At 35.7% G+C, this 57,671-nt stretch carries 52 protein-coding genes, 1 pseudogene and 1 other annotated feature (1 of these 54 running past the window's edge); of the genes and pseudogenes, 39 read left to right on the top strand and 14 right to left on the bottom strand.

The genetic code is table 11. The annotated features are described in order from the left end of the window. Positions 1-265 carry the start of a DNA alkylation repair protein gene (locus tag ACIQ2D_RS09270; protein ID WP_402862790.1) on the bottom strand. The gene continues 563 nt to the left of window position 1, outside the view, so the window shows 265 of its 828 coding nt (coding positions 1-265); it begins with the start codon at positions 263-265; the stop codon falls past the left edge of the window. Between the two features lie 406 nt (positions 266-671). On the opposite strand from ACIQ2D_RS09270, the gene ACIQ2D_RS09265 reads away from it, so the two are divergent. Then, positions 672-842 carry a hypothetical protein gene (locus ACIQ2D_RS09265; RefSeq protein WP_402862787.1) on the top strand — a complete coding sequence of 57 codons (171 nt, stop codon included), beginning with the start codon at positions 672-674 and terminating at the stop codon, positions 840-842. Between the two features lie 57 nt (positions 843-899). Here ACIQ2D_RS09265 and ACIQ2D_RS09260 read toward each other — a convergent pair whose 3' ends face one another. Continuing rightward, positions 900-1,181 (bottom strand): hypothetical protein, encoded by a 282-nt coding sequence (locus tag ACIQ2D_RS09260; RefSeq protein ID WP_402862784.1) that lies wholly within the window; start codon positions 1,179-1,181, stop codon positions 900-902. 180 nt (positions 1,182-1,361) lie between these two features. Between ACIQ2D_RS09260 and ACIQ2D_RS09255 the strand changes: the two genes are divergently transcribed. The 3 genes and pseudogenes from ACIQ2D_RS09255 to ACIQ2D_RS09245 all read left to right on the top strand — a co-directional run bounded on the left by ACIQ2D_RS09255 (position 1,362) and on the right by ACIQ2D_RS09245 (position 6,445). Beyond that, positions 1,362-2,093, top strand: coding sequence for a polysaccharide deacetylase family protein (locus ACIQ2D_RS09255; protein WP_402862781.1), 732 nt, complete (start codon positions 1,362-1,364; stop codon positions 2,091-2,093). 79 nt (positions 2,094-2,172) lie between these two features. Beyond that, positions 2,173-2,414 (top strand) — a binding site (T-box leader). Between the two features lie 55 nt (positions 2,415-2,469). After that, positions 2,470-5,561 (top strand): annotated as a pseudogene (gene ileS / locus ACIQ2D_RS09250) (isoleucine--tRNA ligase). A 143-nt stretch (positions 5,562-5,704) separates the two neighbouring features. Next, positions 5,705-6,445, top strand: coding sequence for a metallophosphoesterase family protein (locus tag ACIQ2D_RS09245; RefSeq protein WP_402862778.1), 741 nt, complete (start codon positions 5,705-5,707; stop codon positions 6,443-6,445). A gap of 23 nt (positions 6,446-6,468) precedes the next feature. On the opposite strand, the gene ACIQ2D_RS09240 is transcribed toward ACIQ2D_RS09245, so the two are convergent. Both ACIQ2D_RS09240 and ACIQ2D_RS09235 read right to left on the bottom strand, forming a co-directional pair. After that, complete coding sequence (locus ACIQ2D_RS09240) at positions 6,469-6,822, bottom strand: Rossmann-fold NAD(P)-binding domain-containing protein (RefSeq protein ID WP_402862775.1); 354 nt, start codon at positions 6,820-6,822, stop codon at positions 6,469-6,471. Positions 6,823-6,850: 28 nt separating this feature from the next. Next, the gene (locus ACIQ2D_RS09235; RefSeq protein ID WP_402862772.1) at positions 6,851-7,108 is read right to left on the bottom strand and encodes an NAD(P)-dependent oxidoreductase; all 258 of its coding nucleotides are present in this window, start codon (positions 7,106-7,108) and stop codon (positions 6,851-6,853) included. Between the two features lie 177 nt (positions 7,109-7,285). On the opposite strand from ACIQ2D_RS09235, the gene ACIQ2D_RS09230 reads away from it, so the two are divergent. The 9 genes from ACIQ2D_RS09230 to ACIQ2D_RS09190 all read left to right on the top strand — a co-directional run bounded on the left by ACIQ2D_RS09230 (position 7,286) and on the right by ACIQ2D_RS09190 (position 14,985). Further along, a complete protein-coding gene (locus tag ACIQ2D_RS09230) occupies positions 7,286-8,182 on the top strand; it encodes a DUF2268 domain-containing putative Zn-dependent protease (protein WP_402862769.1) in 897 nt (298 codons plus the stop codon). Positions 8,183-8,396: 214 nt separating this feature from the next. Next, positions 8,397-8,678, top strand: a complete 282-nt coding sequence (locus tag ACIQ2D_RS09225) for a hypothetical protein (protein WP_402862766.1) — start codon at positions 8,397-8,399, stop codon at positions 8,676-8,678. A 779-nt stretch (positions 8,679-9,457) separates the two neighbouring features. Beyond that, positions 9,458-10,006, top strand: a complete 549-nt coding sequence (locus ACIQ2D_RS09220) for a hypothetical protein (RefSeq protein WP_402862763.1) — start codon at positions 9,458-9,460, stop codon at positions 10,004-10,006. A gap of 72 nt (positions 10,007-10,078) precedes the next feature. Next, positions 10,079-10,513, top strand: coding sequence for a GNAT family N-acetyltransferase (locus ACIQ2D_RS09215; protein WP_402862760.1), 435 nt, complete (start codon positions 10,079-10,081; stop codon positions 10,511-10,513). Positions 10,514-10,524: 11 nt separating this feature from the next. Next, on the top strand, positions 10,525-11,004 hold the full coding sequence (locus ACIQ2D_RS09210) for a nucleoside 2-deoxyribosyltransferase (protein WP_402862757.1): 480 nt from the start codon (positions 10,525-10,527) through the stop codon (positions 11,002-11,004). A gap of 12 nt (positions 11,005-11,016) precedes the next feature. After that, positions 11,017-11,331: a YbjQ family protein gene (locus ACIQ2D_RS09205; RefSeq protein ID WP_402862754.1), complete on the top strand. Its 315-nt coding sequence runs from the start codon at positions 11,017-11,019 to the stop codon at positions 11,329-11,331. A gap of 242 nt (positions 11,332-11,573) precedes the next feature. Next, positions 11,574-12,551: a helix-turn-helix transcriptional regulator gene (locus ACIQ2D_RS09200; RefSeq protein WP_402862751.1), complete on the top strand. Its 978-nt coding sequence runs from the start codon at positions 11,574-11,576 to the stop codon at positions 12,549-12,551. 188 nt (positions 12,552-12,739) lie between these two features. Next, positions 12,740-14,428 (top strand): AAA family ATPase, encoded by a 1,689-nt coding sequence (locus ACIQ2D_RS09195; RefSeq protein ID WP_402862748.1) that lies wholly within the window; start codon positions 12,740-12,742, stop codon positions 14,426-14,428. A 107-nt stretch (positions 14,429-14,535) separates the two neighbouring features. Then, on the top strand, positions 14,536-14,985 hold the full coding sequence (locus ACIQ2D_RS09190) for a hypothetical protein (protein WP_402862745.1): 450 nt from the start codon (positions 14,536-14,538) through the stop codon (positions 14,983-14,985). A 130-nt stretch (positions 14,986-15,115) separates the two neighbouring features. Here ACIQ2D_RS09190 and ACIQ2D_RS09185 read toward each other — a convergent pair whose 3' ends face one another. Both ACIQ2D_RS09185 and ACIQ2D_RS09180 read right to left on the bottom strand, forming a co-directional pair. Further along, positions 15,116-15,463, bottom strand: coding sequence for a hypothetical protein (locus ACIQ2D_RS09185; RefSeq protein ID WP_402862742.1), 348 nt, complete (start codon positions 15,461-15,463; stop codon positions 15,116-15,118). A 189-nt stretch (positions 15,464-15,652) separates the two neighbouring features. Further along, positions 15,653-15,913, bottom strand: a complete 261-nt coding sequence (locus ACIQ2D_RS09180) for a hypothetical protein (RefSeq protein ID WP_402862739.1) — start codon at positions 15,911-15,913, stop codon at positions 15,653-15,655. Between the two features lie 517 nt (positions 15,914-16,430). On the opposite strand from ACIQ2D_RS09180, the gene ACIQ2D_RS09175 reads away from it, so the two are divergent. The 3 genes from ACIQ2D_RS09175 (at position 16,431) to ACIQ2D_RS09165 (ending at position 18,968) form a co-directional block, all read left to right on the top strand. Further along, positions 16,431-17,276, top strand: a complete 846-nt coding sequence (locus ACIQ2D_RS09175) for a D-alanyl-D-alanine carboxypeptidase family protein (RefSeq protein WP_402862736.1) — start codon at positions 16,431-16,433, stop codon at positions 17,274-17,276. Then, positions 17,263-17,418, top strand: a complete 156-nt coding sequence (locus ACIQ2D_RS09170) for a hypothetical protein (RefSeq protein ID WP_402862733.1) — start codon at positions 17,263-17,265, stop codon at positions 17,416-17,418. The genes ACIQ2D_RS09175 and ACIQ2D_RS09170 overlap by 14 nt, the downstream gene beginning before the upstream one ends. Before the next feature lie 281 nt (positions 17,419-17,699). Next, positions 17,700-18,968 (top strand): polysaccharide deacetylase family protein, encoded by a 1,269-nt coding sequence (locus tag ACIQ2D_RS09165; protein WP_402862730.1) that lies wholly within the window; start codon positions 17,700-17,702, stop codon positions 18,966-18,968. Between the two features lie 52 nt (positions 18,969-19,020). Here ACIQ2D_RS09165 and gltS read toward each other — a convergent pair whose 3' ends face one another. Further along, positions 19,021-20,205, bottom strand: a complete 1,185-nt coding sequence (gene gltS / locus ACIQ2D_RS09160; RefSeq protein ID WP_402862727.1) for a sodium/glutamate symporter — start codon at positions 20,203-20,205, stop codon at positions 19,021-19,023. Further along, a complete protein-coding gene (gene hutG / locus ACIQ2D_RS09155; protein WP_402862724.1) occupies positions 20,205-21,167 on the bottom strand; it encodes a formimidoylglutamase in 963 nt (320 codons plus the stop codon). Before hutG ends, gltS begins: the two co-directional genes overlap by 1 nt. Before the next feature lie 130 nt (positions 21,168-21,297). Between hutG and ACIQ2D_RS09150 the strand changes: the two genes are divergently transcribed. The 3 genes from ACIQ2D_RS09150 to ACIQ2D_RS09140 all read left to right on the top strand — a co-directional run bounded on the left by ACIQ2D_RS09150 (position 21,298) and on the right by ACIQ2D_RS09140 (position 23,628). Continuing rightward, the gene (locus ACIQ2D_RS09150; protein ID WP_402862721.1) at positions 21,298-22,191 is read left to right on the top strand and encodes a LysR family transcriptional regulator; all 894 of its coding nucleotides are present in this window, start codon (positions 21,298-21,300) and stop codon (positions 22,189-22,191) included. A gap of 342 nt (positions 22,192-22,533) precedes the next feature. Further along, positions 22,534-22,875 (top strand): hypothetical protein, encoded by a 342-nt coding sequence (locus ACIQ2D_RS09145; RefSeq protein ID WP_402862717.1) that lies wholly within the window; start codon positions 22,534-22,536, stop codon positions 22,873-22,875. Positions 22,876-22,887: 12 nt separating this feature from the next. Next, on the top strand, positions 22,888-23,628 hold the full coding sequence (locus tag ACIQ2D_RS09140) for an SDR family NAD(P)-dependent oxidoreductase (RefSeq protein ID WP_402862714.1): 741 nt from the start codon (positions 22,888-22,890) through the stop codon (positions 23,626-23,628). 572 nt (positions 23,629-24,200) lie between these two features. On the opposite strand, the gene ACIQ2D_RS09135 is transcribed toward ACIQ2D_RS09140, so the two are convergent. Further along, complete coding sequence (locus tag ACIQ2D_RS09135) at positions 24,201-24,818, bottom strand: cupin domain-containing protein (RefSeq protein ID WP_402862711.1); 618 nt, start codon at positions 24,816-24,818, stop codon at positions 24,201-24,203. Between the two features lie 176 nt (positions 24,819-24,994). Between ACIQ2D_RS09135 and ACIQ2D_RS09130 the strand changes: the two genes are divergently transcribed. From ACIQ2D_RS09130 to ACIQ2D_RS09100, 7 genes are all read left to right on the top strand, one after another. Continuing rightward, complete coding sequence (locus ACIQ2D_RS09130; RefSeq protein ID WP_402862708.1) at positions 24,995-25,603, top strand: histidine phosphatase family protein; 609 nt, start codon at positions 24,995-24,997, stop codon at positions 25,601-25,603. A gap of 216 nt (positions 25,604-25,819) precedes the next feature. After that, positions 25,820-26,242, top strand: a complete 423-nt coding sequence (locus ACIQ2D_RS09125) for an ester cyclase (protein WP_402862706.1) — start codon at positions 25,820-25,822, stop codon at positions 26,240-26,242. Between the two features lie 498 nt (positions 26,243-26,740). After that, complete coding sequence (locus ACIQ2D_RS09120) at positions 26,741-29,911, top strand: ATP-binding cassette domain-containing protein (RefSeq protein ID WP_402862703.1); 3,171 nt, start codon at positions 26,741-26,743, stop codon at positions 29,909-29,911. A gap of 232 nt (positions 29,912-30,143) precedes the next feature. Continuing rightward, positions 30,144-30,569, top strand: coding sequence for an acyl-CoA thioesterase (locus ACIQ2D_RS09115; protein WP_402862700.1), 426 nt, complete (start codon positions 30,144-30,146; stop codon positions 30,567-30,569). Between the two features lie 11 nt (positions 30,570-30,580). Continuing rightward, a complete protein-coding gene (locus ACIQ2D_RS09110; RefSeq protein ID WP_402862697.1) occupies positions 30,581-30,955 on the top strand; it encodes a DUF423 domain-containing protein in 375 nt (124 codons plus the stop codon). A gap of 284 nt (positions 30,956-31,239) precedes the next feature. After that, positions 31,240-32,136, top strand: a complete 897-nt coding sequence (locus tag ACIQ2D_RS09105; protein ID WP_402862694.1) for a DegV family protein — start codon at positions 31,240-31,242, stop codon at positions 32,134-32,136. 162 nt (positions 32,137-32,298) lie between these two features. After that, positions 32,299-33,504 carry an EAL domain-containing protein gene (locus ACIQ2D_RS09100; RefSeq protein WP_402862691.1) on the top strand — a complete coding sequence of 402 codons (1,206 nt, stop codon included), beginning with the start codon at positions 32,299-32,301 and terminating at the stop codon, positions 33,502-33,504. Positions 33,505-33,639: 135 nt separating this feature from the next. Here the strand turns inward: ACIQ2D_RS09100 and ACIQ2D_RS09095 are convergent, their stop codons facing one another. Continuing rightward, complete coding sequence (locus ACIQ2D_RS09095) at positions 33,640-34,599, bottom strand: MBL fold metallo-hydrolase (RefSeq protein WP_402862688.1); 960 nt, start codon at positions 34,597-34,599, stop codon at positions 33,640-33,642. 141 nt (positions 34,600-34,740) lie between these two features. On the opposite strand from ACIQ2D_RS09095, the gene ACIQ2D_RS09090 reads away from it, so the two are divergent. The 4 genes from ACIQ2D_RS09090 to ACIQ2D_RS09075 all read left to right on the top strand — a co-directional run bounded on the left by ACIQ2D_RS09090 (position 34,741) and on the right by ACIQ2D_RS09075 (position 42,761). After that, positions 34,741-36,216 (top strand): methyl-accepting chemotaxis protein, encoded by a 1,476-nt coding sequence (locus ACIQ2D_RS09090; protein ID WP_402862686.1) that lies wholly within the window; start codon positions 34,741-34,743, stop codon positions 36,214-36,216. Between the two features lie 172 nt (positions 36,217-36,388). After that, positions 36,389-37,870 (top strand): methyl-accepting chemotaxis protein, encoded by a 1,482-nt coding sequence (locus ACIQ2D_RS09085; RefSeq protein WP_402862683.1) that lies wholly within the window; start codon positions 36,389-36,391, stop codon positions 37,868-37,870. Between the two features lie 338 nt (positions 37,871-38,208). Next, positions 38,209-40,914 carry an aconitate hydratase AcnA gene (gene acnA / locus ACIQ2D_RS09080; RefSeq protein WP_402862680.1) on the top strand — a complete coding sequence of 902 codons (2,706 nt, stop codon included), beginning with the start codon at positions 38,209-38,211 and terminating at the stop codon, positions 40,912-40,914. Between the two features lie 356 nt (positions 40,915-41,270). After that, on the top strand, positions 41,271-42,761 hold the full coding sequence (locus ACIQ2D_RS09075) for a DUF6612 family protein (protein WP_402862677.1): 1,491 nt from the start codon (positions 41,271-41,273) through the stop codon (positions 42,759-42,761). Between the two features lie 156 nt (positions 42,762-42,917). On the opposite strand, the gene ACIQ2D_RS09070 is transcribed toward ACIQ2D_RS09075, so the two are convergent. Beyond that, a complete protein-coding gene (locus ACIQ2D_RS09070; protein ID WP_402862674.1) occupies positions 42,918-43,502 on the bottom strand; it encodes a DJ-1/PfpI family protein in 585 nt (194 codons plus the stop codon). Positions 43,503-43,640: 138 nt separating this feature from the next. Here ACIQ2D_RS09070 and ACIQ2D_RS09065 point away from each other — a divergent pair, with 138 nt between their 5' ends. The 3 genes from ACIQ2D_RS09065 to ACIQ2D_RS09055 all read left to right on the top strand — a co-directional run bounded on the left by ACIQ2D_RS09065 (position 43,641) and on the right by ACIQ2D_RS09055 (position 45,582). Continuing rightward, a complete protein-coding gene (locus ACIQ2D_RS09065; protein ID WP_402862671.1) occupies positions 43,641-44,075 on the top strand; it encodes an Lrp/AsnC family transcriptional regulator in 435 nt (144 codons plus the stop codon). Positions 44,076-44,150: 75 nt separating this feature from the next. Beyond that, entirely contained in the window at positions 44,151-44,669 is a 519-nt protein-coding gene (locus ACIQ2D_RS09060; protein ID WP_402862668.1) for a sigma-70 family RNA polymerase sigma factor, read from the top strand. Beyond that, the gene (locus tag ACIQ2D_RS09055) at positions 44,662-45,582 is read left to right on the top strand and encodes a hypothetical protein (RefSeq protein ID WP_402862666.1); all 921 of its coding nucleotides are present in this window, start codon (positions 44,662-44,664) and stop codon (positions 45,580-45,582) included. Before ACIQ2D_RS09060 ends, ACIQ2D_RS09055 begins: the two co-directional genes overlap by 8 nt. Positions 45,583-45,733: 151 nt before the next feature. Here the strand turns inward: ACIQ2D_RS09055 and ACIQ2D_RS09050 are convergent, their stop codons facing one another. Beyond that, positions 45,734-46,051, bottom strand: coding sequence for an ABC-2 transporter permease (locus tag ACIQ2D_RS09050; RefSeq protein WP_402862663.1), 318 nt, complete (start codon positions 46,049-46,051; stop codon positions 45,734-45,736). A 33-nt stretch (positions 46,052-46,084) separates the two neighbouring features. Here ACIQ2D_RS09050 and ACIQ2D_RS09045 point away from each other — a divergent pair, with 33 nt between their 5' ends. Beyond that, positions 46,085-46,366 (top strand): TetR-like C-terminal domain-containing protein, encoded by a 282-nt coding sequence (locus tag ACIQ2D_RS09045; RefSeq protein WP_402862660.1) that lies wholly within the window; start codon positions 46,085-46,087, stop codon positions 46,364-46,366. A gap of 56 nt (positions 46,367-46,422) precedes the next feature. On the opposite strand, the gene ACIQ2D_RS09040 is transcribed toward ACIQ2D_RS09045, so the two are convergent. Continuing rightward, a complete protein-coding gene (locus ACIQ2D_RS09040) occupies positions 46,423-47,025 on the bottom strand; it encodes a LysE/ArgO family amino acid transporter (RefSeq protein ID WP_402862657.1) in 603 nt (200 codons plus the stop codon). Positions 47,026-47,126: 101 nt separating this feature from the next. Between ACIQ2D_RS09040 and ACIQ2D_RS09035 the strand changes: the two genes are divergently transcribed. Beyond that, entirely contained in the window at positions 47,127-48,554 is a 1,428-nt protein-coding gene (locus tag ACIQ2D_RS09035; RefSeq protein WP_402862654.1) for an aminotransferase-like domain-containing protein, read from the top strand. Positions 48,555-48,588: 34 nt separating this feature from the next. Here ACIQ2D_RS09035 and ACIQ2D_RS09030 read toward each other — a convergent pair whose 3' ends face one another. Then, positions 48,589-49,740, bottom strand: coding sequence for a 3-phenylpropionate MFS transporter (locus ACIQ2D_RS09030; protein WP_402862651.1), 1,152 nt, complete (start codon positions 49,738-49,740; stop codon positions 48,589-48,591). A 98-nt stretch (positions 49,741-49,838) separates the two neighbouring features. On the opposite strand from ACIQ2D_RS09030, the gene yeiL reads away from it, so the two are divergent. The 4 genes from yeiL (at position 49,839) to ACIQ2D_RS09010 (ending at position 57,366) form a co-directional block, all read left to right on the top strand. Beyond that, the gene (gene yeiL, locus ACIQ2D_RS09025; RefSeq protein WP_402863309.1) at positions 49,839-50,504 is read left to right on the top strand and encodes a transcriptional regulator YeiL; all 666 of its coding nucleotides are present in this window, start codon (positions 49,839-49,841) and stop codon (positions 50,502-50,504) included. 242 nt (positions 50,505-50,746) lie between these two features. Beyond that, a complete protein-coding gene (locus tag ACIQ2D_RS09020) occupies positions 50,747-51,727 on the top strand; it encodes a diaminopimelate dehydrogenase (RefSeq protein WP_402862648.1) in 981 nt (326 codons plus the stop codon). Between the two features lie 652 nt (positions 51,728-52,379). Then, entirely contained in the window at positions 52,380-53,930 is a 1,551-nt protein-coding gene (locus tag ACIQ2D_RS09015) for a methyl-accepting chemotaxis protein (protein ID WP_402862645.1), read from the top strand. Between the two features lie 322 nt (positions 53,931-54,252). Next, entirely contained in the window at positions 54,253-57,366 is a 3,114-nt protein-coding gene (locus ACIQ2D_RS09010; protein ID WP_402862643.1) for a BTAD domain-containing putative transcriptional regulator, read from the top strand. Positions 57,367-57,671 lie beyond the last annotated feature (305 nt).

The raw sequence follows: 57,671 nt of genomic DNA, 5'->3' as shown, positions 1-57,671 counted from the left end.
CTAACAATTTGCTGGCTGTCCGTATAGCTTTCATACCCGTTTCGGCATTTTGCTTTTCCATTTCTGATAAGATAAAAGTCAAATTTTCTTCTAAATTAAAAGATGGCAGAATACTTTTTAGTAATGCTTGGTGGTTAACAGCTTGCCATTCTATTAGATTAACACTCTCTAATAGACCCTGATGAAGATGCATTAATACTTCGTTTGGAATATCACTAGTTTTCCTCGCGCCTTTTCTGTTCAAAATAGCTTCATTAACAACCATTTGAAATCACCCCTATATGTAGTATAAACAATATAATCGTGGAAAAAAATACCTCTTTTAAATTGGAGCTAATAGATTGAGAGACAGCGATAAATATGAAAAATTTCAATATTAATTTTTGGTTCAACAACAAAGTCTGTTCTTAAATCTTTCTATATCTTTATGTAGGTAGAAGAAAGCTCCTGTTCGAAGTGGAATGTGCGGTCAAGTACACGTTTTGATAAGAGTCTGATTTTTAGGAGAAAAAATAATTTAATTCTCTATTGCAATAAAGTGACTTCAGGGTTATTGTGGAATTAGAAATATGTACTTTTTTTACTTTTTAAGGTGAGAAAATACCTAATATTCTAAAAAATAAGAAGGGTATTTTATAGTGTAAGCCGAATATGTAGTATGAGGTGATTTTATGACGATAGATATTACAACTAACTATCAATATCCCTTGAACCAAAACCCACAGCGTGAGTATGGTAAAGTTATCGAAAAGGAACCAACGGATGTACAAAGAATCACGAAAGCGTGCGTTGATAAACTGATTGAGGATATCGATAGAATACTTAAGGGGGCGTCTAAATGACGTCCTTTTTCATTTGGAATAATTCGTGCAGTATTATTTACACAGCTAATAACAAGGTTATTTACTTTTTTTATTTTTAAAACTAATGATGGCTGTTTTTAATGTTGCATAATTTCCTATTGCCGCATAGCCATAAAACCATCCCATAAAAACTCCCGCAAGAAAATTATGTCTATGACTGATGAAAATTGATATTAATAAGCCTAGAACTAATGCAACTAACGGAACATATTTGGAAGGGGCATGTAAGTAAACTTTTACAAGCTGTGTGATAATCATGATAACAGGTACGGCTATAACTGCATCCCAAAAATTCGTATGGATAATTGGAAACTCCATTTTCCCACTCCCTTTAAACATGTAGTGATTTTTATAAGTTATTTTTCCCGTAAACAGTTGCTTTATTCAAAAATAATATTACTTCAGACAAAATCTGTTTAAAGTATAATTCATCGGTTTCAGCAAATAGTAAATCGATGAGCTGTATTATTTAATTTATTAATTCTAGGTGGTGGTAAATTGAAACGAAAGTACATTATCATTACGAGCGTTTGTATAATTTTCATCTCCGTGTTCTATCTAGGTTTCCGAACTTACGCTGATAAAGGAAGAGATTATTATGAGGAAACAGGGCAAGTTGTCTGGGACATTAACACGGAAGAAAAAATTGTTGCCTTGACTTTTGATGATGGACCCGATAAGCAATATACAGCTGAAATTTTAGATTTGTTGGATAAATATGAAGCAAAAGGCACCTTTTTTGTCATTGGGGCAAATGCTGAAAAATATCCTGAGTTGATTTTACGCCAATATGAAGAAGGTCATGAACTTGCTAATCATACGTTTAATCATCGATTTAAAATTTCTATTCCAAATTTAGAAAAAGAATTGAAACAGACAAATGACACTATCTACGGTATTACTGGGTTCTATCCCACGTTATTTCGCCCTGTTGGTGGCGAATATACAGATAATATGATTAATGCAGCTGTTAAAGAAGGCTATACAGTCGTGATGTGGTCTTGGCATCAAGATACACTTGATTGGAAAAATCCCGGTACAAATAGAATTGTCCAAAAAGTACTAAAAGGCACAAAACCAGGGGATGTTATTTTATTCCATGATGGTGGCGGTAATCGTGAACAAACAGTCAAGGCACTGGAAGAAATCTTGCCGAAACTAAAAAAAGATGGCTATAAATTTGTTACGATTACTGAACTTATTGAAAAGCGCAATGCAGATTATCAATAATGAAATTTATAATAAAAATGTTTGATAGGAATTTGACTTTTGAAAACCACTTTGTTATTATTGCACATAATAAAAGCATACAAATTCGTTGATGAGAAAAAGTAATGTTTCATTTTGATCCACAGAGAGCCGACAGTTTGGTGGAAGTCGGTGTTCAGGTGTTACATGAAGATCCTCTCTGAGAAGGTTAACTGAAGATTTTAGTAGGTTAACTCGGGTGTCTACCGTTAAAAAGAACACGTATGATTGTACGTTGCTGAGTGCTATTGAGCGGTTTTTCAATAGAATTAGGGTGGTATCGCGGTTAACCCCGTCCCTTACTTGGGACGGGGTTTTTTGTATGCCTTTTATACAAATTGTATAGGAGGAACTAGTAATGAAAGATAAAGAATTAAAAGAAACAATCGTACAAAGAGAACGAAGAATTCGTAAGCTTTGGGAGGACAATAAGGTCTTTCAGTTATCTGTAAAGAATCGTGATGGAAAAGTTCCTTTCGTATTTTATGAGGGTCCACCAACAGCGAATGGTTTACCTCATGTCGGTCACGCATTAGGTCGTACAATTAAAGATGTTGTTGCAAGGTACAAGACAATGCAAGGCTTCCAGGTAGAAAGGAAAGCTGGGTGGGATACTCATGGCCTACCTGTAGAACTAGGTGTAGAAAAGCAACTGGGTATCTCAGGCAAGCAAGAAATCGAAAACTATGGAATCGAAGCATTTATAAACAAGTGTAAAAATAGTGTCTTTACCTATGAGAAAAAATGGCGCTCTTTCACAGAAGAATTGGGCTACTGGGTCGACATGGATAATCCTTACATGACATTAAGTAACGATTATATTGAAACAGTGTGGAACATTTTGAGTAAGGTCCACAAAGACCAACTATTATACAAAGGACATCGTGTTTCACCATACTGTCCTAGTTGCCAGACATCATTAAGTTCACATGAGGTAGCTCAAGGATACAAAGATGTAAAAGATTTATCAGTAACAGCGAAATTTAAAAGAACTGATAAAGAAGAGTATTTTCTTGGTTGGACCACAACACCATGGACACTTCCTGCAAATGTAGCATTAGCGGTGAATCCAACACTCGCATATGTACGTGCAAAAAAAGATAATGTGGTTTATATCGTAGCAAAATCATTAGTAGAAAAAGTATTAGGTGAAGATGTCGAAGTGCTAAGTGAGCATGTCGGTTCGGATTTCAAAGGTGTTACTTATCAACCACCATTTAATTATGTGACTGTTGAAAAAGGGCACGAAGTCGTAGTAGCTGATTACGTAACGGAGAATAGTGGAACAGGGATTGTGCATATTGCGCCTGCATTTGGCGAAGATGACTACAAAACAGTACAGCAAAACCAATTATCTTTTATAAATGTTGTTGATTTAAAGGGTTGTTATACGGAAGATATCATTGATCTAGCGGACCGTTTTGTAAAAGACTGCGATGTAGATATTATTAAAATGCTTGCTGAAAGAGGGTGCTATTCTCTAAAGAAAAATATGAACACAGCTACCCACATTGTTGGCGATGTGATTCACCACTACTGTACTACGCAACGGATAGTTGGTTTATTAAGATGTCAGCGTTAAAAGATAAGATGATTGAAAATAACCAGCAGGTGAATTGGTATCCGGATCACCTTAAAAACGGACGATTTGGTAATTTCTTAGACAATTTAGTCGATTGGAATATAAGTCGTAATAGGTATTGGGGAACTCCACTCAATGTCTGGATTTGTACAGATTGTCACCATGAAGAAGCGCCTAATAGTATCGCGGCTTTAAAAGAATTGGCAAAGGGTAATTGTCCAGATGATGTGGAGCTACACAAACCATTTATTGATGATGTTATGTGTACCTGTCCGCAATGTGGTGGCAACATGAACCGAACGCCTGAGGTCATTGATGTGTGGTTTGATAGTGGTTCAATGCCTTTTGCGCAGCAACATTATCCGTTTGAAGAAAGTCACACATTTAAAAATCAATTCCCAGCAGATGTTGTTATTGAAGGAATTGATCAAACACGAGGTTTTTTCTACAGTTTACTAGCTGTTTCGACGTTATATACAGGAGAAAAACCATATAAAAATGTCCTTTCTTTAGGGCATGTGTTAGATGAAAATGGACAAAAAATGTCTAAAAGTAAAGGAAATGCCTTAGATCCAGTAGAGCTCATTCATGAATCTGGTGCAGATGCATTAAGATGGGCGTTTTTAGTTGATAGTTCACCTTGGAATCCAAAGCGCTTTTCTAAGAAAATTGTTCAAGATGCTAAATCAAAGCTAGTTGACACGCTAGATAATACGTTTAAGTTTTATCAATTATATGCAGAAATCGACCAATTCTCATATGATCCTAACTTTGACGGTAAGCGAAACCAATTAGATTTATGGATTCTTTCACGCCTTCATCATACAACGAAGGTCGTTGTAGATTGTATGGATGCTTATCAGTTTACACAAGCCACGCGAGAAATTGGGGAACTTGTTGAAGAATTAAGTAACTGGTATGTAAGACGCTCTCGCCAACGTTTCTGGAGTAATGGACTTTCGGAAGATAAACGTGCAGCCTTTAGTACACTTTTTGAGGTGTTAAGTACGGTGAGCAAGCTATTAGCACCCTTTACACCATTCATCGCAGAAGATATCTATACCAATTTACACGGTGAGAGTGTTCATCTACAAGACTATCCAAAACACAATGAAGCCCTCATCAATCTTGAACTAGAAGATGAGATGAAAAAGGTATTAACAATTGTTGAATTGGGACGCAGTATACGAAATGCACAAGTTATCAAAATAAAGCAACCTTTATCGAAAATGGTCGTTTCGCTAGGAGAAGATATGGTTGCATATGCGCAGTATTGTGACATTATAAAAGATGAATTGAATATCAAAAATATCGAATTCACAAACGACTTTTCAGCATATGAAACGGTTCAGTATAAGCTCAATTTCAAAAACGCTGGTGTAGCCTTTGGAAAAAATGTTAACGCTGTGAAAGAATATGTTATGAATTTAACGAATGAAGAGAAGGATACGTTGAACAGTCAAGGGTATCTTGATTTTTCTGTTTCGAATGCGCCACTTCAATTATTGAATGAGCATGTTCTAAAAGAATCAATTGTGAAAGAGAACTATGTACTTGCGGAAAATTCAGCTTGTAGGGTTCTATTAAATACGCAATTAACAGATGATTTAATTGAAGAGGGACAAATCAGAGAGCTAATACGAGCTATCCAGGATAAGCGCAAAAAATTAAACTTACCTGTAGAACAGTACATTTCTATAAATATTGTCGCTAGTAAAAAACTAGAGGGAATTATTAAGGAATTCCATACATTAATAAAAGAAAATGTATTATTAAATACTATTACATTTAATGCAGAATCTTCATTAGTTACGGAACTAGAAATACGTTTATTTAATGAAGATGTAATTGTTCATTTAGAAATTTGAGAGTTTGGCTACAAAGAAATAATTTCAAATTGCAAAAAGGTTTGTTCGTAAGATGGAACAAACCTTTTTTTGTCTTTAGTAATATATTAAACGTATAATAATTTGTGAAAATTAGTAATTTTTTTCGCGTGGAGGGTGTTCATATGATAAAAAGAAGTATTGCCATTATTTCTGATATTCACGGTAATGATTTGGCGTTAGAAGCGGTTCTGTCGGATATTTCGAATCGTAATGTCAATCTAATTTTCAATCTGGGTGATAGCTTATATGGCCCATTAAATCCATTTAGAACAGCAGAAAAGCTAATGGGCCTCAATATAACACACATTCAAGGTAATTGTGATCGAATGCTACTAGATACTACTTCACACACTACTTCTGCTACTTTAATAAGTGTAAAACGTGAACTTAGTAAAGAACACTTAAGTTGGTTATCGCAGCACTCTAAAACACTAATTGTTGAAGGGATTTTTCTGTGCCACGGTACACCAGAATCTGATGAAATTTATTTGCTAGAAGAAATGTCTGCAGAAGGTGGCATTTTGAAAAATATTACAAAAATAATGGAATCATTAAAACATATTGAACAAGAAGTAATTGTTTGTGGGCATAGTCATATCCCTAGAGTAGTTTATCTACCAGATGGAAAAATGGTCGTAAATCCTGGAAGTGTAGGTTTACCTGCATATATGGATGAATTACCTATCGCTCATAAAATGGTATCAGGGACACCGCATGCAAAGTACGCGATTTTAGAAAAATTAGAGAATGAATGGATAGTTGAACATATAGCTGTTCCATATGATTGGGAAAAAGCAGCGAATCTTGCGCTTCAGAATAACCGAGCTGATTGGGCTACTGCAATAAAATATGGTACGATTTAATATTTTGGCTGATCAAATAAACGCTAGTTGGAGATAAAGGGTGCCTGATGAATATACTTTTGATCTTTAAGCTGATTAATGATGAAAGTCGTTATATCTTGATTAGTGATTTTTGTCCCAGGTATGTCAACTAGACTTTCCTTAATGTAACTAATTTCTAAGCTATCCGAAATAAATGGAAGCCTAATGAGTGTCCATTTAATCAGCTTATTTTGTTGGAGAATTTTCCATTCTTCTTTCTTATCAGTCATCATATTTGTGTAGAAGATTTCAAACAACATAGCGCCAACTCTATTTATAATGCTCTTTTTATCACCGTCAATGGTTAAGGAACCACCTGTGACACCAATGTATCGCTCTATTTTTAAATCTTCCATTACTTTAAAGATGTTGTCAGTTACTTTGCTATAAAATAGGTTTATCTTTGATGGGCTGTCCAAAAGTATTGACAACAATTTGGCAGTCTTTTAATACGGTACGAATAGTATCTATGTTCTGCACATTACCCATCACAACTTCAATTCGTTCATCTTTATTAACTAGTTTTTCTGGATTTCTAACTAGCATACGAACTTGAAAGCCGTTTTGTAATGTCTTAGTAGCAATATGGCGACCAACCTTTCCTGTCCCACCAATGATCACTATTCTTTTAGTATTATCCATAAAGTACCTCCAAAATGATATGTAAAATTAGTGTATACGGAAAAACGAGTGTATCAGTTTCAAGTATTCTATTTTGAAACAAAAAATCTTTGATATGTTTGAAAAAGTGAGTTTCTTTTTTGTTGACTTTCACGTTACGTAATATTTTATTGTTGGAAATTGAAAGGGGTGCCAACAATGAAATTACTAATTGAAAACACGGTCGAACAATATGAAAAGTTATTCGCTATGGAGGATAATAGAGAACAGTATTTTCGGTATTCAATGATGAGTCCATTTGAAAAAATGTGGAGCACAATTAATGTTCCAATAGAAGCAAAGTCTCATAATGGATACGATGTAATAATGGCAACAAAAATGATTGGATATTTAAATGTAACGGATACCAAAAATGGAAGACTAGCTTTAAAGATTTTAAAAGAAATTCAAGCTTTACAAACAGCACATGCTACTTTGAGTAACTGTATAGAGTTTATTCAAAAGAATGATTTAAAAATAAGGACCGATGAATTGAGATTTGGATTATATATAGCTGATCCAAAAAAGTTGGAATTACAAAAAGGCTATTGTGGTTTTGGAGGTATTCCGGGATATATTCAAATAACAATTTTCCCTAATCCTAATAATATTCCAAAAATCCCTTCAGTAATTGCTCATGAATTTCATCAAAATATTCGTTTCTCATATTTTGATTGGGATCATGGAAATGTTACGCTTGGTGATTACTTAATTATTGAGGGGTTAGCGGAGTCGTTTGCAAAAGAGCTTTATGGAGAAAAATCTTTAGGACCGTGGGTTACTTCGTTTGATCAAGAAGATCTAAAATACTCAACAGAAGTGATAAAAGATATGTTAAATGTTAAAGGATTCGCAGAAGTTAGCAGTTACATGTTTGGTGACGAAATTGCAAAAGAACAGGGATATCAATCTGTAGGTCTATCACCATTTGCAGGTTATGCAGTAGGATATCAAATAGTACAGTCTTTTATGAAAAATAATAATGTAGGAATAGAGAAAGCTACCTTACTTACGACAGATGAAATTATTAGCAATTGTGGTCTGTTTACTAAATAGAAAATTTAAAATTTATACTGGGGTATTAATAAGCAATCAATAATCCTTAGAAAAAGAATAATTATTACGGATTGGTAATGTTCTTTTATTCCTTCAATTTATAGTTGAGTAAAATATTATTATAATGTATCTCCCTTGTATTATTTTTCTTGAAAAGAAGGACTATCATTAAGGTAAATAGAATCATTAGGTGTAAAGGGAGGCGGATAAAGAAATGGAAGTGGATTTACAAGAATTTGAGGGAATGAATGTGAAAGTTGTAGCGACAATCGACCAGACGCTATATAGGAATGTTGGTGCCATCATATTGTATGAAGAAGATTCACACATCTTATCCGTACGAAAGCTTAAACGTAAAATCGCCGATCGATATATACCAACAGACGAACTAGAACATTTTTCGTTTGATTCGAAAGCAGATGCCATTAAATTTACCCACAAGCTCACACGTATGAGTGCGTTAGATTATTTACTAGTAACGAATAGAGAAAAATAAGAAGTAAGTTAGCAAAAAATAGTATAGTAACGAGGCTGCCATATTGGCGGTCTTTTTTTATGAAGTAGAATTTTTTGGTGAACTTCTTCTTCAGCTACGGGCATATGTTCTACACTTTTTCGAATGATGAGGAACTCCCCTTCATGTAACCAAATATCCTTGTCTCTGAATTTAATTAACGATTCTCTTTTTATATCAAGGAACATTCATCTTCTTGTTTATGTTGATGCCAGACAAATTCACCTTTAATTTTACTAATTTCACATAAGAATTGCGGATTTCTCCTTAAAATTAAATTTTTACATGTATTTCCATATTTTCAGTTTAACTCCTCCATGATAAACCGATAAATAATAAAAAGGAAGAGGGCGATTTAAGTAAATATTTATTTAGAGTATTGAATCAATTGGTCCAGTATTATGTCAATATGGATGATATGTGTAATTAAATAGTAAATGTTTTTAAACTCAAGTGAAAAATCATTCCTATTCCAACTTCCACCAACATATAAATGTACATACTGACATATAAATAAATATATTGCGATGCTAAATTTGGTATAATGAATAGTAAAGTGTGACTATCCAAATCGAAAAAACTTCAAGTGAATTATATTCTTAAGATAAATTTAATAATTTTATTTAGAGAAAATTAAGATTTGTCGTCTATACTAAAGATAAATAGGCAACGAAGATATTAAACGAAACTATTTAGTGTATTTAAACGTATCAATAAATAGAAAAGATGGTAGACTTTAACAACTCAAGTAGGTGAAAAAAATGACTCATACGATATACATAGTATTAACTAAAACAGGGACTTTACTGTCGAAGGCAATCGGAATGTATACCGGTAAAGAAATGAATCACGCATCCGTTTCATTTGATGCAGAACTATATAATATGTACAGTTTTGGACGAAGACAATTGAACAATCCATTAAGTGGTGGTTTTTTGCGTGAAAATGCAGAAACAGGGCTACTCGAAACAGCGGATTGTGTGATTTATCGTTGCGAAGTGTCGCATTATCAGTACTTAGAAATGGTGAAAATTGTGCGCTATATGTACTGGAATCGAGATCGCTATAAATACAATTTCTTAGGGCTATTTGGGGTAGTCATGCAAAGGGAATTACGCAGAGAGCGTGCATATTTTTGCTCGCAATTTGTAGCGACAATGTTAAAAGTGGGTGGCTTGCCAGTACATCAAAATCCGGCATTTATGACACCCCATTGTATTTCAGAATTACCATATTTAGAAAAGATATTTGTTGGTAAACTGTCCGACTATATACATGCTGTTCGTTCACCAGCGATGTTATACGGATAATTCGTTAGCTTTTTATGACCTTTCTCGTTCTGTTATAATGAGCGTATAGTTGTAAAATGGGGTGAGGTTATAGTGAAGATTATTTGTATAGAGGGTGTCCCATACGAATGGCTAAAAAGTCTACAAGGAATTCATGCACAGGTTTTTGATGGAAGTAGCTTGCCGGTCGAGAAGCTTGAAAGCAAAAACGAACTATTGTGTTTACTTGCAGTTGAAGGGCAGGAAGTAGTTGGCTTCAAGCTAGGTTATAGACATCCAGATGGTGTTTTTTATAGTTGGTTAGGTGGCGTACTTGAAAGTAAGCGTGGGCAAGGAATTGCCTCTCAGCTCATGAAGTACCAACATGAACAACTTCGTGTACTAGGCTATAAAAAGGTTCGTACATATGGAAGAAATACTAAAAAAGCAATGCTTATTGTTAATATAAAACATGGCTTTTCTATTGTCTCTACATTTACCGATGAAAAAGGGCGTCATAAAATAATCTTTGAGAAATCATTAGTTTAAGGAGTTTTACAATGAAGGCATATTTAGCAAATGGATTATTTTCTTTAGGGGATCGATTAGTAAATGAGAAGCTAGCAGAGGAAATCCGCCAAGCTGTACCAGGCATTGAGTTATATGTTCCGCAAGAAAATGGTGCCATTAACGACAAATCAGCTTATGCGGATAGCTTGAGCATTGCGGAGGCAGACCTTGCCATGTTGCAGCAAAGTGATGTTTTAATTGCTGTTTTAGACGGAGTTGAAATTGATTCAGGTGTAGCGGCTGAAATTGGTGCTTTCTCTATGTTAAATCGTCCGATTGTAGGTGTATTTACGGATGTACGCCAACAGGGAAGAGATAATGTGAAGAAAATAGATGCACTTATTGCAGATGGCATGGAAAATCAGTTTGTGTACCGGAATTTATTTGTTATCGGCTTAATAAAACGCAATGGGGTAATCACAACTTCAATTGAGGACGCTGTGAAAGCGGTACAAGAAAACGTTAAGTAAGGAGGATAGACGATGTTAATGTCAACAACTGATACTTTAGCAGGTAGAGAAATTGAGGCAACATTAGGTCTAGTAAAGGGCAACTCCGTGCAATCGAGAAATGTTGGCCGTGATATTGTTGCTGGTTTACGTAATTTTGTTGGTGGTGAAATGAAAGAATATGCTGAAATGCTAATTCGTTCACGTGAAATCGCCACAAAGGGAATGGAAGAAGAAGCCCTGTATTTAGGTGCAGATGCAATTGTAGGCGTACGTTTTACAACTTCTTCAGTAATGGATGGTACTTCTGAAGTATTAGCGTATGGAACAGCAGTACGATTAAAATAAATAAATTTGAATGTGGGCTCCAATTACATAGATTGGAGCTTTTTTGTGCTTAAAATCAAGAAACGTTGCTAATTATTACGAACTATGGGTATTTTAAGTTTATTGAATTGTGATTTCCATTGTAGTTAGTATAGTACTATTATTAATATCTAAAAATTAGAAATTTATTGGTTGAAAGGACTATTGATGTCCAACCAACCTTGTATAATAGATATAGTAATTGCGAAGAAAGAGTGGGATATATGGTGGATTCACAACAAAACAAGGGTTACCGAGTCATTTCGATGTTTGATCGACTTAATGATGGGCAAGGTATAAACAAAAAACAAGAAGCATTTTCACATCAGGTGAGTGAAAAAACCATACAACGCGATTTAGATCAAATCAGAGAGTACATAGAAAAGACTAAATTAAATTGTCATATAGAGTATGACCGTATTGAAAAAGTATACCAATTAACGAATTCAGGGGAAAATTTATTATCTAAAGAGCAGGTACTTGTAATTGTAAAAATATTAATTGAGTCTAGAGCACTGCTTAAGTCGGAAATGAGTGACATTATTGACAAGCTGATTTCAACAGTTGCAGAGGACAAACAGGATTTTATCCATAATCTGATACTCAATGAAAAGCACTTGTACGTAGACTTAAATCATAAAAAAACATTACTTGGATTAATCTGGTCTATTTCTGAAGCTGTGCAAAAAAAGAAGCTCATTAAAATTCAATATTTGCGAGAAAGAGAAATAGATTCTTCTGAAAAAGTATTGAAACCATTAGGCGTTATATTTTCTGAGTATTACTTTTATTTAATAGCCTATGACAGTAAACATGAGAAGGAACTGCCAATCGTTTATCGAATTGATCGTATTCAAGATATCAAGGAGTTAGATAAGAAATTTACTGTAACTTATACAGAACGATTTCAAGAAGGTGAGTTTAGAAAACGCATACAATTTATGCATGCTGGCGAACTTATGTTAATGAAGTTTATCTTTAAAGGAACATCTCCACAAGCCGTAGTGGATCGATTACCAACTGCAAAGCTGATGAAACATGAAGATGGACAATATTATTTTGAGGCTGAAGTTTTCGGTAGAGGCATAAAAATGTGGCTGCTAAGTCAAGGTACTAATATTGAAGTGCTAGAGCCGATCGAGCTAAGAGAAGAAATGATCGAAACAATTCAAGCTATGCATAGTAATTATCAATATAAATAACAGTAATCCGATAAATTTTAAAAGTGTAACGTTAAATATTTAAAACTGCTGTGATTAGTAAGACTAGGTGTAATTTTCTATTTGGCCCCTTAGCATCCTTAGGTTAGTTTTTAGAAAATTCTATCATGTGATTTCTAAATTAACGATATAATTGTGCATATACTGATATGGTGAAAGAAGGCAATGAAATGACAGATAATCATGAAGAAAAAGAGATTTTTTACCCAGATGGTTCGGCTATGTACCGTGGAGGCGTAAAGAAAAATGATTTTGGTCACGATATTTATGATGGGAAAGGTACGATATTTGACCAAGAGGGCTATATATTATTTGAGGGTGAATTTGTTAATCACATGAAGCAAGGAAATGGCATCATGTATTTGAAGGGGCAGAAGGTCTACCACGGCGAGTTCATTCAAAATAAAAAGCAAGGAAACGGCATTTTATATAAAGAAGGTCAAAAACACTATGAAGGACATTTTCGCAATGATCTAATGGATGGTTATGGAGTCTTATATTTTGAAAAAGACGTAATTGAACCTTTTTCAGAATTACGAGCGCAGCACCCACATTTAAATCGACCTCAATTCGAGGGTGATTTTGTCCATGGTATGAAAAAAGGTAAGGGCAAACAGTATTACCCGAACGGCTTGTTGCAATACGAAGGTGATTTTATGTGGAATCGGATGCAAGGGGCTGGAAAGCTTTACCATAATACAGAAACACTAACAAATGAAGAGCTGACACAAGGTGTCACGACTTTACAATTTGACGGATATTTTTTCGAGGACATGAAACATGGCAAAGGGAAATATTATTCACGACAAGGTGTGCTAGAAGCGGAAGGTCAGTTTAAAGAGGATGACATGACAGGTAAAGGTACATTGTATTATGAAAATGGACAAGCCTCGTATATTGGTGAGCTAGTAGATGGGAAAAAGCACGGTCGCGGGGATTTTTATAATGAAGCAGGCAAAATTATTTATAGCGGCGAATTTATTCATGGTGAACGTCTACGCATAACGCCGGAAATTGAACGGGAAATCGCTAAGTTTCAGGCACAGTTAGACGGACTTGTTGGGCTTCCAAATGCAAAAAAAGAATTACATAATCTTATTAACTTTATCAAAATTCAAAGCCTACGTGTCGATCACGGCTTGACGAGTTTTCCGATTACCTATCATCTTGTGTTTTCAGGCAATCCAGGTACAGGGAAAACGACGGTAGCACGTATTATCGGGCAAATTTATAAGTATTTAGGTGTGCTCTCGAGTGGGCATTTTGTCGAAACTGATCGTGCAGGCTTAGTTGCGGGCTATGTTGGGCAAACAGCACTGAAAGTACAGGAAGTTGTGAAAAAGGCAACAGGTGGCGTGCTTTTTATCGATGAAGCCTATTCACTTGTGAATGATAAAAATGATGCTTTTGGGAAAGAAGCCATTGATAGTTTACTAAAAGCAATGGAAGATTTGCGGGATGATTTAGTCATTATTGTCGCTGGCTATACGGAATTGATGGAGGAGTTTTTACAGGCAAATCCAGGCTTTAAATCGCGTTTTAATCATTTTATACAATTCGATAATTATAGTAATGACGAGTTGTATGAGATTTTTGCGATGTTATGTAAACAAAATGATTATGTATATGGAGAATTATTCGCTAGCCATATGAAAGAACAGTTACATCAAATTCCAGTAGAAGATATGGCAAATTTTTCGAATGGTCGTTACATCCGCAATTTATTTGAAAAACTTGTGACGATTCAGTCAAACCGCTTAATTCAGCAAGAAACCATTACAAAAGATGAGCTAATGGAATTTACAGAGGTAGATATTGTTCAGGGTATTGCAGAACAGCTTTTTAACAATACATTTTAACAAAATGACCGGAATCCCATGGAATCTTTGTTGGCGTTTGGCAACTGAAAATATAATTGTATAATTAACTTATATTAGTGTATTTATTTTATAAGAACCGGGAGGCTATGGATATTCGAAAGAAAAAAAGATGGTTTCTGTTGATAGCAGTTGTGATTTGGCTCATATGGTTTTACAGTAGACCGCAAATTTCTTTGAATGAGGCTGTGCCGGAATTAGATATTGCTAGTATCCATTATGTTTATATTACAAATGGTCGTATAGTAGAATTGGATGATATGAGAGTAGAGGAAACAGAACGATTAATCTCAATACTAGACAGTTTAGCAATGAAAAAGAAAATAATTCCTAATATACCTGCTTTTAATGATGATGCTCGAATTTGGTTTAACGCAGCAAATACAGAAGGAAACTATGAAATACGAATTGACTATAAAAGAAATATCATTGGAATTACCGAGTATCCAAAGATGATGAAGCAATACATTCTTGAAGATAGTTCGGATTTATTTTCATTTGTTCAAAATCACATAAAAAACGCTAAGGTAGTCGATTAAATTCGACTACTTCATTGACTAGCTTATCTTATGGGTGATCTTTTTTATTGCATAAATGAAAATGACCTAGACGGCAATTATGCTATCTTGGTCATTTTTGTATGAGAGTCGAATATTTAAGAATGGTCATTTACTTTAATTTTCCTGTTTCAGGGTCAATTAAGTATTTAGCTAAATTTACATTCGCCCCAATAGGGCTATCAGTTACTTTCCATCCAAATACTGTTTCTACAATTCTTACGCTAGAAGTTGTGTTAATAATGTCTGATCCGTTCGTTCTAAGTAACAAATAATAAATGTCTGTTGTATCAGTCTCAGCTATATCAACTAATTGCGCTGAGGCATATGGTATGTTGTTTACTACATAATTTTCAATAGCTGTTTCACGAGAGGGGAAGTGACTCGTATATTGAAAAATTCCAAAACTAATAATGCCAACAATAAAAACACCACAAACTGAATACATTACCTTTTTCATCGTGAATTCACACCCTTCCCTAATAATGATAACATAATTTTACACATGTCTAAAATGGGTTATTTTGTATAAATATACAACAAAGACCATGTACTCATTGGTTTGCCTAGTCTGTTTTATTTCAAAAATCAATAATTCATTTTTAACACTCTAATAATTAGTGAAATTCCTAAAAGATGAATAAAAAAGTTACTTGTTTGAGTGAATTAATTCAACAATTTCACCTTTTCTCAGGGGGCCATTTTTACAAAATGGGTCATTCATTTCAACTAGTATTACGTATGGAACCAAGTCAGCATATTTTTGACCCAATGTATTCCAATCTGTGCCGATATAAGCATCCGTTTGCCCAATCATCATAATACTATCTTTAACAATTTCTAAATCGGCGATTATATCCGTCCATGTAACCGCGGCGCCCTCCACATCTGAACGTTCAGGAGCTTCCATTGCGTAGAAAGTATTTGCAAACTTTATAAAGTCGTTAGACTCGAATGCTTCAATTGTAGCATTTTGCTCTTTTGACAGTCCTTCTTCTTCCTCAACTGTAACAAGTCTTTCTTTTACTTCTGCCGGTTCTGCAGCAGGCGTTCCTTACTTATAGGATACAAAACAAGACCACTCCATGTGATGGGTGGTCTTATTTTTGTGCTGTTTTTAGGATTCAATGTTTAATAGCCTTCCCAATTAATATATAAAGTAATAAATAAAGTAAGAAATTCTTAAGGAAGACCATAGCTAAAAAATAAGATTTTAATTCTATAATTTAAGAATATAATCGATAAAGTTAATTATTAGATCATCTAAATATGAAGCAATCGTTTTATATAACGTGCCGAAATTGTTTGAAAAAGTATGAAATGTAATGAAAAGTGAAACTCTAGAAACATTGATTTAATTCACTTTCAATATCAAAGCATAAAGTTAGAAAGTGTTCATTATTATAATAAGTGATAGGAGGAGTTTTATGAAAAAATTATTTTTACTTTGCTGTCTATGTGTGGCAGCATTTTTCTTATATGCAAATAAATCAACCGAAAATGTTGATGCAGATATTGATGTCGAAATACCTTCTTTGCATAGTCAAAATGCGATTTTGTTAGATGAAAGCGGACAGTCATTATATGAGAAAAATGCAGATGCTATAATCTATCCAGCGTCATTAACAAAAATTATGACTGCAATTGTCGCTATTGAAGAAAGCGACGATTTGCAAAAGCATACGATGATTGATCCACAAACAATTTCGACATTTACGGCGCAAAATGCTTCGATGGCTGGCTTTAAAGGTGGAGATTTTGTAACGGTAGAGGACTTATTGTATGGAACAGTTCTTCCTTCTGGAGCAGATGCTACAGCAACTTTAGCCAAAGTTATTGCTGGTAGTGAAGCTGATTTTGTGTCACTAATGAATGACAAGGCACGTGAACTTGGTATGAATGATACACATTTTGTCAATGCGAGCGGGCTTCATGATGTTGAGCACGTGTCGAGTGTACGTGATATAAGTAAGTTATTTCGCTATGCGTTAGAAAATCCGCTGTTTTATAAAATCCTGACAACGAGAAGCTATGTAACTGAGGTACCTAATGAGCTAGTTATGTCTAGCACATTATTCACGAAATTACCTGGTGTTGAAAATGCGATTTTAGGTGGGAAAACGGGCTATACACCAGAAGCGGGGCTTTGTTTAGCTTCACTGCTTGAGAAAAACGGAAACCATTATTTACTTATAACTACGAATGCAACAGGTAATATACGATCAGAGCCACTTCATGTTCAGGATGCTTTAAACGTACATGCAGCACTTTAGCGTGGTATTTACCGAACGGACCTTTAATAAATGGTTTGATACAGCAAGTATAATGAAAGAAACAATCGTGTATAATGCTATGATGGCTGCAATATTTGTACCAAATGAGAATGTTTATGCGTTTAATATTGATGTCGTTTGAAACGATCGTAGCAAAGTTTATTCAGTAACATGAATGTGTGATCCGTAGATACGCAAAAGACACCACGTACCAAAAGTCATTCTTCAGTATGTTTCCACTTTCAAAATCGTGAATTAAACACTTTTCTAAGATATGTTCTATTATAAAAATTCACAATTTAATCGATAAATACTATTTTCTGGCACTGGAAATTATTTTATAATATAAATAACAATCCAGTTGTCAGAAAATTCATTCGGAAAATACAACTTAGAATGCGGTATAAGGATGGTGTAGTGGAAATGGAAAAATTTTTATCAATTAGTACATTTTTAGCAATTGTCATTTGTGTTATGTTGACGGGAAAGACTGAGGCACAAGCAAGTGGAACGGCTGGTATCCATCAAGTTATCGAAACATCTTTACCTGTCTATCTAGATTCATCAGAAGAAAGTAGTGTCGTAGGTTATTTAACACAAGGAGATTTCGTTACGGCTGAGAGCTCGCAATCAGACTGGACATATATTCATGCTAACCGGTATACAGGGTACGTGCTCAACTCAGGTATAACGATAGCAAAACCAACTAGTTATATTGTTAACAAAAAAGAAGGCACTAATTTATATACATATCCAAGTCCAAATGCACAAAAAAATGGAACATTGTTTGATAAAAGTATTGTAAATGTATATGGCACAGCACCAGGTGGATGGTCGTTTGTCCAATATGGGCATCAAATCGGCTTTGTGGCATCTAATTCACTAAAGTTACCAACTACAACCAAAAAAAGAGTAAATGCTGTTAAAGGCGCTCAGGTACATCTTACTGCAAGTCCTAGTTCAGAAGTGCTTGGCACAATCACTCATGAAACTGTTGTTGAGCAATATACAATAATTGCAGGGTGGGCATATGTAGAAGCGGGTGAACAAAAGGGCTATGTGAAGGCTTTGGAACTTACAAATCTAGTTTCACTAGGGAATAAGGCATATAATAATGGGGTTGCAGCAGCTAAGGGGCAGACAAAGAGAGTAGCGTTAACCTTCGATGATGGTCCTGATGCGAAAGTGACACCACAAATTTTAGCTGTTCTGAAAAAGTACGAGGCGAAAGCAACATTTTTTATGGTCGGAAGAAATGTGCTGAAAAATCAATCGATTGTACAGCAAATGTATGAAGATGGACATGAAATTGGAAATCATACTTGGAACCATCCGAAGTTAACGAAGTTGTCTAATGACAGCGTGAAACAAGAGGTGGACTATACAAGTAATGCTATTTACAAGGCGATTGGTCAAAATCCAACAGTATTCCGTCCACCATACGGAGCAACAAGCAATCAAGTACGTTCCGTCATTTCTATGCCGACTATTTTATGGTCAGTAGATACACTTGATTGGAAACATCGTAATGCCGATAAACTTTTATCGTATGTGAAAGCATCAGCAAAAGACGGTAGCATTATTTTAATGCATGACATTCACCAATCAACTGCCAATGGGTTAGAGAATGTAATACTTTATTTGCAAAAACAAGGCTATGAACTTGTGACAGTCAGTGAGATTCTACAATAATATTAAAAAAGCCGTGCAATTATCTAGTACTAGACAATTGCACGGCTTTTAATTATTGAAATAAATTGATTGTAGTAATAATGATTGGAATTCCGAATAAGTCGATTAAAAACGCGCCAACAATTGGAACAATCAGGAATGCTTTTTGAGATGGTCCATATCGTTGAGTAATTGCTGCCATATTCGCCATAGCATTTGGCGCTGCCCCTAAGCCATGTCCAGCAAATCCAGCAATCATTACCGCTGCATCGTAATTTTTCCCAAATATCTTGAATAACACAAATATACTAAACACTACGATAAATAATACTTGAGCAAATACAATGATAAATAGAGGTAAAGCTAAATCAGCTATTTCCCATAGCTTAACGCTCATTAAAGCCATCGATAGGAAAATCCCTAATGTGATATCACCAATGAGTGAAATGCTTTTCATATTAACAGCATTAGGTTTTACTTTGTCCATAATATTACGAACGAGTACTGCTACAAACATCGCACCGACATAGCTTGGTAATACAAAGCCAGTAGCTTCTGAGAATAATGCCCCAACATATGTACCTGCAGCCATGCTGAAAGTGATTAATAGCACTTGTGTAAAGAAAGAATCAGTAGTAATTTCTTCATTTTTATTTTCAAAGTCTACTTCTGCTGTTTCCTGATCATCTGGTGTCAAATCATATTTATTTATTAAGTACTTAACAATCGGTCCGCCAATTAAGCCACCAGCTACTAAACCACAAGTTGCAGCAGCAGCACCGATCGTCATAGCTGAAGAAATACCTAAATCTTCTAATGTTTGTCCGAAAGCTGCAGCAGATCCATGCCCACCCTCCATCGAAACAGCACCAGCCATCATCCCGATTAACGGATCAAGACCCATTAGTGAAGCGAGTGATACACCAATGACATTTTGCATTAATGCAAGAACACCACAAGCTAACCAATAGATGATTAATAGTTTACCGCCAAGTTTTATGAGCTTAAAGCTAGCGCCCAAACCGATTGTAGTGAAAAATGTAATCATAAATAAGCTTTGTAAAGAAGTATCAAGTGATATTTCTAACGTTCCTGTTGTTTTTAACAGTGTTGCTAATGCTGCAAAAAGTAAACCACCTACAACTGGTGCAGGAATACAGAAACGCTTTAAAAAGCTTACTTTGTTAATTAAATATGTACCCAATGCGAAAAGGGCAACTGCTAAAAATATTGTTGTGATTTGATTAAATGCTATCATTAGCCATTCCCCCTAATTAAATTGTTTAGTGCTTCATAGATAAAATAGGCACCTAGTTTGACTGTTCTTCCGTTTTCATCAAGTGATGGGTTGACTTCACAAATATCAAAAGAGTGTGTATGTGGGTGTGAAGTGACTTTTTGAATGATTGAACGTACTGTTTTTGGCTCAAGTCCAAACGGTGAAGGCGCGCTAACACCTGGAGCAAATGCTGCATTCAATACATCCATACATAATGTTAGAAGGATATAATCGTGGCTATCCATAAATTGTTGTAATTGATTCATGATTTGTGTGTGGTTTTCAGCAGTTAAATCATCTTCTAAAACAAATTCTACTTGTAGCTCACGTGCTTTTTCGAATAGCTCATTTGTATTGCCGTAACGTTGGATGCCGAGAACAAAGTAATCTGTATGTGGATCTTGCTCTAGAATTTGACGGAACATTGTGCCAGACGATGGTTGCACTTCATAAGATCGTAAATCAAAATGTGCATCGATATTTATAATCCCGATTTTTGCATCTTTCGGTAACGAAGCACGAACCCCTAAATAATGTCCATACAATGTTTCATGACCACCACCGAGTACGATACACTTGGCTTTTTTGTTTCGTAATATTTCGACGATTTCACCAAGTTCTTGCTGTGCCTCTTCTAAAGCATGATTTAAACAAAGAACATTACCGACATCTACAATTTGTTGCCCATCTTGAAATGTCCAAGGTAAGCTTGATAATGCTTCACGAAGAGCATTTGGTCCATGAGCTGCACCAAGTCTTCCTTGATTACGACGGACACCTTCATCACATATAAATCCGACAATCCCAGCTTGTGGTTTTTCTGAAGCGATTACGTCATTAATAGGAACACGTTTTACTTCTTGATGAAGACGGAAACTATTTGCATTCGTTGTTGAGTCTATTCGACCTTGCCACTGTTTTTTATCGGTCATTGTATACATGTGCTTATCAACTCCATTAAACAAGTTTTGTGTAGTGTTAATTCATTATATATTCGTAAAATTATTATTACTAATATATAATTGTTATTGTTATATAGTTTTTAACTATAAATGAGGAGATGAGTTACTTATGGATTTAAAGCAATTACAATATTTTGTCTCCGTTATAGAGCATATGAATTTCTCGAAGGCCGCTGAAAAACTACATATTTCACAGCCATCATTAAGTAATGCCATTAAGAAATTAGAACATGAAATTGGTTCGCCGTTACTCGAAAGGAATACGAGAAATCTTCATTTAACAGAAGCAGGTCAACTGCTATATGAAAGGGCTATAGTAGTTCTGAAAAATATAGAAATTTTAAAATTAGAAATAGATGAAGTAGTAGTACATGGTACGAGTGAAATTACTATTGGCGTGATGGACTCCATTAAGTATTGGCTACCGAAAGTTATTGCCGAATATAAAAATAGATATCCAAAAATGGTGTTTCATTTAGTTGATATTTTAGGAAGCGAACTCGTTATAAATTCACTTAAAAGCTATAAAACGCATTTAGTTATTACCAATCAATTAATTGACGAAGCAGATTTGGAAGTGAAATGTTTGTACGAGGAACGTCTTGTAGCAGTTTTACCTTTGAATCATCCATTAGTTGAAAAGGATAAACTAACGATTGCGGATATTAGTAAAGAGCCATTCATCATAAGTAAGGAAGGCTTTCAAACGAGGCAGAATATATTGAATGCGTTTGAAAAGGATGGAATGGATATTAATATTCAATTTGAAATAGAGCGTTTAGAAACTGCGGTGTCACTTGTTCGAGAGAACCTAGGCATTTCGATTTTACCTGAAAAATATTTACAAGGTCCAACTGCAAAGACAATTGTACTAAAAGAAATTGATAGTGCCTATTTGAGACGAAATGTTTACTTAGTTTATATGAAAAATCGTCATCTCCCGCTTGCTATTCATCAATTATTTGATGAGATAGAACTTTTTCTTAGTGAGAAAACTAGTTAGTTTTTGAGTTAAATATTTATTAGTATTGTTTCCAGGAATCGAATTCTCTCTAAAGTACTATTTTCTCTTTTAATAATAATTTTATACAAAAGATAATTGATTTAAGTGGAAAGTAGCTGTAACATTTAATGTAAGAATAAAGTGAATATTCATTCGTTTAGATATAGATGTTAAACAAAGAGAGCGTTCTTGGACCTGTAGCAAAGAAGGTACATGATATGGGATAAGTATTCAAGTATTGTTCAGCACTGCATCCATATTTTCGGCAGTGACAAAGTCTTACATTTATTATAGAAGGAAGTGCTATAATTGGGGGAGACTTCTTCTTGGTGGAGCGCAAAAATGGCATTGCACTCGATTACATTTCCGGAAGGTACGAACAACACCCAGATACTAGTGAAACAGATTTCTGAAAAAATACCTGATTCACTTGTAGGACAGCCGATTACGACTTTGTCAGGCTTTTATACCCGAGAAGAATTCATTTCGCGTTATGCTGAGAAAAGCGGGCGTGAAGTGTCAACCATCAATACCTATATTAAGTTTGTATACATTAAATTGGCAGTATTCTGTCAGCAAATATATTATCGTTATGCGAAAGGGCAAACACAAGATGATCGTTTTGCGCAAATGGATAAAATGGTCGCAGTACTTATTAAGCAAGTATCTAGAGCAATCGATTAAAGGAGGACTTTCATGCGTTTGAAAGATAAGGTAGCTATTGTTACAGGGGGCGCAAGCGGCATTGGTTATGCGGCGGTGAAGCGTTTTATTGAAGAAGGGGCTAAAGTAGTCATTGTTGATATCGATCAGACTAAAGGAAATGGTTTAGAAGCGTTCCATGAAATGCGTGGTGACGAAGTATCTTTTGTAACAGTAGATGTCTCTAATCGTAAAAGTGTGGACCAAATGGTAGCTAAGGTCATAGAATTATATGGCACCATCGATATTTTAATTAATAATGCTGGCATTACACAAGATGGGATGTTTTTAAAAATGTCCGAAGAAGCGTTTCAACGTGTAATGGACGTGAACGTGAAGGGCGTCTTTAACTGTACGCAAGCTGTATTACCACATATGTTAGAAAAGGGACGTGGCAAAATCGTCAATACAGCATCTGTGAGTGGTGTTTATGGTAATGTTGGACAAACGAATTATGCAGCATCGAAAGCTGCTATTATTGGAATCACAAAAACGTGGGCGAAAGAATTTGGACGGAAGGGCATTAATGTCAATGCAGTCGCACCTGGCTTTACACGTACTGATATGGTGGAAAAAATCCCCGATGAAATTGCTGCGCGTATGCTTGATGTTATATCACTTGCACGCATGGCAGAACCTGAAGACATTGCCAACGCTTACTTATACTTAGCCTCTGATGAAGCAAGCTATGTTCACGGGCATATATTAAACGTGGATGGCGGCATTATGATGTAAGAAAATGCGACAACTCTACTATATAGGTATTCGATTTGATATTTTCAAAAAAATCCTGTTTCTAATTAACAGGATTTTTTTATTTTGCAAAAAGAACACAAAATGAATCAATTTCATAATTCATATTTTCATCATCAAATAAGAACATTACAAAGATAAAAATATGATTATTCGCATCGTTACGCTACAGGCGGACGCTTTCGGGGGGCAAGCACCGAGCCGCTTCCTTCGCTACGCTCAGTCCAGGATCTCAGTTCGCTTGTTGCTGGCACATAAAACATCTGCTTTTCCAGCTGGAGTCGCCGCCTTCCGCTCCAAATAAATGTTCGTTTTTCTTGTTAGAAAAACTATTTATGAAATGTCTCAAATAATTAAAGAAAAATACACTTTTGATAAAAACAATATAACAGATTATCCGACATTATAATTATTAAATTTAAACAAACCATTCGCACCAAATCTCTTCAAATAAATAAATATATTCACGAGAAGAAATTAAAAGAGTGCGAATGCATGTTCTTATTTTAGCATACAATTCATATATTACTAGATATTTTTCAATTTATAAAATTTCAATACGTATATCCTTGTGGGGCATAGTAGTGATTGTAATATTGATTGTAGTAGGGGTAATTCATAACAGTATTGTTAACAGTTGTATTGCAATCTGCTGGAGGCCCAATGTTTGTAGATGGTTTCATGGGAGCAATGGCATTGTTCCATTGTTGCTCGTCTAGACAATATGTGTGTGCCATGACATTGGCAGGCATGATTTTAAGAATATCAGAACCTAAGATTACTTCTGGTGTAGGTGCGTCAAAAATTGCGAGCAAATGTGTGTGATCTTTTATTCCGGTGACATAGTGCCACCAACCTTGAGGAACGTTAGCTACTTGCCCTGGTGTAATTTCATATTCTTGAAGTCTCTTAGTAAAAGGATTAATCATTGAAACTCTAGCAGTACCTGAAATACAGTACACTAATTCTGCAGCATTTTGATGGTAGTGGGGCTCAATCACATTATTTGCACTAAGAGAGAAATCCAATAAAGAAACATTTTCAAGCGTATTTAATTGTTGAATACCAAGAAGGTTAATGAAATTCTGATCGTCTTTTTTAAATACGGTGTTTGTATTTATGTCGAACGTAAATTGAGTAGATGGAGAGGTATAATCCATATAGGAAGTCAAAAGTACATCCTTTCTTCTTAAAATTCATCAGTGTAACAAAGACACAATTTCTATAGTGTATGTAGGTGAGTGTGTTCATGTGAAGCACTTGTAGGTTTAAGGTAGGACTACTAAAATAAACAGCCTGCTTTTCGTATTAATGATACTCTTTATGAAGAGGATTTGGAGGGGAAGCATTGAATCAAATTATTTACTTACTACGTCATGGTGAAACTGTTTTTAATACGCAAGGGCGATATCAAGGGGAGCTTGATTCTCCTTTAACAGAGGTCGGAATAGATCAAGTCAGACAAAATGCCGACATGTTGAAAAGTATTCTTGGAAATCCAAATGAATGGAAAGTTGTTTCAAGTCCACTAGGTAGAGCTTTACAGAGCACCAAAATTATATGTGAAACAATATGCTATGATTATAGAAAAGTAGAGACCGATCATCGACTATCAGAAGTGGCTGTTGGCGAATGGGCAGGGTTAACAACAAAAGAAATAGAACACTCTTGGCCGAACCTTGTAAAAGATACAAACGCTTTTAGTTGGTTTTTTAATGCGCCAAAGGGAGATAGTTATGATAAAGTTGTGAGCCGGTTAACTGATTGGCTTGAAAGCATTAAACATGACCAAAAAGTGATTGCTATTTCACATGGGCTAACAGGAAGGGTATTGCGCGGAATCTACGCTGAGATGGATAAAGAACAAGCACTAAAGTTAGAGGTATCTCAGGATGTTTTCTTTAAATTATCAAATAAAAAGATTCAGAAAATAAGCTTAGAATTCGATGTGAATTGAAAATTGTCCTAACTGCAACTTATGTTATTTATGAAAAGAAATTGACTATTGATCAAGCTAATAATGTAATACAATTATTTAAGGAATGAGAAAGCTTTTAATCTTTGACGATTGTTTTAAGCTTGAGATTTGGTTAGTTATATTCCTAACTGATGATTACAATGTTTTAGACAAGTGAGTATGATAATTACTAAATAATACTACGGAGATGTTTAAATGACACCAGAAAAAATCGTTAGAAAGTTTTTTGAAGAAGTACGTTCAGGGAAAAACCCTGATTTTGCTACGGAACTTATGGCAGAAAAAGTAATGGCTCACCAAGTTACATCAGAAGAATCTATTGTTGTAAGAACACCTAAAGAATATGCTGAACATGTAGTTGAAATGATAGAAGCATATGGTGAATTCTCTTTAGAAATCCAGGAATTCTTTGTGCAAGAAAATAAGGTATATGTACGTTGGAAACAAGTAGGTACACATATAGGTGAAGTAGACGGTTATCAACCTACAGGCCTTCCAGTTGTTGAAATTGCTAGTGCAGTATATCTAGTAAAAGATAAAAAAATCTCAGAATACTGGATTCAAATTGATCGATTAGGTATTCAACAACAATTAGAACGTAATACACTCGAAAAGTAATTTTTTTGAAAAGCCTTAAGTAGCAGTGGATTAACCTAGAGCTAATAGCGGCTCTAGGTTAATTGTATGTCAAAATTGTAGTAACGCCAGGGAAATATAAATTTACATTGCTAAACCTATTCCCCTGGCGACTCCTCTGTTTTTTCCATTCGTCCTATTTTACGTAAGTCGGTAGCTAAGCTATTTTGTCTTGAATTAGAATCTAGTTTCCCAAAAATCAAGGGAGCTGAGACTTTACCTTTTCTATTGAATGGGTAATCGAAATCATCTTCTAGTTTTGGATACTCACATGGCAGTATAGTTGTAAAAGACCACTAATTGCTAAATTTTAACCATGAAATTGTTTCTTCAAAAGGGTATAAGAAAATTTATAATAAGAAATTTAGAAATCTTCGTCTATATTTTGTATGGGCTAGTCGATTCGAAAAACACAACAAATTCATTTGAATTTTTATTAACATGGCAATACTAAATGTATAGACTGGAGAGAATTTAACTATGAAAATAAATCAATTAATCGCGAACAATATTAACAAATTAGATGCAACACTTCCAACAGAGAAATCGTTAGGAATTGCTGGTTTGTCTGGATCTGGTAAAACAACTTTTTGTCAGACCATTGGTGAAGAATCTAAGAAACGTCTTGTTTCCTTATTACCAAAGGCAGAATATCAGTATTTATTCCCCAATATTATGGAAACGAATTTCAGTGCCATCAAGATGGAAGAAATGCCTCTAGTACTTTTTCTCGGAAAATCATCTATTTCTTCCAATCCACGTTCAACAATTGGCACACATACGGGCGTTTTTAAAGAGATTCGTGAGTGTCTAGCTGAAAAATTCAATCTTTCACCAGAAGTGTTTTCCTTTAATAATGCACTAGGCTGGTGTCCAGATTGTAAAGGACGCGGTACTACCAAAAATGTTGAATGTAAAATTTGTGAGGGTAAACGCTATAATCAAGAAATAGAGCAATATAAAATTGAACTATTTGATCAATCACATAGTATTTCTGATATCAACAACTTAAGCATTGAATCCATTTTTTCATTAGCAGAAGTTTTAAATATTAATGAAGCGAAACAACATATTCTCAAAAATATAATCAATATGAATATTGGTTACTTAACATTAAATCGAATTATGGGTACATTGTCAGGTGGAGAATTAACACGACTTTACTTGGCTGAATTTATGGCAACAAGTGAAAATACAGTTATTATAATTGATGAAATCTCAGTGGGTCTTGATCACCAAACACTATTGAAAATTTTAGAAGAGATTAAACAATTGGGGTATAAAAATCAAATTTGGCTCATTGATCATTCTGACACAGTGCTCGATACAACGGATGAGCAATTGTTCTTTGGACCTGGCAGTGGTAAATATGGCGGGAAAATAGTTGAGGAATCTCCGCGTCCAGAACCAATATACTGGGAACGAAATCAGGAGATTCCCACAGAATACTATCAATTTCAGGATTTATATTGTCGTAATATTCACATGGCTGAAATGCAGATTCCAAAAAATAGACTCGTAACCTTTACGGGTGAGTCTGGATGTGGTAAATCTACACTAGTAAATGAGTGTATCGCCAAAGATTTTCTGAAACGCTATCCAAAAGATAAACTGGTTATGGTAGGGCAAGATCGAAACCAGTCGATTACTAGCCGATCAACGGTCGCGACTTTCCTAGATATTAAAAAGAAACTTACAAAGTATAGTGAAGAAATTGATGATATTTTTCAGCGTTCGATTGAAGATATTGTGGATGAATTGCCAAATGAAGATATCGCTCATAAACGCTTGAGCTTACTGATCAAACTGGGACTAGGTTATTTGACATTAGAAAGAAAAACACAAACCTTATCAACTGGTGAATTTCAATGTGTCCATTTAGTATCGGAGTTGTTTGCTAACTCAAGAAACCCGCATACGCTTTTTATTTTTGACGAGCCTTCAAAAGGTTTATCACAAAATATTTTAAACCAATTCATTGATAGTGTCAGGGTTATTCTGCAAGATGAATCAGTCACAATCATGATGATTGAACATAATGCTTATATGCTGGAAAGTTCTGATTTTATCGTTGATTTTGGGAAAAGACAGCTTGCACCCGTGGAGCATCTTGATGTTGTCAGTCATGATGATTATTATCGACTTAAAAATAGGGAAGAGTTTGTTGCTCCATCACCTATTTCTTCAACACTCAAGCAGCAAAATGGCACCACCTATTTACAAGAAAATCATATGGACTATTTTAAAAATGCAGAAAACGTCTATAAGGGCGGCATTTTAAAAAGCTTATCATCAATGGCCCGTCTGATTTATGGTGAATACGAATCTGAAACAATCGCACCCGTTATTGCCATTGATCTTGAAAGACATTTGTATAGTCAATATAGTTTTCTCTTTGAGATTGGTGGAATGATCAACCATATTGTGGCTGCTCATCCGACTAATAAAGATACAAGAAGCTTCGATTTCTTTAGTCAAGAAAATCATTGTCCAAGCTGTTCCGGTCGCATGGAAATTGAAAAATTTGATTTTGATGTAGTCATTCAAGACAAAACAGTGCCATTCTGGGATGGCTTATTACATCCTGACGTGATGGAGGTATTAAAATATTATCAATATCCAAAATTGCAATTCCTATTTGATGAGATAAAGAATGAACTTGGTCAAGATATTAGTAAAAGCTACAATGAGATGACAGAAGCAGAAAAGCATACATTTTTATATGGTTATTGGGAAAAGTCATTTTATGATAAAGCAGGTAAAGCTTCGAGAACATGGGAAGGTTTTAATTTGATCATTGGGCGTTATATATTTGTTTCGAAATCAATTATTAAAGAACAAATGAAAGAATCAAAAGAGATGATTGCCTGTCCAATCTGTCAAGGAACCGTGTTAAATCATCATAAAAAGCTGAAATTTGGCGACAAGGATATTCGTGAGATAATTCAACAGCCTATTGATCAAGTAATAAAAAATGTTGGGAATTTACATGTGCTAGAAAAAATGAAAGCCATTGTCGGCGGCGATATGTCTTTGACGGAAGATGTCTCTCATTTGCCTAGGGAAACACAAGTCGCCCTTAAAATGCTTGAACTAGAGCTAGCAAGTTTTGCTCACTATGAAATGGTTTTAAAAAATGTTCTGCCATTCTGGGACAGTATTAGCGCAAATATCGAATCAATCAGCATTAATAATCGAATCACTATCGCTGATTTTGCCAATATCACAGAAACGAGAGAAGCAATCATTGATAAGTATTTCACTAATGGAAAATACAAAAAACTAACGTATGTCTATGAAGCGTTTGGTTACAAAAAAATTGTCACCCTCATTAATAAGATTAAAAAAAGTAATCCATGCCCATTCTGTAAAGGTAAAAAAGTAATATCGGAAGATGGGCTCCATGATGGTGTATATAAATTATCGGTACCTTGTGTTAGTTGTTATGAAACTGGCATCAATAATGAAGGGCGTAAGGAAAATGTCGAGGGAATAGACGTGAAAACATGGCTAACCGGTAAAGTAAGTGATGTTATTACTGAAAGCTCAAATCTTGAGCCGGTTGCAGATATCCTGATTTTCAAGCGTATTCGTGAGTTGAATAAAAAAGAAATGATGGCGATTTACCAATTTCTTGAGCAAAATAATTAGGGCAAGCAATATTAAAGTAAGGAGCTAGCTGTAAGTTAGTGGAAAACTCATTTGCAATGACAAATTGCAAATGAGTTTTTTTCTATCTGAATACGCTAAAATGATTCTTTGTTTATAGTCCACTTTGTTAGTACTTCGGGTTATCATATGTATCACATTGATCTTTATTAGAGAATCTTAATCACCGCTAAATTAACATTTTTACGCTATAATAATATGCGAGGTGAAGAAAATGTTTATAAGTGAAAAACAAATTGAAGTTCGCTATGCAGAAACAGATCAGATGGGTGTTGTGTATCACGCAAATTATATCGTCTGGCTAGAAATTGGACGTACCCAGTTAGTAAAGGATGCGGGCTTTGAATATGCAGCATTAGAAAAAGAGGGTTACGTATCACCAGTTATGGATTTATCCATTTCCTATAAGGCAGCGATGCATTATGGACAGGTTGCAACGGTACGAACATGGGTTGAAAAACACGATCGGTTACGTACAACATATGGCTATGAAATTTCACATGAAGATGGAACAGTCGCTGCCACTGCACAATCAGTACATATTTTGGCACAAAAAGAATCGTTGCGTCCGGTATCTTTAAGTAAAATCGATCCAGCTTGGGATGCGAAATATAAAGAAATTGCTCGTGAGCAAAAATAGGAGAAACAAATATGCAAACTTTAATATTCTTAGGAGCCATTATGGCTTGTTTAGGTGTTGCGCTTGGTGCATTTGGTGCACACGCATTAAAGGATAAATTCACCGAACCACGTTATGCAGCTATTTGGGAAACAGCCGTGCAGTATCATATGTATCATTCACTTGGCTTATTAGGACTCGGTATTCTATCGAGTGACGCACTTTTAGGGGCATCTAATATGCTATCATGGGCAGGATATTTGATGTTTGCAGGTATTATTTTCTTCTCAGGTAGTTTGTATATACTTGCTGTTACTGGTGTGAAAAAATTTGGTGCAATTACACCGATTGGCGGCTTATTATTTATTATCGCCTGGGTGCTCGTTGCACTTTCTACAATTGCTTAAATTTGAGATGTTGTACACAATATTTGTGTGCAGCATCTTTTTTTATTAAGGAAAACTTGTTTGGTTTATGACAGTGCAACAGAAAGAGTATTTCAAAAGTAATGCTCGTATACTTTCGAAATACTAATTATTTATCGTAAATATTGTCGAAATGATGTCGAAGATTGTAAAAAAATAAAAAAGGTATGATAAATGTCACTACTCATGATGATCTTATCTGTGTATAGTTGCATAAGTTATAAAATGAATAATATTCTACGATAGATGAAGGGAATTACATTGAAATGGAAAATAAAATTGCATGGGTTACAGATACAGCAGCATTGTTAGATGAAAAGTTCATACAGGACAATCAAATTCACGTATTACCACTTAATATAGTGTTCGAAGAAGGGGCCTTACGCGAAACTGTTGATATGACACATGATCAGTTTTACGAGAAGCTTCGAAATGCAAAAAAACACCCAAAAACATCACAGCCTGCTATTGGTGAAGTTGTAGACTTATATAAATCATTAAAAGAACAAGGGTATAAATGTGCAATTGCAATTCATACTTCTCAACATCTTTCGGGCACATATCAAAGCGCTTTCACAGCTGCTGATCAAGCGGAGTTTGAAGTATATCCAGTGGATTCAAAAATTGGTTCATTCCCGATGATAAAAATGATTGAGCTTGGTCAGCAATTAGAAAGTGAAGGGTTTGAACCAGGTTACATTGTTGAAAGAATTAATGAGTTAGCTGATAACAGCGAACTTTCATTTATCCCTGCGAGCTTATCGCAGTTGCACAAAAGCGGTCGTGTTTCAGGGACACAAGCATTTTTAAGTAATTTATTGAATATTAAAGTTGTTATTTCTTTTGAAAATGGAAAAGTTGCCATGAAAGAAAAAGTACGTGCTGCGACAAGAGCTAAAACATATGTACAAAATTTACTAAATACAGACTTAGAAACAAGTATTGTTCCAGAAGTTGCGGTTATTCACTGTAATGAAGAAGAAGGGGCAATTGCTTGGAAGAATGCCTTAGAAATCGAATATCCACTTATTAATTTCTGCGTATTACCATTGAGTGCTTGTGTAGCAGTTCATGCCGGTGAAGGTACGCTTGGTTTAAGCTGGGTACGTCAGCCAGAACTTGCACCACTAAAGCAAAAGGAAGCTGAGTTAGTTACTATATAAAAATAATTGTAATTTCATAAATTGCAGGAACATGAAGTTGCGAAATTCCTATAAACGACTTATTATACAGTCAGAGAGCATTTTAGCTTAAGTAAACTGGCGGATGTAACGTTATTTTTTGAATGATAGCAATGTTGTCATTCAGGTATGGGGGTTTCTACTATGGATGCAATAGAAGTGTTAACGAATTTAGATCAAGTACAAGGGTATTTTCAACCGATATTTAGCGCGGATGAGCATACGGTCATTGCCTACGAGATTTCCGGACAGTTACTTTTAGAAGGTCAACAAATCAATTTAAAAGATTTCATCAATAATGAAGATATTCCAGAAGAATATCGAATGGACATGGAACGTAAAATTTTACATGCAGCTTTAGACAAAATAGATGACATTTCGGCAGATGTGGATATATATATCCCATGTAATCCGAATTTATTGATGCAGGATTTTGGTGAAAGTCAATTTGATATTATACAACAATATTTTGGTGAAGAAGATTTACATCGAATTGTGCTCGTTATTTCTGAACACCGTTATAAAGGGGACATCGACCAGTTGCACCATGCCGTACGTTATTTTACAACGTATGGCGTGAAAATTGCAGTGCAAGAAGTGGGTGCTGAAAGCCATTTAGAGCATATTGCCTTATTGGCACCGCATATTTTAAAGGTGAATATTCATGAGTTAAATTATGATTCATGGTCTGCCCAAACTGATATGATTACGGCAATTGGAAGCTTGGCGTATAAAATTGGTGCTAATCTATTGTTTGAAGGAATAGAGACAGTGTATCAATTGCAATTTGCTTGGAAAAATGGCGGTCGCTTTTACCAAGGTCCATACTTAGCAAATGCGTCGGAAGTATTTGTTGAAAAAGATATGCTAAAAGAACGTTTTAAAGAGGAATGTCAGCGATTTATCACTTCTGAAAAGAAAATGCTAGAAGCGCAATATTTTGAACTGAAGAAATTACAGGAAGAGTTAGAGGTCATGGTGCAACGTGTCAAACCTTCTAGCGATAATATCCCGCATTTAGAGCATTTAGCAAACTTACTAGATGGCTATTCCTTCCGGTTATATATTTGTAATGAGGATGGCTTCCAGCTAACACCTAACGTCATGCGAGTGGATGGGCAATGGGAGTTACAACCGAATGCCATCAACAAAAACTGGAGTTGGCGTCCATACTTCCTACAAACGATAATTAAAATGCGTAATGATCAGAGCGGAGAAATTTCTGAGTTGTACCGAGATATCGAAACAGGGGAAATTACTCGTACATTCTCGATTGCAATAAGTGAATTCGAATTTCTATTCGTCGATCTTTCTTATGATTACTTATATGAACATAATATATTTAGATAGTCTTCAAGACGTTGATACATCAAGGGGAATGGGGTGCAAAAGTGTTAAGTACCCCTATTAGTACCTCAATATCTGCTATCTTTAAACTGTGTAAAATAAAACTACTAATAGAAAAAGGTAAAACGTAACGAGATGTTACGCCTTACCTTTTTTTGTTTTCATCAAATAATCAAGAATACCCATTGCTGATACAAGTGTATCAAAGGGAATCACATCATATACAGGATGATTATCATCAATTCCTTGCTCATGCAAATAATGATGAATCATAACTTTTAATTGCTCATCTAAAAGAATCGTTTGTTCCTCAAAGCTCTCTGCAGATGCTAATGCTTTTTCCCCGGCAGCTAAAAACAATGGTGTCCAATACCTTACTTGACGATAAGCTTCTTTTGGATTTTGATAAGCCCCATAATGGCCAAAGTATAATTCAGCTACATTCATGCTCTCATAAAATTGAATAGATTTTTCCATAGTTTCTGGGTCGTACTGATTCGGAGAAGTCGATGGGATGATTAAATCAACTGCCTCTCCATCCATTTCTGGATACCTCACACCGGTCGTATCCCCAACAAACATTCCATTTGTCGCTGAATAATGCATCGAAACATGATGTTTTGCATGACCTTCCGTATGATAAAATGTCAGCTGATGCTCCCCTAATGGGAATATATCTCCATGACCAATTTCAATAACACGTTCCGCATCGATAGGCACAATTGGGTCGAATAATTCATTAAACTCTTCTCCATAAACTGATTTTGCACTAGCGATGAGGCGGCTTGGATCAATCATATGCGATGCACCACGCGGATGAACGACGAATTTAGCATTCGGACAGCTTTGTAGGAAGAGCCCAGCTCCTCCGGCATGGTCTAAATGAATGTGTGTGACGATTACATAGTCGATATCCTCTAACGAAATATTTAACTCATCTAAACCTTCCATAATATAAGGGACTGAAGGGCTTGCTGATGTTTCGATTAAAGCAATCTTTTCATCGATTAATACATAAGCACTTGTGCGTTCATCTCGTTTCAAATCATGTGTATCGATGCAATAAAAATTGGTTGCAATTTTTTTAACTCTCTTCACGTGAAAACCTCCAGATATTATTAGGGAAATGTAAAATATTCTCTAAATCGCTTTTTTTATCTACAAAAAGTAGTTGTTCTACTTTATAATAATGGAAACATATGGTGAATGTCTATTCATTTTTAAGGAGGAGAGCAGACTATGGAAATAAAACTACGTTATGATACACGTAAAGTACATCGGGTTAATTTAGCAATCATTTCGATTTTAGCCGTACTAATTTGTGGGCCAATGATTCTATCAAAAGGTATCGTCTATCTTTTTATCGGGCTTGGTGTTATTGGACTAGCTGTTGGTAATTATTTTTTACCGATAAAAACCTACGTCAAGGGCTTTATTTTTGGCATGATTCCATCGAGTGTTGTCTTCACATTGTTTTTGCTCGATAGTTTTTCGCTCAATAAACACTATATTTTGCTTTGTACGATTGCGATTATTGCATTGTATTTTAAAAAGGAATTGATTGTGTTTTTTGGTGTTTTAACAAATGTAAGTTTTATAATTTTATATATTGTTAATTCGGATTCTCTTTTAGGACCGTTTGATGATATTATCGTATTCATTACGCTACTAGCTATTATTAATGGTGTCATTATTGTATTTTATTTAATTGCAAAATGGGGTAATGAGCTTATCGCACATGCAGATGCTCAACAAAAGGAAGTTTCAGCTTCGTTTAATCAGTTACAGACTACATTTAAGCAAATTGAAGATGGTAGCTATACACTGGATGAACATGTGACGCATTTTCATCAAACGATGCGTAATATCTCGGGGGTAAGTAAGCAAATACTCGGTGCAACAGAGAATATCTCAGCAAGTGTTCAACAAGAGTCATCAAGTTTGCAGTTGATACACGGCACAATGGCAGAGTCAGTACACTTTGTGAATGAAACGTTCTCAATTTCAAAAGAGACTGTGTCCAAATCAAATGATTTACAACATGAAGTTCTTATGGGTTGGGAAAAAATGCAGGAAGTTATGGGGCAAATGTCTGTAATGAGCCAAGCAATGAACTCAACAGCTTCAACAGTACACGATCTACAGTCGAGTTTACAAACAGTGGATAACTTACTGAAGGGGATTCAGCATATTGCAGAGCAAACAAATTTACTTGCTCTAAACGCAGCCATTGAAGCAGCAAGAGCTGGTGAACATGGGAAAGGCTTTGCTGTTGTAGCAGATGAAGTTCGAAAATTAGCTGAAGAGAGTGCGTCTATCACTGTAGATATTACAAATGTGACTGCTACATTGTTTCAAAAATCTACTGAAGCATATGAGCGTTCTGAAAAAGGGGACAAAGCATTACAACATGGTGAAGTCCTGTTACAAGATGTAAGCTCCTTCTTTAATGTACTGAAGGATTCATTTGCTGAGACGAATTTAGATTTAACACGTGGAATGGGAGAATTAAGTACTGCTATTCAGCAATTCGAACAAATTCAAATGCAAATTGAGAAGTTAAACCAGTTGACGGAGCAAAATGCGGCATCGACAAGTAACATACTGCAATCTGTTGAGGATGAGAACAATATGCTAGTAACAATGAGTGCAGCGACTGATCAAATTCAAGCGTTAAGTGTTACTTTAAAATCACTTGCAACAAATAAAAACTAAATTAAATCACAAATAAGCAAAGCCTTTCTATCTTTTGGACTACAAAATGATAGAGAGGCTTTTTAATTTAACGAACTACGATGATTATTAGGAAATCTGTTTGATAGTATATCCTGAAAAGTGGTTGTACTATTACATTTATGGAATACATTTGGAAGTGGGGTACTGAATTATGGGGAAATTAGATCAATACGATATATTAAAAGTACATCGAGTAAATTTGATTATCACAATTGTTTTAGTAATGTTGGTTTGTGGTTCTCTTGTTGCAGCAAAGGGAATTGCAGGTGGGTTATTTTATATCATACTAGGATTAGCAGTAATTACTCTATCAACAGTAAACTATTTCTTGCCAATTAACACATATGTTAAAGGCTTTATTTTTGCTTTTATACCAGCACTGGTTGTCATTGCTTTGTTTTTCATCGACACATTTTCGCTAAATAAGCACTATATTCTAATATGTACAGTTGCAATGGCTGCACTCTATTTTAAAAAGAATCTTGTTATTATTTTTGGACTATTTTTAGATGTTAGTTTAGTTGCAGTATATAAACTTGCACCACAAAATTTTTTGGGAAGTGAAGGTACGACTGCATTTATCACTATATTCTCTGTGTTAACGGGCATTATCGGGTTGCTCTATTTTTTAACAAGATGGGGCAGGAGTCTAATAGATGCCGCTGAGCTAAAAGAAAAACAGGCAATTCAAATGCTACAGCAATTAGAAGAGACGTTAAATACAATTGAAAATCGTAGCCGTTCTCTTGACGATAACACCATTGCACTCGATACAAATATGTCCTCTGTTTTTGAATCGAGTGAACAGATGGTAAAAGCTGTAGAGGAAATGTCGATTACCATTCAAAAGGAATCATCAAGTATTGGCATCATGAACAATGCTATGCAGTCTTCAGCTACATTGATGAATGACACACTTAACATATCGAAAAACATTGCACAAACATCCACTGAGATGAATGATAAAGTTCAAAGAGGCTACTCAAACATGCAGCAAGTCACATCTAAAATGCAAACCGTTGATCTTGCCATTTCGTCGACAGTTACAACCGTTGACGAGTTACAATCTAGCTTAGCGACTGTCAATCAGTTACTTGTGGGCATTCAACAAATTGCAGAGCAAACAAATTTACTTGCATTAAATGCTGCCATTGAAGCAGCAAGGGCGGGCGAGCATGGGAAAGGTTTTGCGGTCGTTGCCGATGAAGTTCGAAAATTGGCTGAACAAAGTGCAGCAATTACTGTTGATATTACGAACGTAACGAGTTCATTATTTGCTAAATCTCAATTAGCGTATGAGCGATCTGCTGAGGGAGAGGCAGCAATGAAAGAAAACAAAGAGATTATTGTTGCGGTTTCTGATTACTTCGAAACCCTATCACAGGATATGCAGCAAACGAACTCTGGTTTAACAAAGGGTATGCAGGATATGATTCAAGCCATAGATACCTTCAATGATATTCAAACACAAATGAATGAAGTAACGATTAGTGCTGAACAAAATAGCGCTGCTACTGAAGAAATTTTAGCTACCCTTGAAACGGAGCATGCATTAATTGCGACATGTCATGAATCTGTGAATAAAATACAATCATTAAGCAGTTCTTTAAAAGAACTAACTATTCGAACATAATAAATGCAGGTAGAACAATTATACGTTCTACCTGCATTTTACCTTTCTTTATAGCCTAATCATTGAAGAGTAAAATTATCACGGTTATCAAAAAGTAAGCGTTTACGATTTTTTTTGAAAAAACCTAAAAAATGAAAATGACAAGAATATGTCTTTTTCGTCACAATTTTGCTCATTCATGTAAATAATCAAAATGTTTCACTTGCAATAAGAAAAACTTATTGAAAAAGATAATATTAATGTAATTTACTTATGAATATAAATAGGCTATCATGGGTGTTGGAGAAAAGACTCTTTACATAAGCCTTTTCAAAAAGATATTTTAGGGGGATCCGCAAATGGCACAAGGCAATTTACACAACAGCCGCGCTTCATTCGAAGTTAATGGTAAATCATACAATTTTTATGATTTAGCTGCAATTGAAAAAGCTGGCGTTGCAAAAGTTTCAAACCTACCATACTCAATCAAAGTATTACTAGAATCAGTTTTACGTCAATATGACGCTTACGTAATCAAAGAAGAGCACGTAAACGAATTAGCAAAATGGGGTAATGGCGCTAGTGCAGAAGCTGAAGTACCATTCAAACCTTCTCGCGTTGTATTACAAGACTTCACTGGTGTACCAGTAGTAGTTGACCTTGCATCTTTACGTTCTGCTATGAAAGAAATGGGTGGAGATCCAAACAAAATCAACCCTGCTATTCCAGTTGACCTTGTAATTGACCACTCAGTACAAGTTGACAAATACGGTAATGCAGGTGCATTACAAGCGAACATGGATCTTGAATTTGAGCGTAACGCTGAGCGTTATAACTTCCTAAAATGGGCTCAAACTTCTTACGATAACTTCCGTGCTGTACCACCAGCAACAGGTATCGTTCACCAAGTAAACTTAGAGTATTTAGCTCCAGTTGTACACGTAACTGAAAATGCTGATGGCACATTCGAAACATTCCCAGACTCAGTAGTAGGTACTGACTCTCATACTACAATGATTAATGGTATCGGCGTACTTGGATGGGGCGTTGGTGGTATCGAAGCTGAAGCAGGTATGCTTGGACAGCCTTCATACTTCCCAATTCCTGAAGTTATCGGGGTTAAATTAGTTGGCGATCTTCCAAACGGAACAACTGCTACTGACTTAGCACTTAAGGTAACTCAAGTATTACGTCAGCGTGGCGTAGTTGGTAAATTCGTAGAGTTCTTCGGACCTGGCGTATCTAAATTACCACTTGCTGACCGTGCGACAATCTCTAACATGGCTCCTGAATATGGTGCTACATGTGGTTACTTCGCAATTGACGAAGAATCACTTAACTATATGCGTTTAACTGGTCGTGACGAAGAGCACATCGCGGTTGTAGAAGCTTACTTAAAAGCCAACCACATGTTCTTTGACCCAAGCCTAGAGCCTGTATACACGGATGTATTAGAAATTAACCTAGCTGATATCGAACCAAACCTTTCTGGTCCTAAACGTCCACAAGATTTAATTCCATTATCAGAAATGCGCGCTCGTTACAAAGAAGCAGTAGTAGCGCCACAAGGTACTCAAGGTTTCGGTTTAACTGAAGATGAGTTCTCTAAAACTTCTGTAGCTAAATTCGCTGAAGGTGATGTAGAAATCCCAACAGGTGCTGTAGCAATCGCTGCAATCACTTCTTGTACAAATACATCTAACCCATACGTATTAATCGCTGCTGGTTTAGTTGCGAAAAAAGCTGTTGAAAAAGGTCTTACAGTGCCGAAATGGGTTAAAACTTCTTTAGCACCAGGTTCAAAAGTAGTAACTGGTTACCTAGAAGATTCAGGTCTACAAACGTACCTTGACGAAATCGGTTTCAACACTGTAGGTTACGGTTGTACAACATGTATCGGTAACTCAGGTCCATTACTTCCTGAAATTGAAGACGCTATCAAAGCAAACGATTTATTCGTAACTTCAGTTCTTTCTGGTAACCGTAACTTTGAAGGTCGCGTACACCCACTTGTAAAAGCTAACTACTTAGCTTCACCACCACTTGTTGTTGCTTATGCACTTGCAGGTACTGTGGATATCGATCTACAAAAAGATTCATTCGGTAAAGACAAAGACGGCAACGAAGTATTCTTCGCTGACATCTGGCCTTCAACTGAAGAAGTTAATGCAGTATTAGGTACTGTTGTTAACCGTGAATTATTCCAAAAAGAATACGAAACTGTATTCACAGCAAACGAAGCTTGGAATGCAATTGAAACATCAACTGAGTCTCTATACACATTTGATGACAAATCAACTTACATCCAAAACCCACCATTCTTCCAAGGTCTTGCGAAAGAACCAGAAGCTATTAAAGGCTTAAACGACTTACGCATCATGGCGAAGTTCGGTGACTCAATTACAACTGACCATATTTCTCCAGCTGGTGCTATCGGTAAAGAAACACCTGCAGGTAAATATTTAATCGAAAACGGTGTTGCAATCCGTGACTTCAACTCATACGGAAGCCGTCGTGGTAACCACGAAGTAATGATGCGTGGTACATTTGCAAACATCCGTATCCGTAACCAAGTTGCTCCTGGTACAGAAGGTGGTTTCACTACTTACTGGCCAACTGGTGAAGTTGAATACATCTATGATGCATGTATGAAATACCAAGAGCAAGGTACTGGTTTAGTAGTACTTGCTGGTAACGACTATGGTATGGGTTCTTCTCGTGACTGGGCTGCGAAAGGTACATTCCTATTAGGCGTGAAAACTGTTATCGCACAATCTTACGAGCGTATCCACCGTTCTAACTTAGTAATGATGGGTGTTCTTCCTTTACAATACTTAAACGGCGAATCTGCTGATTCACTTGGTTTAACTGGTAAAGAAGAAATCTCTGTAAACATTACTGATGACGTGAAACCACGTGATATCTTAACAGTAACAGCTAAATCTGAAGACGGCACAGTTAAAACTTTCGAAGCTTTAGCTCGTTTCGACTCAGAAGTAGAAGTAGACTACTACCGTCACGGTGGTATCCTACAAATGGTTCTTCGCGCGAAAGCTGCTGAATAATTCATTTTGAAGAAAACCGATCTCTTTGGAGGTCGGTTTTTTTGTTGTTTTATCATACTTTAAGGGGGAATAAGCCGCATCAAAACTTAAGACCATTTGGAGAAGTATAGGGGGAGAATCAACTGTCAAGAAAAGTCCAATTGATGATGACCAACATTGATGATGACTAACACGACGTGCCCGCTTTTATCCTGTGGTCACTTTTGCATCCTTATGACAACTTTAACATTAGTTTGAAATATAAGTAAAAGTTCAGTAGCTTGTTGTTTAGCTTTATAGCATTTTCCAATATAGTTATGTATAATTATAAATGTAATAGTTTTACATTATATATAGATTAGTGGGGGAATGGAATTATGAAACACAAGAAAAGTAAACTTTTTACAACAAGTGCGGTTGCACTAGCAGTAACGGCTTTAGCAGTAGTACCTGCATCAGCGGCAAGTCCTTTTTCAGATGTAAGTGAAGACCATCCACATTTTAAAGGGATTTCTACACTTTCTAAAGCAGGTGTTATAAATGGCTATGATGATGGCACTTTTAAACCTTCACAAGCTGTGACTCGAGGACAAGCTGCTAAAATAATTGTCAATGCATTTGAACTTTCAGCACCAGATAAAAATCTAAATTTCAAAGATCTCGATGAATCGAGTGAATATTATGAAGCTATCGCAGAATTAGTTGCACATGGTGTGGTTAAGGGGTATGACGATAACACATTCCGTCCAAATGAAACTGTCACACGTGGCCAAATGGCTGTGATGATTGCAGGAGCATTAGATTTAAATGCGAAAGGAACAAGTCCATTCACTGATGTACCAGAGGGAAGTTCTTTTGCTAATGCTGTTACAGCACTTTATGAAGCAGGTATTTCGAAAGGTATTTCTGCTACTGAATTTGGTGTAAATAATAAAGTGACACGCGGTCAATTAGCTACATTTATAGTTAATGCTATGACTACATTGCCAACTGAATCAGAGTCAACAGAATCACAGCCAAGTTCCATTACTCTAGAAGAAGTATTTAACAAAGCAATAGCAAAACAGCAAGACGTGAAAAGCATGAAAGCAACAATGACGATGACACAAGCACTAGAGGTAATTGAAGGTAAAGAAACAATTAAAACGAACACATCGAGCAAAATGACAATGAATGCAGTGGTAGACCCTATGCAATTTTTCATTGAAGGAACAATGGCTATGACGGAACCTGAAAGCGGCGAAGCAATAGAGGTTCCATTAAAAATGTACATGACTGCAAAAGATGGTATGTATATGTTTGAACCGACAGAAGGGATTTGGATGAAGTTCCCAAGCGATATGTTTAATACAATTCTCGACCAAGCAGGTGTACAAGTAAGCGGTGCTGATCAGATTGTAATGCTGAAAGAATTTGCAAAAGATTTTACAATGCAGGAAACAAATAATGCCTATGTTTTGACACTAAATGCAGATGGTGAGAAGTTCAGTCAATTGATTAAAGAGCAAGTTTCGGCACTTTTACCTATGATGGAAACAGGCATAGAAGATGAAGATGCCCTTGCAGTAGAAGAGGAAATTGGAGCATTGTTCAATAATATGTCATTTGATAATGTAAAGTATCAATTAACAATTGATAAAAAATCATTTGATATTAAAGGTATCGTGATGGATATGACTTTAGGAATGACTATAGAAGACGTTAAAATGAAGATTGATCAAAAATCAAACATCACATACGATGAATTTAATACAATTAAGACGATTACCATCCCACAAGATGTTCTGAAAAATGCGAAAGAGTTACCAGCAATAACAGTAGATGAAAAAGAGCTAGTTTCCACAATTACTCTTCCAATCATAAAGTAAAACTATATACATTGAATGGATGAATACGGCGGTCTTGGTTGCAAGTACCGCCAATACAGCTATTGATGATCTGTATTCATGGGAAGTTAATTTTGAACAAATAAGATATTTAAAAAGGATGCTTCTTGTTTAATAGAAGCATCCTTTCCTGTGTATTTAGTGAAAGCCCATTAAGTTTTTTACTTTTGCAGTGTTTTCGACAGAAGTTAGCATTTCGAGTAACAGAAAAGCTACTTCAAAAGCAGTTCCTGGATTCGATGACGTAATTACATGTTCTGTTTTTACAATCCGCTCATTAACAATGATTGCACCATAGGATTGTAACTGCTCTAGTCGTTTACTTGTAGGATGATTGTAAGTCGTAGCCTCTCTATTATGTAAAATGCCGCTATGTCCTAATGCTAGAGAAGCTACACAAATAGTTGCGATAGGTTTCTTTCGATCGTCGAAGTGGCGAATCACTTGTTGAAAAGCATCACTAAATGCATCCTCATAAAATCCAGCCTCTTCAAATCCACCAGGAATCGCTAACGCGTCAAAATCCTCTAAGTTAACTTCATGTAATAATTTTTCCGGAGTTACGGTGAAATTCCAAGTACATTGTAATTCGTTGTGTAAGCCTACTGTGACAACTTCTGTCGATCCATCACCTTCCCATTTATTCCATCCAAGGACATCTGTAAAAACACTTGCTTCTACCGCTTCAAAACCATTTGCTAACAATAATAATATTTTTGTCATGTTACTTGCCTCCCTTATAGTTATATTTTAATAAAGTAAGATGAAATGGAACATAAGATAAAGAATGTATTTTCTTTATTTTGCTTTATAATATAAGAAAATACTGATTTTTTAATTAAGAAAAAAAGGTGGATACATATGGATCAAATTGATACTGAAATTTTACAGCAACTTCAACAAAATGCGAAAATTTCGATGAAGGAGCTTGCTACGATTGTTCATCTATCGTCACCAGCTGTTATTGAGCGCGTAAAAAAACTTGAGGAGCAAGGCATTATTGAAGGGTATACGACAAAGGTAAACCTAAAAAAAATAAATCGTACAATACAAGCAATTATTCTATTTAAGTCCATTGATTGTAAAAGTCTTTCAAACTTTTGCAATGCACATCCTGATGTTCTTGAATGTTACCGCGTAGCTGGTGAAATTAGCTATATAGTTAAAATCGCTACATACTCAGTCGAGACATTAGAGCAGTTTATTGATGATGCGATGCCTTATGGTACACCTTCAACCAATATCGTTCTATCTTCTACTGAAAAATCATTAATTTCACCATTTCCAATAGATTAAAAAATTATTTTACAAAAATGCAAACCTCTACATCATGAGCCCCGTTTATAGTGCAGAGGAAGGGGGAGAGTGACGTTGCAACGGATTGATGAACTTGAAGAAATTATGGAGCAGCATACAGAGAGACTGATTCGATTAGCTTATTATTACGTCAAAGATTTACAAAGTGCGGAGGATATCGTTCAAGATGTGTTCATTAAATTTTACGACAACTGGCAAAGTTACGAGGAACGTGGCGAGCTAAAGGCGTATTTGTCTAGGCTAGTTATTAATAGAAGTAAGGATTACTTACGTAGTTGGACGTATCGTAAAATTCGAGTGCAAAATAAAATATTTGCCAAGCAAAATATAATGAAAAAAGATGCACTGATTCAGCAGGACGAGCATGCCATAATTGAAAATGCAATATTAGCACTACCATTGATACAACGCGAAGCACTCATTTATTTTTACTTTGAAGAAATGCCTGTTGCTGATATTGCGGATTTAATTGATGTCCCAGTAAGTACAGTAAAAACGAGACTTCGTCGAGGTAGAGAGCTATTAAAGCCAAAGCTTAAACACATTGAGTGGGAGGTGCTCATGCATGAGTAAATATGAGGTGGACGTGCTCAAGGATTTGAAAGACAGCAAGAAACGTGTGATGACCAATGTTGTGGAACAAATTGCACAACGGGAAGTTAAGAAGAAATACCTGCGTTGGCAATATAGTTTGTTGACTGTTATTTTGACCGTATGTATAGGATTATTTATTTACACACAATTCAACGAAGAGAGGCCACTATCTGCAAGTGATGTAAAAATATTAGATGAGAAAACAATAGAAATGTTTCTTGGAATGGCAAACCAAGAATTCATGAATGAAACATTTCAAACATTATTAGAAATGGATGCCTTTTACGCCTATGCTTTAGACAAAGGAATTGTGTTTAACGAAGATACCATAGTTGAGCAGGACAATCGGACTCAAGACATTTATAATCTTATAAAAAACGACCCTGAAAAGATTGAAGAATTCACCAAATCGAATATTACTTTAGATGAATTTTTTGAAGAATTTTTGGAACCGAATACGATTAAAATGATTGCCCAAAGTGAACTGATGAAGATTTATTATAAGAAATATGAGGATGCTTTCCCACTTCATGCGTATCTTGCTGTTAAAAATGAATCCATGCAATATTTTTTAGCTAAGTATGGTGAGGAAATTAAACATCTCGAAGAAAAATATCAACTTTCTGCAAAAACATCTTATACTAGCAATCAGTTAAAAACTGGTTATATTGCAGCAATTGAGGGTGACCGATTTTTAGTTGATCCTGCTAATAATGGTCGTATATCTAATGAAGAAAATAATGAAAAGCCGTTACATGGTATGTGGTTTCCTATTCATGATGTAATAGATAAAGTAAATGTTGGAGACTATGTACACGTAAAATATAGTTTGACTTCAACAGAAGGGGCTGACACTGCTGCTAATTTACTTGAGCTTGAAATAATAGAATAAAGATAAATCCTCGCTTAAATAGTGAATAAGTTTTCTTAGATTTCAAATATTTCAGAAATACTAAAAAGGGTCCTAATACGGAGTTGTTCTCCATTTGGACCCTTTTCTTTTTTGATTTAAATATGAAGCTACTATATCTTCTTTGTTTCTTTTACATATTTGACTGAGTATCATTCTCCATGTTTCCACTCGGTTTTAGAGCAGAAGCACATAAGATGACCAGGCTACCTAAGCCAATTCCTACTAAAACCATAGTAGGGTGATTCCAACTAAGTCCGTTGTCGAAGAAAAATAATTCGCGTAGACCGTCCACCATAAAACGCATTGGTAACCAAGAATAGATCCAATCATGATAAAACGAAGACATAAACTCTGGAGGCATTGCTAGTAACGGTGCGCCAAAGAACAAAATTAGGACGAAAAGTGGCATGGCTTTTATGCCAATCCATGCAAGACCAGCTGAAATCATTAAATAAAAGCTATAGAAGAAAATGCACGGTTTATGAAATTAATATTAGGACCAAATGGAGATCCTTCGTTTCAAGATAGAATAAAACAATTTATGAAAGCTAATTTTATTGGAAAAATCATGAAAGATTTAAAAGAGGAGTCGCTTTTGGTCCCGGTGGAGTATCTTATGAGCTATGTTACTGCTGCTCACCTTGGGGTCATTCAACAATGGTTAGAAAGTGACATGCAGCAATCACCTCAAGAAATGGCATTAGTATTAGTAAAAATATCATTCTTTGGTCCTGCTCATGTGGCTGGATTAAGGGAGGGGTAGAGAAACAGGATAGGTTTTCAATCTTCCTGTTTCTCTTAACTCAAACGAGCAGTTCATTAAAGAAGACCACTTACTAAATAAATGGCGGTTGCCCAAATAAAAACAGCAGAACATTTGTTAAACACGTTCATGAGTTTACCAGAGCTGTCGACTTTTTTAACCGATGCACCAGCGACTGTGAGTCCAAAAAACCATAGCCAAGATATCAAAATACAAGAAGCGGTGAAATAGATTTGTGTAACACCACTGTATTTCAAAGCACTTGTCCCAATCACGCCAATCGTATCTAAAATGGCATGAGGATTTAATAAGGATACCGATAGTGCAAATAATATCTGTTTTTTTATAGGGAGTGCCTCATTATTTTCGGTTTTAGTAGGCTTAGATTGCCAAATGGCATAGCCCATATATAGTAGAAAAAGAATACCTGCACTCATGAGAGCTATCCGTAGCCATTCAAACTGCAACACAATAACAGATAAGCCAAAGACAGCGAGCAAAATAAGCAATGTATCACATAATGCTGCTGTAATGGTGGCTGGAAGAGCACGAACAAAACGCTGCTGCGTGGCACCTTGTGAAAATACGAATACATTTTGTACACCTAACGGCAAAATAAGTCCAAATGCTAAAATCGCGCCATGCAGAAATGCTTCCATTTGTCATACCTCCTTTCCTTCATTAGTTTACATATGATATAACTATATGAAAACGACCAATTGGTTGGTTTTATAGCCACCCAATTTTTAAGGAGGGAATTATGAGCTGGCAACCGAAAAGAGAGGCACAAACGACGCTTCAGCAGCAAATCATCGAATGGATAATTGACAACATTGAACGTGGCGACTGGGTAGTGGGGACCAAACTTCCGACACAAAGACAGCTCGCTATGCAATTTGGTGTGAACCGTAGTACTGTCCAACAAGCATTAGAGGAACTAAAAGCAGATGGATTACTAGAAGCAAAGGTTGGATCTGGCGTATTTGTAGCAAATAATTCTTGGCATGTACTCGTAAAGCAAGCACAACCGAATTGGCAAAATTATATTGAGGCAAGTTTACATAAACCGAATTATCATACCATCCAACTGATCAATGAGTATGAGCAACGTGGGGATATTATTCGCTTAGGAACAGGGGAGTTGGCGCCGAGTTTGTTACCGACGACTGAAATAGAGGCTTCATTAAGAGAACTAACCTTGCACCCAAAGGCTCTAGGCTATTCTTCGCCGCAAGGTAGTGAATCATTACGGTTGGCTATTTGTGAGTATGTGAAAAAAAGAGGGATTCAGGCTTCTCCACAAAATGTTTGTATTGTTTCAGGAGGATTACAGGCATTACAGCTTATTGCGGTTGGTTTATTGGAGCAAGGTTCTATCGTCTTTCAAGAGGAGACCTCTTATTTAAATTCTGTACACCCGTTTCAATCAGTCGGAATGCAAATGATACCTGTTGTGCGTGATGCACAGTTACTCTCCACACTTGAACAAAGAAAACGTAAACGTCAGGCAATTTTTTATGCAGTTCCTACATTAAATAATCCAACGGGTGCAGTATGGTCTCAAGCTGAAAAAGAGCAGCTTTATGACGCTTGCAAGCAATTACGGATACCTATTATTGAAGATGATGTCTACCATGAATTGCTTTTTGATGAAACGACGATACCGATAAAATCAAAGGATGAAAGTGGGCAAGTACTTTATATTGGTAGTGTGTCAAAAACATTAAGTCCAGGTCTTCGTATTGGGTGGATTATTGGACCTTCGACCGTTATTGAGCGGCTTGCTGATATAAAGATGCAAACAGATTACGGTTCAAGTGCTATTTCACAGGAAATTGTGTTGCACTGGCTTCAAACTGGGAAATACGAAAAACATATTAAACACTTGCGTCATGAATTGCAGCAAAGAGCTGATTTTGTCGTAGAGATATTAAAGGAGAACTTTGTAGAAATCGCTAGTTGGCAGCAACCTAAAGGTGGTTTTTATATTTGGCTAAAATTTCATGAGCCAATTGTAGATAAAGGGTTATTCATGAAGTTATTACAACAACATGTGCTTATAAACCCCGGATATATTTATGACTCGCAAGATGCACATCATATCCGTCTTTCGTATGCATACGCAACAATCGAAGAATTAAAAATAGGCTTGCAAGTATTAAACGATGTAGTAGTGTCAAAAAAATGAGCTGTCTCAAATGTTATTGAGACAGCTCATGCTTTTAATATTGAAATTTCTTACGAGTGGCAAGAATGATAAGAATCGCTGGCACGGTACAAATAATCATTGCTAAAAATGATAAGCCCGGCGATATTTCATATAGGAACCCACCTAAAAACGTAAGGATTGAAGTACTTAGCCCCATAGCTAGAGCTGAATATAAACCTTGCGCATTTGGAATTTGCTCCTTCGGCAACGTTTTTGTTAAATAAGCGATAAAAGCATAATGTGCTAATGCGAAGGATAGAGCATGTAATATTTGTGAGAATATAAAAACCCATACATTCGGGAAAAGAAAGATTAATACCCAACGTAATGTCGAACCTACGCCTGCTAATAGCAGTAGCGATGAAGAGCGCCATTTCGTCAATAATGTATCAGCCTTCATGAAATACAGAATTTCACAAATAACAGCTATGTTAATAATCATACCCATATAAAGCGGATTAACGTTTAAATCCTCTAAGTAAATATAACCATAACTATAATAAGCAGCGTGTGCTCCTTGGAGCAAAATCACGATTAATAACACAACTGGAAAGCCTGTTATTTTCCAAAGTGTTTTCATGGAAAGTGAATGTTTTCGATCTTCTTTGGTTGGAACGGTAAGTAGTACTTTCGGTGTTGCTGTCAATTGCATTAGAAGCATACCAATCAGACCTACAATCATGCTCCAGAAGATCATTTGCTTACCAAATACACCAGTGAGCATACTAATAATGAGTACTGCAATGACGAAGCCAAAAGAGCCATATGAACGGCTTTTGCCATAATGGACGTGACTTTGTTGTACAAGTGTTGCTGCACTACTTTCAATTGCAGGTAATAATGCTGGGTAAAAGGCGCTGAATAAAATCGTCACAATGAAAAGAGACGTAAACGAAGTGCTTGGAATATAAAGTAGCGCCGTCACTAGTGCTCCAAGTGCTAAAATCCCATTTAGATTTTTGTTATTGACGTATTTTGCGAGTGTTGGAAAGAAGAATAAGTTAGAAGCTGCCCTGGCAAGTAAACCACAACCCATAACAATACTAGCTTCAGAGACGGTTAGTTGTTTTGCATCAACAAGCCAACCTGTCCAGTAGGGTAAAAAGATACCCCATGTGAAGAAAAAGGCAAAGAAATTTTGAGAAAGCCATCGTTGATTATTCATAAGATTTCGTACCTCCATTAACTATGTTGAATAATAGCACGTTCCTCGATAGAATAATGTGAGATATCTCATATTTTGAAAGGTTTGTGATGAAAAATATGCAAATATTAACGGGTTGTAACCGCGCTCACTATTTAGAACAATTTCCCATTGAAGACTTTTTCTCATTTGATATACAGCCTTACATAGAAGTATGCCAGTTTGAAAAAGGGGAGTGGATTTTCCAGGAAGGCTCATACCCAGATACGATGTATTACATGATTGAGGGAAAGGCAAAGCTTTATGTAACACATAAAAACGGCAAAGTATCACTGATTGAATATATTGAAGCTCCTAGTTTTATGGGTGAAATTGAATTAATAAATGAGGGTAGGTATACAAAGGGAATTCAAACAGTGTCAAAAACCATCTGCTTGTCGATTTCCATTAATGGATGTAAGGAAAAATTACTTGCTGACGCCAAATTTTTGCGCAGAATTTGTGTATTTCTCGGACAAAAGCAAACGGCCGTGACAGCAAAATATACACAAAATCAGGTATATCCACTCGAAAACCGATTAGCGGCTTTTATTCAACTATCATCTGATCAAGGCTTTTACAAAGAAAAGCATACTGAAATATGTGAGTATTTGGGTGTGTCTTATCGACATTTATTGTATGTCATTGCTCAATTCTGTGAAGAAAAAATTCTAGAAAAAACAAAAAAAGGTTATCACATCATCAATGAAGAACGCCTTGCTGAATTAGCACAGGAAATTCAATAAAATCCTCGTAGCGCAAGTGGTAATATGCTGAATATTCGGTGTAATTTGTTGTTAAAACCCTAAAATTACTTTGAAACCGCATTCATGCCATTGACGGATAGTAATCATACAAAACTTGTATAGATTATGGCAAAAAACACGTACTCAAACTATTGTGAATTTTTCTAACACAAAGTATCATTATAGTTAGATTTAACGTGAAAGGCTTCACATAGTCACGTTAACGTAAGGAGGAATTTTTTATGGGTAAGATTCGAGTTGGTATTGTAGGTTACGGAAATTTAGGCCGTGGTGTTGAATTTGCGGTTTCACAAAATCCAGATATGGAAGTAGTGGCAGTTTTTACACGTCGTGACCCTTCTTCAGTAAACGTTGCAAGTAACGCAAGCGTATATTTAGTAGATGATGCTGAAAAATTCCAAAATGACATTGATGTAATGATTTTATGTGGTGGTTCTGCAACAGACTTGCCAGAACAAGGTCCTCACTTTGCACAATGGTTTAACACAATTGATAGTTTCGATACACATGCAAAAATCCCTGAATTCTTTGCTTCTGTAGATGAAGTTGCACAACAATCTGGTAAAGTATCAGTTATTTCAGTAGGTTGGGATCCAGGCTTGTTCTCACTAAATCGTGTATTAGGTGAAGCTGTACTACCTGTAGGAACAACATATACATTCTGGGGTGACGGCCTAAGCCAAGGACACTCAGATGCTGTACGTCGCATTGAAGGCGTGAAAAATGCAGTACAATACACTTTACCGATTAAAGATGCAGTAGAACGTGTACGTAACGGTGAAAACCCTGAACTTACAACACGTGAAAAACATGCGCGTGAGTGCTGGGTAGTATTAGCAGAAGGCGCAGATGCTGCAAAAGTTGAACAAGAAATTGTTACTATGCCAAACTACTTTGATGAGTACAATACAACTGTAAACTTCATTTCAGAAGAAGAATTTAATGCAAATCATACAGGAATGCCACATGGTGGTTTCGTTATTCGTAGTGGTGAAAGTGGTGCTGATAACAAGCAAATTCTAGAATTCTCGTTAAAGCTTGAGAGTAATCCAAACTTTACATCTAGTGTTCTTGTAGCCTATGCTCGTGCAGCATATCGTTTAAGCCAAGCTGGCGACAAAGGTGCCAAAACAGTGTTTGATATTCCATTTGGTTTATTATCACCAAAATCAGCTGCAGAATTACGTGCAGAATTGTTATAATTCTTTAAGTCCAATTATCAGTTATGATAATTGGACTTTTTTTTATAAAATCATACATGTTGATTAACTAAATTTAAATATTACTTATAAAGTGGTAGGTTGATTGCTGCTACGGGATGCTCGCTTTCCGCGGGCAAGCACTAAGCCGCATCCTTTGTTGCTGACGCTTCGCTTTCGTACATGAAACATTGTTTCGCTACGCTACGTACAGGGTCTCAGTTCGCTTGCATTTCCCGCAGGAAGCTTTGCTCTGCGACGAAAGCGAAGCGACAGGAGCACTCGAGCACCCTCCGCTACAATTAACTAAAAATGTAGTAACAGACGTTAGTATTGACTATTAAATAACTAAAATTACCGGTAAATAACAACCTAATAAATTCCTAATTAACAGGCCTAAAAAACATCACCCAATATGCATGCTGGAATACATCTTCTTTAAATAGGGCACGCGAGAAAAAGTAATGCTAAAGACTAATTGATTAACTTTATACTATGTAGTTAAAATGATTCTTTTTTCAAAAGACTCTTTATAAAAACGTCTGACATCCGATAAGAGAGATTGAACATCTATATTCTTTGCAGAGTGTATTGTACTATTTTTATTGATATACTCTCAATTTGCTAACAAAATATAATTTAGAAGGTGTCAAATTTGAATAAAGAACATATTTCACAGGAACGGAATAGTTTAATATTAAAAATTACAACTGGTGTTGTGTTATTGCTGATAGGAACTTACTTGTTACACCAACAATTCGGTTTTTTAGAGCAACATATTATTCTCTTAAATGGGCAGGTAAATAAAGCATTACCTTATAAGATATCTGTCCTAACATTACTTGCTATTCCAACCGTACTTTGCATTATTTCGTGGCTATTGTATTTAAAAAACGCAAAGGATGAACGGCTGGCATGGCTGTTAATGTTGGCACTAACATTTTCTAGTATTGGAATTATTGCAGCTGGCAACGGCTTAGTAGAATACCACTTTTCTATTTTCATGGTACTTGCGTTTATTGGAACTTTCCAAAACATCCGACTTGTAGTAGTAAGTACAGTTATTTTTGCAGTTCAACATTTAGCCGGTTATTTTTTATTTCCAGAAATAATTTGCGGAACGAGTAACTATTCGTTCGCATTATTATTAATTCATGCAGTTTATTTAATTTTAACAAGTTCCGCTACCATTTTGATTATTTACAAAACACACAAAGCGGAAGCTTATTATCGCGAAAAAGAAGAAATCTCCAATACTGAATTACAAAGTTTGTTAGCAGAGTTAAGTCGCGTAGGAGATATTATGAATCAACAATCATTAGAACTTGCCACTGATTCCAAATTAATGACTGAGGCAAGTTATCATATTACGAATGCGCTGCAAAGTAATGAAAAGGATTTAAAACAAGAAGCTGACCAACTACAAAAAGGTTTTGCTAAAAACGAAGTGTTGCTTGAAGAATTTGAACATATCCAAGCAAGTACAAAAAAAGTTGCAGACAAAGCAAAACATAGCTTACAGCAAGCTTCCGCCGGGAAAGAATCTGTAAATGGCGTATCTACGCAAATGCAAGTGATTACAGTTGCTATTGAATCAATTAACGGTCTAGTCATCCAACTTGCTAATCAATCACAACTAATTACACGGTCTTTACATGAAATTGAGAGCGTCTCAGAGCAAACCAAACTGCTTGCATTAAATGCATCGATTGAAGCGGCTCGTGCTGGTGAACATGGTAAAGGGTTTGCAGTTGTAGCAGGAGAAATTCGCAACCTCGCGACACATTCTCAGTCATCAACGGCAGATATTCAATCTGTTTTACAAAACATTGATATACAAATACAAGAAATCGCAGAAAAAATGAATTCAGGTGTGAATGAAATTGATAAAGGGAATGCAGCAATAATGAGCAATGCCGATTTATTCCATGTAATTTTAACCTCTATGCAAGAAGTAGAAAATGGAGTCGAACAAATTTCAGCCGCATCACAAATAGTGGCAACACATGCAAGCGAAACAAATGGAATCTTTACTAGTATTTTAGATAGTAATAATGGATCTTTAGAAAACGTAAAAGTTATTGCGACTGCTGCACAAGACCAATACACTTCAACTGAATCATTAAAGCAAGTGATAAATGAGCTTCAAACAATGGCAGATGAGTTAAATTTACTAGTGAATAAAATCAACACCCAAAAAGCATAGTATTATTGAAAAACGTTCGGTCTTATCGAACGTTTTTTTGTTTCTTTCACATTTATATATCCTAAAATGTAGGGGAATAACAGATCTGATGATTTGATTCCTGTAAATAATCATATAGTATATGGTAAACTGTGAATAATTTAACTGTTAGAGTGGTAAAAAACATTAAATATATATAGTATTTATTGTTTCGTATTTTCAGTAATGTGTACTAACACTAGCATGTAAGGGGTGTTATCATTCAATGACCATAGATATTATTATTCAGTCAAAATGTATCCCACCAAGTCCGTCGAATTATTGTATAAATCGAGCGCCACTCATGAAAAAATTAAAACATAGTCTGGATCATACGTGTACCTTCATTCATAGTGGCGCAGGTTATGGCAAAACAACTTTACTCGCACAATTTTTACACTCAGAAACCATTCCATTTTCTTGGTATACAGTTACCGAAGAAGATGACAATATATTACCGTTTATAAGGTATTTGATTAATAGTATTCAATGTGTCTTTCCTAAGTTTGGAGAGGATTTTGAACTTTGGAATCGGCTTTCACGTTTTCCGAAAATAGAGGAACTCAATCGTTTGTACAAACTTTTTATCAATTGCCTTTGTACGATACAACACCCCTTCATTATCGTGATTGATGACTACCATTTAGTTGATCATGAATTTCACATTAACTACGTTTTAGAAAAAATAATAGAATTTGCACCACCTCATATCCATTTCATTGTCGCATCAAGATCATTACCGAATTGGGACATTCTTCGAAAGCTAAAATTGCAAATGAAATTGCTGGTGATTTCTGAATCGGATTTAGTCTTTTCAACTGAGGAGATTGCTGTGTTTTTTGAAGATTATGTAGCCGTGTACTTATCTGATGATGAAAAAGCGAAGGTTTTGGAAATAACAGAAGGATGGGCAATCAGTATTTCATTATTGGCCGAACAATGGAAAAATGAACCGATTGAGCGTTGGTTAACAATTCAAACGAATGATCTCTTCTCATACTTATCTGAAGATGTCTTCGCTAAGATGAGCGCACTTGAACAGCAAGCTCTTTTGTATTTTGCTATTTTCCCAAACTTTTCAGTAGAGTTAATCACACAATTTTACGATCAGGAGGTCGCTGATACGTTAGAGCTGTTATTGAGTAGGCATCTATTTATACAACCAATCGCTGCTAATGGGTTGTACCGATTCCATTCATTATTTAGAAAGTTTCTCGAAATGAAATGGCAACAAGACCAAGCACAGTTTATTGCACTACACAAAAAAGCAGCCTTATATTACGGTACTAAAGATAATGTCCATGCAGTTCTTCACCATGCCTTTAAAACAAATGACAATGATTTTTGTGGTGAATTATTGCAAAAAAATGCAGAAAGTATAGTTAAAGCTGGTCAATTTGAATGGTTATTAGAAAAAATTAATCGTTTTTCGCAAAGTGAGATGCAGAAATACTATCCACTATATTATTTTGAAGGTGAATGTCATCGTTACCGAGCCTATTATGAAAAGGCAAAAAGGGCTTATGAAGAGTGTGCCATCATAGCTAGGAAAGAAAATGATTTCCTCTTTATGACGAAAGCTCAGGCCGGATTAGCGTATATTTATCTTGATACCATTCAACCAGCTCTTGCAGAACCTTATTTAATACAAGCATTAAAACTTGCCAATAACACTGCATTAAGTTTAAAAGAGCATTTAGAATTGCAACGACAGTATGCTGAGAATCTGGTGAATTTAGGAAAAGCGGAGCAGGCAAGTCATTTTATTGAAGGCGTCGCCTTAGATAAGGAAATCTTGCAAAGAGCCAACGTAGATGTGCGTATACTATTAAGAACTGGCAAGCTACACGATGCAATAATTTTATTGGCTAAAAGGCTCGAAGGTCCAGCGCAAATGATTGCGACGCACCGAGAGAGTGAACTGCTGGCATCATTTGTTCATGGATTATTAGGAGAAGCTAAGGAAGCATGGAACACAGCTCAAGTAGGTATTCGTAGAGGTGTACGAGAAAAGTCTATTTTTATTGAGGCTGTGGGTTATATTCGAAAAGGTAGTGCTCTATTATTATTTGATTTCCCAGACTATGAGGGAGCATGCTTGGCTTATGAAAAAGCCATTGCACTTATGAATACAATCAATATCTCACGTGTAAAAGCAGAGCCTTATATGGGACTTGCTATTGTCAAACATGCGAAGGGGGATACGTTAGCTGCTAAAAAGTATTTAGCACTCGGCTTACAGGAAACTGAACAAGTCCATGATGCATGGATGTCCGCACTCATTTTGCTTGTTGAAGTGAAAATTACCCTCTCTCAAAATGAATTGGAAAAAGCAAAACAATCGCTCTTGAAAGCACAAATGCAATTTCAAGATTGTGGCGATACAAACGGTGAAATGCATGTATTATTCTATCAATCTGTGATTGCTTTCAAAGAACATGACACACAAGAATTTTGTATCTATTTCAAGCAATTTGCAAGTTATTGCATTACTCAAGGCTACGAATACTTCTTCCAAAGAAGAACGATGTTAGGACCGTCAAATTTAGCGGTCTTTCTCGAACTTTTACAATATAGTGATCAAAACAACATCGATAGTTCAGCGATTCAAATCATCAATAGCTATTTTAATGTGGATAGTAATTTAATATACCCATCAAGCGAGATACAAGTTAATTTTTTTGGTAGTTTAAGTTTGATTAGAAATCATCATCAATGTGAAGATAAAGAATGGCAACGTGATAAAGCAAAGGAGCTTTTTGTTTATTTGTATTGTAATAGGCATAGGTATATTCCTAAAGAAGAAATTGCACAAGCATTATGGCCTGAGCGGTTAGTAGATTCACTAGACCGTGATTTTAAAGTTATATTGAATGCCTTATTGAAGGTGCTTGAGCCTACTAGAAATGCAAGGCAGGATAGTTATTTTATCCATCGAAAAAATAATATGTATCAATTACGGTATATTCATTTTTTACAAATCGATGTTGAACGTTTTCTCTATTACTATCAATTAGGGATGACAGAAGTAGATCCTTATTCTTCAAATGAATGGCTTCATCTAGCTGAAGCCTGCTATAAAGGAGCTCTTTACGCTGAGAAAAAGCAGCTCGATTGGATTGTACAAGACCGTGAAAAATTACAAACCTTATATATTGAAGTACTTGAAAAAATGGCACAAAACGCCATTCGTCAACAAAACTTTAAACAAGCTATTGTATATGCGGAAAAAATGATTCGTGAAGATTTGCTGTGGGAGGAAGGATATAGACTTTTAATGTATTGTTATTTTCAATTAAACAATCGACCACTCGCATTAAAATGGTACGAAAAATGTGTGCAACAATTGCACAAAGAACTAAATACAACGCCAATGGAGTCTACAATGGCTGTTTATGATTTAATAATTCAAAATTGAAAACCACACTTTGCGAATAAACTGCATTGTGTGTTTTTTTTGTGAAAAATCTAGATTTTATCAAGGTAATGTGATAATAATTTACGATTTTGTACCTGTCGCTTCGTTTCACTTTCATTCTGTTAATAAAGTATTTTGTCCATAGAAATTTCGTGACTGAAATTGTTCTTAAAAATGTAGACAAAAACACACGCATTTTCCAGTGGGAGTAAGGCACTGCCTGTCTTTTTTGAGACAATAAGAAAACACCTTATTGTACAGCCAGTTTACGGTATTTTACCGGAGACTGGCTGTTTAATTTTGTT

It is taken from the genome of Lysinibacillus sp. NPDC097287, assembly GCF_044761695.1.
Lineage (GTDB): Bacteria > Bacillota > Bacilli > Bacillales_A > Planococcaceae > Lysinibacillus.
The sequence above is the reverse complement of the archived record's forward strand: the minus strand, read 5'-3'. Positions and strand labels throughout refer to the sequence as shown.

What these genes read in the sequence shown, in the direction of transcription:
- ACIQ2D_RS09265 (WP_402862787.1), top strand. Translation starts at nt 672, where the DNA reads ATGACGATAGATATTACAACTAACTATCAATATCCCTTGAACCAAAAC.
- ACIQ2D_RS09260 (WP_402862784.1), bottom strand. Translation starts at nt 1,181, where the DNA reads ATGGAGTTTCCAATTATCCATACGAATTTTTGGGATGCAGTTATAGCC.
- ACIQ2D_RS09245 (WP_402862778.1), top strand. Translation starts at nt 5,705, where the DNA reads ATGATAAAAAGAAGTATTGCCATTATTTCTGATATTCACGGTAATGAT.
- ACIQ2D_RS09240 (WP_402862775.1), bottom strand. Translation starts at nt 6,822, where the DNA reads ATGGAAGATTTAAAAATAGAGCGATACATTGGTGTCACAGGTGGTTCC.
- ACIQ2D_RS09235 (WP_402862772.1), bottom strand. Translation starts at nt 7,108, where the DNA reads ATGGATAATACTAAAAGAATAGTGATCATTGGTGGGACAGGAAAGGTT.
- ACIQ2D_RS09230 (WP_402862769.1), top strand. Translation starts at nt 7,286, where the DNA reads ATGAAATTACTAATTGAAAACACGGTCGAACAATATGAAAAGTTATTC.
- ACIQ2D_RS09225 (WP_402862766.1), top strand. Translation starts at nt 8,397, where the DNA reads ATGGAAGTGGATTTACAAGAATTTGAGGGAATGAATGTGAAAGTTGTA.
- ACIQ2D_RS09220 (WP_402862763.1), top strand. Translation starts at nt 9,458, where the DNA reads ATGACTCATACGATATACATAGTATTAACTAAAACAGGGACTTTACTG.
- ACIQ2D_RS09210 (WP_402862757.1), top strand. Translation starts at nt 10,525, where the DNA reads ATGAAGGCATATTTAGCAAATGGATTATTTTCTTTAGGGGATCGATTA.
- ACIQ2D_RS09205 (WP_402862754.1), top strand. Translation starts at nt 11,017, where the DNA reads ATGTTAATGTCAACAACTGATACTTTAGCAGGTAGAGAAATTGAGGCA.
- ACIQ2D_RS09200 (WP_402862751.1), top strand. Translation starts at nt 11,574, where the DNA reads ATGGTGGATTCACAACAAAACAAGGGTTACCGAGTCATTTCGATGTTT.
- ACIQ2D_RS09195 (WP_402862748.1), top strand. Translation starts at nt 12,740, where the DNA reads ATGACAGATAATCATGAAGAAAAAGAGATTTTTTACCCAGATGGTTCG.
- ACIQ2D_RS09190 (WP_402862745.1), top strand. Translation starts at nt 14,536, where the DNA reads ATGGATATTCGAAAGAAAAAAAGATGGTTTCTGTTGATAGCAGTTGTG.
- ACIQ2D_RS09185 (WP_402862742.1), bottom strand. Translation starts at nt 15,463, where the DNA reads ATGAAAAAGGTAATGTATTCAGTTTGTGGTGTTTTTATTGTTGGCATT.
- ACIQ2D_RS09180 (WP_402862739.1), bottom strand. Translation starts at nt 15,913, where the DNA reads ATGGAAGCTCCTGAACGTTCAGATGTGGAGGGCGCCGCGGTTACATGG.
- ACIQ2D_RS09175 (WP_402862736.1), top strand. Translation starts at nt 16,431, where the DNA reads ATGAAAAAATTATTTTTACTTTGCTGTCTATGTGTGGCAGCATTTTTC.
- ACIQ2D_RS09170 (WP_402862733.1), top strand. Translation starts at nt 17,263, where the DNA reads ATGCAGCACTTTAGCGTGGTATTTACCGAACGGACCTTTAATAAATGG.
- ACIQ2D_RS09165 (WP_402862730.1), top strand. Translation starts at nt 17,700, where the DNA reads ATGGAAAAATTTTTATCAATTAGTACATTTTTAGCAATTGTCATTTGT.
- gltS (WP_402862727.1), bottom strand. Translation starts at nt 20,205, where the DNA reads ATGATAGCATTTAATCAAATCACAACAATATTTTTAGCAGTTGCCCTT.
- hutG (WP_402862724.1), bottom strand. Translation starts at nt 21,167, where the DNA reads ATGTATACAATGACCGATAAAAAACAGTGGCAAGGTCGAATAGACTCA.
- ACIQ2D_RS09150 (WP_402862721.1), top strand. Translation starts at nt 21,298, where the DNA reads ATGGATTTAAAGCAATTACAATATTTTGTCTCCGTTATAGAGCATATG.
- ACIQ2D_RS09145 (WP_402862717.1), top strand. Translation starts at nt 22,534, where the DNA reads ATGGCATTGCACTCGATTACATTTCCGGAAGGTACGAACAACACCCAG.
- ACIQ2D_RS09140 (WP_402862714.1), top strand. Translation starts at nt 22,888, where the DNA reads ATGCGTTTGAAAGATAAGGTAGCTATTGTTACAGGGGGCGCAAGCGGC.
- ACIQ2D_RS09125 (WP_402862706.1), top strand. Translation starts at nt 25,820, where the DNA reads ATGACACCAGAAAAAATCGTTAGAAAGTTTTTTGAAGAAGTACGTTCA.
- ACIQ2D_RS09120 (WP_402862703.1), top strand. Translation starts at nt 26,741, where the DNA reads ATGAAAATAAATCAATTAATCGCGAACAATATTAACAAATTAGATGCA.
- ACIQ2D_RS09115 (WP_402862700.1), top strand. Translation starts at nt 30,144, where the DNA reads ATGTTTATAAGTGAAAAACAAATTGAAGTTCGCTATGCAGAAACAGAT.
- ACIQ2D_RS09110 (WP_402862697.1), top strand. Translation starts at nt 30,581, where the DNA reads ATGCAAACTTTAATATTCTTAGGAGCCATTATGGCTTGTTTAGGTGTT.
- ACIQ2D_RS09105 (WP_402862694.1), top strand. Translation starts at nt 31,240, where the DNA reads ATGGAAAATAAAATTGCATGGGTTACAGATACAGCAGCATTGTTAGAT.
- ACIQ2D_RS09100 (WP_402862691.1), top strand. Translation starts at nt 32,299, where the DNA reads ATGGATGCAATAGAAGTGTTAACGAATTTAGATCAAGTACAAGGGTAT.
- ACIQ2D_RS09090 (WP_402862686.1), top strand. Translation starts at nt 34,741, where the DNA reads ATGGAAATAAAACTACGTTATGATACACGTAAAGTACATCGGGTTAAT.
- ACIQ2D_RS09085 (WP_402862683.1), top strand. Translation starts at nt 36,389, where the DNA reads ATGGGGAAATTAGATCAATACGATATATTAAAAGTACATCGAGTAAAT.
- acnA (WP_402862680.1), top strand. Translation starts at nt 38,209, where the DNA reads ATGGCACAAGGCAATTTACACAACAGCCGCGCTTCATTCGAAGTTAAT.
- ACIQ2D_RS09075 (WP_402862677.1), top strand. Translation starts at nt 41,271, where the DNA reads ATGAAACACAAGAAAAGTAAACTTTTTACAACAAGTGCGGTTGCACTA.
- ACIQ2D_RS09070 (WP_402862674.1), bottom strand. Translation starts at nt 43,502, where the DNA reads ATGACAAAAATATTATTATTGTTAGCAAATGGTTTTGAAGCGGTAGAA.
- ACIQ2D_RS09065 (WP_402862671.1), top strand. Translation starts at nt 43,641, where the DNA reads ATGGATCAAATTGATACTGAAATTTTACAGCAACTTCAACAAAATGCG.
- ACIQ2D_RS09055 (WP_402862666.1), top strand. Translation starts at nt 44,662, where the DNA reads ATGAGTAAATATGAGGTGGACGTGCTCAAGGATTTGAAAGACAGCAAG.
- ACIQ2D_RS09050 (WP_402862663.1), bottom strand. Translation starts at nt 46,051, where the DNA reads ATGATTTCAGCTGGTCTTGCATGGATTGGCATAAAAGCCATGCCACTT.
- ACIQ2D_RS09045 (WP_402862660.1), top strand. Translation starts at nt 46,085, where the DNA reads ATGAAATTAATATTAGGACCAAATGGAGATCCTTCGTTTCAAGATAGA.
- ACIQ2D_RS09040 (WP_402862657.1), bottom strand. Translation starts at nt 47,025, where the DNA reads ATGGAAGCATTTCTGCATGGCGCGATTTTAGCATTTGGACTTATTTTG.
- ACIQ2D_RS09035 (WP_402862654.1), top strand. Translation starts at nt 47,127, where the DNA reads ATGAGCTGGCAACCGAAAAGAGAGGCACAAACGACGCTTCAGCAGCAA.
- ACIQ2D_RS09030 (WP_402862651.1), bottom strand. Translation starts at nt 49,740, where the DNA reads ATGAATAATCAACGATGGCTTTCTCAAAATTTCTTTGCCTTTTTCTTC.
- yeiL (WP_402863309.1), top strand. Translation starts at nt 49,839, where the DNA reads ATGCAAATATTAACGGGTTGTAACCGCGCTCACTATTTAGAACAATTT.
- ACIQ2D_RS09020 (WP_402862648.1), top strand. Translation starts at nt 50,747, where the DNA reads ATGGGTAAGATTCGAGTTGGTATTGTAGGTTACGGAAATTTAGGCCGT.
- ACIQ2D_RS09010 (WP_402862643.1), top strand. Translation starts at nt 54,253, where the DNA reads ATGAAAAAATTAAAACATAGTCTGGATCATACGTGTACCTTCATTCAT.